This is a genomic window from Butyricicoccus faecihominis (assembly GCF_024462775.1).
GTDB classification, from domain to species: Bacteria; Bacillota; Clostridia; order Oscillospirales; family Butyricicoccaceae; genus Agathobaculum; species Agathobaculum faecihominis_A.
Genome location: NZ_JANGCE010000007.1, coordinates 1 through 56,425, shown reverse-complemented (window position 1 = coordinate 56,425; position 56,425 = coordinate 1). Strand labels below are relative to the sequence as shown.

General features: G+C 54.8%; 59 protein-coding genes and 1 other annotated feature (1 of these 60 cut by a window edge). Of the genes, 38 read left to right on the top strand and 21 right to left on the bottom strand.

Annotation, left to right across the window (positions count from 1 at the left end; translation table 11 throughout):
- From NE562_RS05885 to NE562_RS05805, 17 genes are all read left to right on the top strand, one after another.
- Positions 1 to 61, top strand: partial view of an isoprenyl transferase gene (locus tag NE562_RS05885; RefSeq protein ID WP_280961478.1) — the end only. Its footprint begins 686 nt before the window's first position; the window shows 61 of its 747 coding nt (coding positions 687–747); the start codon falls outside the window, past its left edge; it ends in the stop codon at positions 59 to 61.
- Between the two features lie 24 nt (positions 62 to 85).
- Entirely contained in the window at positions 86 to 904 is an 819-nt protein-coding gene (locus NE562_RS05880; protein WP_280961477.1) for a phosphatidate cytidylyltransferase, read from the top strand.
- A 22-nt stretch (positions 905 to 926) separates the two neighbouring features.
- Positions 927 to 2,063 carry a 1-deoxy-D-xylulose-5-phosphate reductoisomerase gene (locus NE562_RS05875; protein ID WP_280961476.1) on the top strand — a complete coding sequence of 379 codons (1,137 nt, stop codon included), beginning with the start codon at positions 927 to 929 and terminating at the stop codon, positions 2,061 to 2,063.
- A gap of 45 nt (positions 2,064 to 2,108) precedes the next feature.
- Complete coding sequence (gene rseP / locus NE562_RS05870; RefSeq protein ID WP_280961475.1) at positions 2,109 to 3,140, top strand: RIP metalloprotease RseP; 1,032 nt, start codon at positions 2,109 to 2,111, stop codon at positions 3,138 to 3,140.
- 135 nt (positions 3,141 to 3,275) lie between these two features.
- Positions 3,276 to 4,331: a flavodoxin-dependent (E)-4-hydroxy-3-methylbut-2-enyl-diphosphate synthase gene (gene ispG, locus NE562_RS05865; protein ID WP_280961474.1), complete on the top strand. Its 1,056-nt coding sequence runs from the start codon at positions 3,276 to 3,278 to the stop codon at positions 4,329 to 4,331.
- Positions 4,332 to 4,459: 128 nt separating this feature from the next.
- Positions 4,460 to 8,833: a PolC-type DNA polymerase III gene (locus NE562_RS05860; protein WP_280961473.1), complete on the top strand. Its 4,374-nt coding sequence runs from the start codon at positions 4,460 to 4,462 to the stop codon at positions 8,831 to 8,833.
- An 85-nt stretch (positions 8,834 to 8,918) separates the two neighbouring features.
- The gene (gene hisZ / locus NE562_RS05855; protein WP_280961472.1) at positions 8,919 to 10,541 is read left to right on the top strand and encodes an ATP phosphoribosyltransferase regulatory subunit; all 1,623 of its coding nucleotides are present in this window, start codon (positions 8,919 to 8,921) and stop codon (positions 10,539 to 10,541) included.
- A 156-nt stretch (positions 10,542 to 10,697) separates the two neighbouring features.
- The gene (hisD, locus tag NE562_RS05850; RefSeq protein WP_280961471.1) at positions 10,698 to 11,999 is read left to right on the top strand and encodes a histidinol dehydrogenase; all 1,302 of its coding nucleotides are present in this window, start codon (positions 10,698 to 10,700) and stop codon (positions 11,997 to 11,999) included.
- Positions 11,986 to 12,561, top strand: a complete 576-nt coding sequence (gene hisB, locus NE562_RS05845; protein WP_280961470.1) for an imidazoleglycerol-phosphate dehydratase HisB — start codon at positions 11,986 to 11,988, stop codon at positions 12,559 to 12,561. The genes hisD and hisB overlap by 14 nt, the downstream gene beginning before the upstream one ends.
- Before the next feature lie 49 nt (positions 12,562 to 12,610).
- Positions 12,611 to 12,748 (top strand): hypothetical protein, encoded by a 138-nt coding sequence (locus NE562_RS05840; protein WP_280961469.1) that lies wholly within the window; start codon positions 12,611 to 12,613, stop codon positions 12,746 to 12,748.
- Positions 12,745 to 13,362, top strand: a complete 618-nt coding sequence (hisH, locus tag NE562_RS05835; protein ID WP_280961468.1) for an imidazole glycerol phosphate synthase subunit HisH — start codon at positions 12,745 to 12,747, stop codon at positions 13,360 to 13,362. The genes NE562_RS05840 and hisH overlap by 4 nt, the downstream gene beginning before the upstream one ends.
- The gene (gene hisA, locus NE562_RS05830; protein WP_280961467.1) at positions 13,359 to 14,072 is read left to right on the top strand and encodes a 1-(5-phosphoribosyl)-5-[(5-phosphoribosylamino)methylideneamino]imidazole-4-carboxamide isomerase; all 714 of its coding nucleotides are present in this window, start codon (positions 13,359 to 13,361) and stop codon (positions 14,070 to 14,072) included. Before hisH ends, hisA begins: the two co-directional genes overlap by 4 nt.
- Before the next feature lie 137 nt (positions 14,073 to 14,209).
- Entirely contained in the window at positions 14,210 to 14,974 is a 765-nt protein-coding gene (gene hisF, locus NE562_RS05825; protein WP_280961466.1) for an imidazole glycerol phosphate synthase subunit HisF, read from the top strand.
- A gap of 1 nt (position 14,975) precedes the next feature.
- A complete protein-coding gene (hisI, locus tag NE562_RS05820; RefSeq protein WP_280961465.1) occupies positions 14,976 to 15,302 on the top strand; it encodes a phosphoribosyl-AMP cyclohydrolase in 327 nt (108 codons plus the stop codon).
- A 122-nt stretch (positions 15,303 to 15,424) separates the two neighbouring features.
- Positions 15,425 to 15,748, top strand: a complete 324-nt coding sequence (gene hisE, locus NE562_RS05815) for a phosphoribosyl-ATP diphosphatase (RefSeq protein ID WP_280961464.1) — start codon at positions 15,425 to 15,427, stop codon at positions 15,746 to 15,748.
- Positions 15,749 to 15,757: 9 nt separating this feature from the next.
- Positions 15,758 to 16,240, top strand: coding sequence for a pyridoxamine 5'-phosphate oxidase family protein (locus tag NE562_RS05810; RefSeq protein WP_280961463.1), 483 nt, complete (start codon positions 15,758 to 15,760; stop codon positions 16,238 to 16,240).
- Between the two features lie 67 nt (positions 16,241 to 16,307).
- The gene (locus NE562_RS05805) at positions 16,308 to 17,777 is read left to right on the top strand and encodes an alpha-amylase (RefSeq protein ID WP_280961462.1); all 1,470 of its coding nucleotides are present in this window, start codon (positions 16,308 to 16,310) and stop codon (positions 17,775 to 17,777) included.
- 74 nt (positions 17,778 to 17,851) lie between these two features.
- Here the strand turns inward: NE562_RS05805 and NE562_RS05800 are convergent, their stop codons facing one another.
- The 10 genes from NE562_RS05800 to NE562_RS05755 all read right to left on the bottom strand — a co-directional run bounded on the left by NE562_RS05800 (position 17,852) and on the right by NE562_RS05755 (position 26,862).
- Complete coding sequence (locus NE562_RS05800; protein WP_280961461.1) at positions 17,852 to 18,367, bottom strand: VanZ family protein; 516 nt, start codon at positions 18,365 to 18,367, stop codon at positions 17,852 to 17,854.
- A 719-nt stretch (positions 18,368 to 19,086) separates the two neighbouring features.
- Positions 19,087 to 19,821, bottom strand: coding sequence for a type II CAAX endopeptidase family protein (locus NE562_RS05795; RefSeq protein ID WP_280961460.1), 735 nt, complete (start codon positions 19,819 to 19,821; stop codon positions 19,087 to 19,089).
- A 319-nt stretch (positions 19,822 to 20,140) separates the two neighbouring features.
- Entirely contained in the window at positions 20,141 to 20,713 is a 573-nt protein-coding gene (locus NE562_RS05790) for a hypothetical protein (RefSeq protein ID WP_280961459.1), read from the bottom strand.
- Between the two features lie 144 nt (positions 20,714 to 20,857).
- Complete coding sequence (locus NE562_RS05785) at positions 20,858 to 21,817, bottom strand: copper amine oxidase N-terminal domain-containing protein (RefSeq protein ID WP_280961458.1); 960 nt, start codon at positions 21,815 to 21,817, stop codon at positions 20,858 to 20,860.
- A gap of 576 nt (positions 21,818 to 22,393) precedes the next feature.
- Positions 22,394 to 22,828, bottom strand: coding sequence for a hypothetical protein (locus NE562_RS05780; RefSeq protein WP_280961457.1), 435 nt, complete (start codon positions 22,826 to 22,828; stop codon positions 22,394 to 22,396).
- A gap of 1,432 nt (positions 22,829 to 24,260) precedes the next feature.
- Complete coding sequence (locus NE562_RS05775) at positions 24,261 to 24,500, bottom strand: hypothetical protein (RefSeq protein ID WP_280961456.1); 240 nt, start codon at positions 24,498 to 24,500, stop codon at positions 24,261 to 24,263.
- A 94-nt stretch (positions 24,501 to 24,594) separates the two neighbouring features.
- Complete coding sequence (locus NE562_RS05770; RefSeq protein WP_280961455.1) at positions 24,595 to 25,020, bottom strand: hypothetical protein; 426 nt, start codon at positions 25,018 to 25,020, stop codon at positions 24,595 to 24,597.
- A gap of 475 nt (positions 25,021 to 25,495) precedes the next feature.
- Entirely contained in the window at positions 25,496 to 26,098 is a 603-nt protein-coding gene (locus tag NE562_RS05765) for a hypothetical protein (protein ID WP_280961454.1), read from the bottom strand.
- A 17-nt stretch (positions 26,099 to 26,115) separates the two neighbouring features.
- Complete coding sequence (locus NE562_RS05760) at positions 26,116 to 26,619, bottom strand: hypothetical protein (RefSeq protein ID WP_280961453.1); 504 nt, start codon at positions 26,617 to 26,619, stop codon at positions 26,116 to 26,118.
- 135 nt (positions 26,620 to 26,754) lie between these two features.
- On the bottom strand, positions 26,755 to 26,862 hold the full coding sequence (locus tag NE562_RS05755) for a cyclic lactone autoinducer peptide (RefSeq protein WP_280961452.1): 108 nt from the start codon (positions 26,860 to 26,862) through the stop codon (positions 26,755 to 26,757).
- Positions 26,863 to 27,027: 165 nt separating this feature from the next.
- Between NE562_RS05755 and NE562_RS05750 the strand changes: the two genes are divergently transcribed.
- Positions 27,028 to 27,753 carry a LytR/AlgR family response regulator transcription factor gene (locus tag NE562_RS05750; protein ID WP_280961451.1) on the top strand — a complete coding sequence of 242 codons (726 nt, stop codon included), beginning with the start codon at positions 27,028 to 27,030 and terminating at the stop codon, positions 27,751 to 27,753.
- Between the two features lie 695 nt (positions 27,754 to 28,448).
- Entirely contained in the window at positions 28,449 to 29,138 is a 690-nt protein-coding gene (locus tag NE562_RS05745) for a sensor histidine kinase (RefSeq protein WP_280961450.1), read from the top strand.
- A 44-nt stretch (positions 29,139 to 29,182) separates the two neighbouring features.
- Here the strand turns inward: NE562_RS05745 and NE562_RS05740 are convergent, their stop codons facing one another.
- From NE562_RS05740 to NE562_RS05725, 4 genes are all read right to left on the bottom strand, one after another.
- Positions 29,183 to 29,794: an NAD(P)H-dependent oxidoreductase gene (locus NE562_RS05740; protein ID WP_280961449.1), complete on the bottom strand. Its 612-nt coding sequence runs from the start codon at positions 29,792 to 29,794 to the stop codon at positions 29,183 to 29,185.
- 126 nt (positions 29,795 to 29,920) lie between these two features.
- Positions 29,921 to 30,544, bottom strand: a complete 624-nt coding sequence (locus tag NE562_RS05735) for a flavin reductase (RefSeq protein WP_280961448.1) — start codon at positions 30,542 to 30,544, stop codon at positions 29,921 to 29,923.
- A 119-nt stretch (positions 30,545 to 30,663) separates the two neighbouring features.
- On the bottom strand, positions 30,664 to 31,002 hold the full coding sequence (locus tag NE562_RS05730) for a DUF4363 family protein (protein WP_280961447.1): 339 nt from the start codon (positions 31,000 to 31,002) through the stop codon (positions 30,664 to 30,666).
- On the bottom strand, positions 31,003 to 31,677 hold the full coding sequence (locus NE562_RS05725) for a DUF421 domain-containing protein (protein ID WP_280961446.1): 675 nt from the start codon (positions 31,675 to 31,677) through the stop codon (positions 31,003 to 31,005).
- 152 nt (positions 31,678 to 31,829) lie between these two features.
- Positions 31,830 to 32,073: a binding site (T-box leader), on the top strand.
- Between the two features lie 78 nt (positions 32,074 to 32,151).
- On the opposite strand from NE562_RS05725, the gene ilvB (NE562_RS05720) reads away from it, so the two are divergent.
- The 5 genes from ilvB (NE562_RS05720) (at position 32,152) to ilvD (ending at position 37,505) form a co-directional block, all read left to right on the top strand.
- A complete protein-coding gene (gene ilvB, locus NE562_RS05720; RefSeq protein WP_280961445.1) occupies positions 32,152 to 33,816 on the top strand; it encodes a biosynthetic-type acetolactate synthase large subunit in 1,665 nt (554 codons plus the stop codon).
- Between the two features lie 15 nt (positions 33,817 to 33,831).
- A complete protein-coding gene (gene ilvN, locus NE562_RS05715; protein ID WP_280961444.1) occupies positions 33,832 to 34,308 on the top strand; it encodes an acetolactate synthase small subunit in 477 nt (158 codons plus the stop codon).
- 165 nt (positions 34,309 to 34,473) lie between these two features.
- The gene (ilvC, locus tag NE562_RS05710; RefSeq protein WP_280961443.1) at positions 34,474 to 35,469 is read left to right on the top strand and encodes a ketol-acid reductoisomerase; all 996 of its coding nucleotides are present in this window, start codon (positions 34,474 to 34,476) and stop codon (positions 35,467 to 35,469) included.
- A gap of 59 nt (positions 35,470 to 35,528) precedes the next feature.
- Positions 35,529 to 35,723 carry a hypothetical protein gene (locus NE562_RS05705; protein WP_280961442.1) on the top strand — a complete coding sequence of 65 codons (195 nt, stop codon included), beginning with the start codon at positions 35,529 to 35,531 and terminating at the stop codon, positions 35,721 to 35,723.
- Positions 35,724 to 35,840: 117 nt separating this feature from the next.
- Entirely contained in the window at positions 35,841 to 37,505 is a 1,665-nt protein-coding gene (ilvD, locus tag NE562_RS05700) for a dihydroxy-acid dehydratase (RefSeq protein ID WP_280961441.1), read from the top strand.
- A gap of 501 nt (positions 37,506 to 38,006) precedes the next feature.
- Here the strand turns inward: ilvD and NE562_RS05695 are convergent.
- Positions 38,007 to 38,177: a helix-turn-helix domain-containing protein gene (locus NE562_RS05695; RefSeq protein WP_419195994.1), complete on the bottom strand. Its 171-nt coding sequence runs from the start codon at positions 38,175 to 38,177 to the stop codon at positions 38,007 to 38,009.
- Positions 38,178 to 38,242: 65 nt separating this feature from the next.
- On the opposite strand from NE562_RS05695, the gene NE562_RS05690 reads away from it, so the two are divergent.
- The 3 genes from NE562_RS05690 (at position 38,243) to NE562_RS05680 (ending at position 40,820) form a co-directional block, all read left to right on the top strand.
- A complete protein-coding gene (locus NE562_RS05690; protein WP_280961440.1) occupies positions 38,243 to 38,491 on the top strand; it encodes a hypothetical protein in 249 nt (82 codons plus the stop codon).
- 65 nt (positions 38,492 to 38,556) lie between these two features.
- On the top strand, positions 38,557 to 39,219 hold the full coding sequence (pyrE, locus tag NE562_RS05685) for an orotate phosphoribosyltransferase (protein WP_280961439.1): 663 nt from the start codon (positions 38,557 to 38,559) through the stop codon (positions 39,217 to 39,219).
- 2 nt (positions 39,220 to 39,221) lie between these two features.
- Entirely contained in the window at positions 39,222 to 40,820 is a 1,599-nt protein-coding gene (locus tag NE562_RS05680; protein WP_280961438.1) for a DUF6056 family protein, read from the top strand.
- Between the two features lie 56 nt (positions 40,821 to 40,876).
- On the opposite strand, the gene NE562_RS05675 is transcribed toward NE562_RS05680, so the two are convergent.
- Both NE562_RS05675 and NE562_RS05670 read right to left on the bottom strand, forming a co-directional pair.
- Entirely contained in the window at positions 40,877 to 42,046 is a 1,170-nt protein-coding gene (locus NE562_RS05675) for a pyridoxal phosphate-dependent aminotransferase (RefSeq protein ID WP_280961437.1), read from the bottom strand.
- Entirely contained in the window at positions 42,040 to 42,549 is a 510-nt protein-coding gene (locus tag NE562_RS05670; protein ID WP_280961436.1) for an Lrp/AsnC family transcriptional regulator, read from the bottom strand. Before NE562_RS05670 ends, NE562_RS05675 begins: the two co-directional genes overlap by 7 nt.
- A gap of 113 nt (positions 42,550 to 42,662) precedes the next feature.
- Here NE562_RS05670 and NE562_RS05665 point away from each other — a divergent pair, with 113 nt between their 5' ends.
- The 10 genes from NE562_RS05665 to NE562_RS05620 all read left to right on the top strand — a co-directional run bounded on the left by NE562_RS05665 (position 42,663) and on the right by NE562_RS05620 (position 50,921).
- Positions 42,663 to 43,454, top strand: a complete 792-nt coding sequence (locus NE562_RS05665) for a class I SAM-dependent methyltransferase (RefSeq protein ID WP_280961435.1) — start codon at positions 42,663 to 42,665, stop codon at positions 43,452 to 43,454.
- A gap of 62 nt (positions 43,455 to 43,516) precedes the next feature.
- Positions 43,517 to 44,101: a TetR/AcrR family transcriptional regulator gene (locus NE562_RS05660; RefSeq protein ID WP_280961434.1), complete on the top strand. Its 585-nt coding sequence runs from the start codon at positions 43,517 to 43,519 to the stop codon at positions 44,099 to 44,101.
- Positions 44,102 to 44,191: 90 nt separating this feature from the next.
- The gene (ilvB, locus tag NE562_RS05655) at positions 44,192 to 45,928 is read left to right on the top strand and encodes a biosynthetic-type acetolactate synthase large subunit (RefSeq protein ID WP_280961433.1); all 1,737 of its coding nucleotides are present in this window, start codon (positions 44,192 to 44,194) and stop codon (positions 45,926 to 45,928) included.
- Positions 45,925 to 46,428, top strand: a complete 504-nt coding sequence (ilvN, locus tag NE562_RS05650) for an acetolactate synthase small subunit (RefSeq protein ID WP_280961432.1) — start codon at positions 45,925 to 45,927, stop codon at positions 46,426 to 46,428. The genes ilvB (NE562_RS05655) and ilvN (NE562_RS05650) overlap by 4 nt, the downstream gene beginning before the upstream one ends.
- 90 nt (positions 46,429 to 46,518) lie before the next feature.
- Positions 46,519 to 46,962, top strand: coding sequence for a MarR family winged helix-turn-helix transcriptional regulator (locus NE562_RS05645; protein ID WP_280961431.1), 444 nt, complete (start codon positions 46,519 to 46,521; stop codon positions 46,960 to 46,962).
- A complete protein-coding gene (locus tag NE562_RS05640; protein ID WP_280961430.1) occupies positions 46,956 to 47,726 on the top strand; it encodes a sulfite exporter TauE/SafE family protein in 771 nt (256 codons plus the stop codon). The genes NE562_RS05645 and NE562_RS05640 overlap by 7 nt, the downstream gene beginning before the upstream one ends.
- Before the next feature lie 160 nt (positions 47,727 to 47,886).
- Entirely contained in the window at positions 47,887 to 48,618 is a 732-nt protein-coding gene (locus NE562_RS05635) for a DUF2461 domain-containing protein (protein ID WP_280961429.1), read from the top strand.
- Entirely contained in the window at positions 48,615 to 49,244 is a 630-nt protein-coding gene (locus NE562_RS05630) for a 3'-5' exonuclease (protein WP_280961428.1), read from the top strand. The genes NE562_RS05635 and NE562_RS05630 overlap by 4 nt, the downstream gene beginning before the upstream one ends.
- 26 nt (positions 49,245 to 49,270) lie before the next feature.
- A complete protein-coding gene (locus NE562_RS05625) occupies positions 49,271 to 49,573 on the top strand; it encodes a hypothetical protein (protein ID WP_280961427.1) in 303 nt (100 codons plus the stop codon).
- Positions 49,574 to 49,706: 133 nt separating this feature from the next.
- Positions 49,707 to 50,921: an AI-2E family transporter gene (locus NE562_RS05620; RefSeq protein ID WP_280961426.1), complete on the top strand. Its 1,215-nt coding sequence runs from the start codon at positions 49,707 to 49,709 to the stop codon at positions 50,919 to 50,921.
- A gap of 56 nt (positions 50,922 to 50,977) precedes the next feature.
- Here the strand turns inward: NE562_RS05620 and hydF are convergent, their stop codons facing one another.
- From hydF to NE562_RS05600, 4 genes are all read right to left on the bottom strand, one after another.
- Positions 50,978 to 52,177 (bottom strand): [FeFe] hydrogenase H-cluster maturation GTPase HydF, encoded by a 1,200-nt coding sequence (gene hydF, locus NE562_RS05615; protein WP_280961425.1) that lies wholly within the window; start codon positions 52,175 to 52,177, stop codon positions 50,978 to 50,980.
- A 15-nt stretch (positions 52,178 to 52,192) separates the two neighbouring features.
- On the bottom strand, positions 52,193 to 53,608 hold the full coding sequence (gene hydG, locus NE562_RS05610) for a [FeFe] hydrogenase H-cluster radical SAM maturase HydG (protein WP_280961517.1): 1,416 nt from the start codon (positions 53,606 to 53,608) through the stop codon (positions 52,193 to 52,195).
- A 39-nt stretch (positions 53,609 to 53,647) separates the two neighbouring features.
- Positions 53,648 to 54,718: a [FeFe] hydrogenase H-cluster radical SAM maturase HydE gene (gene hydE / locus NE562_RS05605; RefSeq protein WP_280961424.1), complete on the bottom strand. Its 1,071-nt coding sequence runs from the start codon at positions 54,716 to 54,718 to the stop codon at positions 53,648 to 53,650.
- Positions 54,719 to 54,988: 270 nt separating this feature from the next.
- Positions 54,989 to 55,846 carry an AraC family transcriptional regulator gene (locus NE562_RS05600; RefSeq protein WP_280961423.1) on the bottom strand — a complete coding sequence of 286 codons (858 nt, stop codon included), beginning with the start codon at positions 55,844 to 55,846 and terminating at the stop codon, positions 54,989 to 54,991.
- 277 nt (positions 55,847 to 56,123) lie between these two features.
- Here NE562_RS05600 and NE562_RS05595 point away from each other — a divergent pair.
- Positions 56,124 to 56,425 (top strand): hypothetical protein (locus NE562_RS05595; protein ID WP_280961422.1); only part of this gene is annotated, 302 nt, incomplete at its 3' end.

Genomic DNA, 56,425 nt, shown 5'->3' with positions numbered 1-56,425 from the left:
CGACATGGACGCCGCGATCGAGGCGTACCATCGCAGAAACCGCCGGTTCGGCGGCGTATAAAAAGTAGCAAGGGGAACTATTGATATGAAAACAAGGGTGCTGTTCGGCGTTGTGGGCTTTGTATTCGTCCTGCTCGCGCTGTATGTGTTTCCGCCCGTTGTACTGGAACTGATTGTGGCCGCCCTGTGCGTGCTTGCCACCTATGAGGTGCTCGGTTCGACCGGGCTGGTGCGCAACCGGCTGATGCTGATGCTTAGCTGCCTCATTTCGTTTTTGTTCGCGGCGGGGCATTCCTCGCTCGTGGAATTTGGCATGCAGGCGGTCGTGCAGGTTCTCGTTCTGTCGATGCTGCTGCTTTCGTTTGTTATTTTGCTGCGCTTTCACGACAGCATGCGGGCGGGAGAAATCGCTTGGGGCTTTTTCGGTGCGCTCATTGTGCCGTACCTGATGCTGTCCCTGCTGCGCATTTTCCAGATGGAGTACCACCACGGCCCGTTTCTTGTGCTGCTGCCGCTGCTCGCGGCGTGGGGCGCGGATACGTGCGCGCTGTTTACCGGGCTGTTTTTCGGCAAGCATAAGCTCGCGCCCGTCGTCAGCCCTAAAAAGACGGTGGAGGGCGCGGTAGGCGGCGTAATCGGCGGCGCGCTTCTTGTCATGCTGGCGGCGGTGCTGATGAACGTGTTCCTCGATCTTGAGCTGCCGATCTGGGCGGGCGCGGCGCTTGGCGCGGGCGGCGCGGTGCTCGGCGTTTTAGGCGATCTGTCGTTCTCCGTGATCAAGCGGCAGACCGGCATTAAGGATTACGGCAGCATTTTTCCCGGCCACGGCGGGGTGCTCGATCGTTTCGACAGCGTGCTGTTCGTTTCGCCGGTGGCGGAAATTCTGTTCCGCGTGATTTGGTAAGGGAAAGAAACGAGGACTTGGCATGAAAAAAATTGCAATTTTAGGCTCGACCGGCTCGATCGGCACGCAGACTGTCGATATTTTGCCGTCGATAGAAGCCGAAATCACCGCATTGACCACATTCCACCGCATAGACTTACTGGAGAAGCAGGCGCGTGCGCTGCACCCGAAAATGGTGTGCGCGGTTGACGAGGCGGCCGCGAAGGATCTGAAAACCAAGCTAGCCGATACCGATATCGAGGTGCTGGCGGGCGAAGACGGTCTGGTTACTTGCGCCGCCGCGTCGGGCGCGGACACGGTGGTTACCGCGGTGGTCGGCATGGTCGGTCTGAAGCCGACGCTCGCCGCGATCGACGCGGGCTGCGATATCGCGCTGGCCAATAAGGAAACGCTCGTGTGCGCGGGCAAGCTGGTCATGGACCGGGCGCGGGAAAAGCATGTGAAGATCCTGCCGGTGGATTCCGAGCACTCGGCAATCTTCCAGTGCGTGCAGGCCGCCGGCGGCAACCCGCTGGCGAAGATCATCCTCACGGCGTCCGGCGGGCCGTTTTTTGGTAAAACAGCCGCCGAAATGCGTTCTGTCACCTTGGAGCAGGCGTTACAGCATCCCAACTGGTCGATGGGCAACAAGATCACCATCGATTCCGCGACCATGATGAACAAGGGCCTTGAGCTGATCGAAGCCATGTGGCTGTACGATATGCCGCAGGAGGATATCGAGATCGTCATCCACCGCGAAAGTATCATCCATTCCGCGATCGAGTTCGCGGACGGCGCGGTGCTGGCGCAGCTCGGCGTGCCCGATATGCGCCTGCCCATCCAGTACGCGCTGACATATCCCGCGCGCCTGCCCTGCAAGGCGGAACGTTTGAACCTTGCGAAAGCGGGCAGCTTTTCCTTTTACGAACCGGATGAAACCGCGTTCCCGTCCATCCGTCTGGCGCGCAGCGCGGCCGCGGGGCGCGGCAATCTGGGCGCGGTCCTCAGCGGCGCGAACGAGGCCGCCGTTGCCGCTTTCCTTGCCGGCGATATCGCTTTTTACGAGATCGCGGAGCGCGTGGAAAAGGCGCTGCTCGATGTGCGCTTTGTGAAAGAACCCACGCTTTCCGATATTCTGGAAAGCGACCGCGAGGCGCGCGTGCGCGCGGTAAACGGCTAAAAGCGATTTGTTATTTTCCCCCTCTTGATTGAAAGGAGCACCAATTTGCTGCAAATTATCCTTGCAATACTAGCGTTTGGCGTGCTCGTCATCGTGCACGAGTTCGGCCATTTCATCACCGCCAAGCGGGGCGGTGTGCAGGTAAACGAGTTCTGGATCGGCATGGGGCCGACGCTGTTTTCCAAAACGTATCATGGCACGTTATACTGCCTGAAGCTGCTGCCCTTCGGCGGCGCATGCGTGATGGAGGGGGAGGACGGCGAAAGCGAAAGCGAGCATTCCTTCGGCAAGGCAAAGCTGCGCCGCCGCATGCTCATTGTCGTTGCGGGCGCGCTGATGAATTTCATCGTCGGCTTTTTGATCGTCTGCTTTGTTTTGCAGCCCAATGCGCCGAATGGCGGTTATATTATCTCTACGCTGGAAGCTGTTCAGCCTGAAAGCACTGCGGCGGGCGCGCTTGAGCCCGGCGACACCGTGCTCAAGGTGGATGGCTACCACATTTTAGAGCGCGGGGATTTCGATACCGCGCTCGCGCGCGGCAAGGATTCCTCGTATGAGATCGTCGTCAAACGGGACGGCAAACGCGTGACCCTGCCGGATGTTCGTTTGGAACGCACGATCGACGACGGGGCGGGCGGCAAGCTGATTGGCCTGACCTTTGCCGAGCAAAAAGCGACGCTTTCGCTGCGTATCAATTTGGCCGCGCGGACCTCGGTCAATTACGCGCGGCTGGTCTGGTCCAGCCTTGGCCAGCTGGTCACCGGTCAGGTCGGTATCGATCAGCTTTCGGGCCCGGTCGGCGTGGCCGAGGTCATGGCCAACACCGCCAAGCAAAGCATGGTATATTTCTTCCATCTGGTCGCGTTTATCTCGATCAACCTTGGCGTGATGAACCTGCTGCCGCTGCCCGCGCTGGACGGCGGCCGGTTGGTATTTCTGATTCTGGAAGGGATTCGCCGCAAGCCCGTGTCCCCCAAATACGAGGGCTACGTCCATGCGGCCGGGTTGATGCTGCTGCTCGCCTTGATGGTCTACGTCACGGGGCAGGATATTTTCCGCATTATCTTTCGCGGGTAGCTACACCGTGGGCGTTTTATAAGGAAATGCTGGCGCATGTGGGCGGGGTGTCCTCATCCCGCCGCCAAACAGGAATGTGAATACGAAGCGATATCTCTGACTGGGGAAATAAAAAATAAAAGGAGATGGCACAGCATGAAACAGACAAAACAGATCGACGTCGGCGGCGTAAAGATCGGCGGCGGCGCCAAGATCGCGGTGCAGTCCATGACCAATACCGACACGCGGGATGTGAAGGCGACGCTTCGCCAAATCGCAGACCTTAACGATGCGGGCTGCCATATCGTCCGCTGTGCCGTGCCGGACGCAGAAGCGGCCGAGGCGCTCCGCGCGATCTGCCGCGAAAGCCCGCTGCCGGTGGTTGCGGATATTCATTTCGACTATCGGTTGGCGCTCGCCGCGATTGAGGCGGGCGTGCACAAAATCCGTTTGAATCCGGGCAATATCGGCGGAGCCGACCGGGTGCACGAGGTCGTGCGCGCGGCGAAGGAGCGGGGGATTCCGATCCGCATCGGCGTCAATTCCGGCTCGGTCGAGCGGCACATCCTTGAAAAGCACGGCGGGCCGACGCCCGACGCCATGGTCGAATCCGCGCTGTACCATGTCAAGCTGCTCAATGACTGCAATTTCGATGATATTTGTCTTTCCATGAAATCCTCCTCCGTGCCGGACACGATGCGGGCCTATCTGCTCGCGCACGAAAAGACGGACTATCCGCTTCATCTGGGCGTGACCGAGGCGGGTACCGAATACATGGGCACGGTCAAATCAGCCGCCGGTATCGGCGGCCTGCTCGCGCTCGGCGTGGGCGATACCATCCGTGTTTCGCTGACCGACGACCCGGTGCGCGAGATTCACGCGGCGTACTCGATTTTAAAGGCCGTGGGCCGTAACGACGACGGCGTAAACGTCGTCTCCTGCCCGACCTGCGGGCGCACGCGCATCGATCTGATCCGTATTGCAAAGGAAGTTGAACAGCGCTGCGCTTCGGTCACGGGCAAGCGGCTCAAGGTGGCCGTCATGGGCTGCGCGGTCAACGGTCCGGGCGAAGCGCGCGAGGCCGATCTTGGCATCGCGGGCGGCGACGGCGAAGGCCTGCTGTTCCGCAAGGGCGAGATCCTCCGCAAGGTGCCGCAGGCGCAGTTGGTCGACGCGCTGATGGAAGAAATAGCAAAGTTCAATGAAGCTTGATCCGAAAGAGCTGCCTGCCTTTTCATGCAGGCAACGCTTCGCCTTGATCAGCATATCGGGAAAGGCATACGGGCGGCCAAAGGCCGCCCGTTGCGATAGCACTTGGAGTAGAGACTGGAGTATGCAACGTGCCGGGTAAACTGACAGACTTTTTTGAGCGGTGCAGGGACAGCATCGCGACGCAGCAACTCGCCGGGGGCGAGGTGCGCTCGCTGGCGTTTGGCGACGATAAAACGGTGATGGTGGTTGAGCTGGACCTGCACGATACCGTGGTCAGCCGCGCGCAGCTGCGCGAGGTGGAAAGCTGTATCGCGAGCGCTTACGATTTAAAGCGTGTCTTTGTCGAGCCGCGCTACGAGCTGAGCGAGCCGACGCCCGCCTATATCGAAACCCTATATGAAGACATGGCGTTTCGCATGCCGTCCGCCCGCGGCCTGCTGCGCGCGGACGCTTGGCGGTATGAGGACGGCGGCGTGTCCGTTCCCATGGACGAGGTGAGCGAAAAGCATTTTGCCGTTGCGCTGCGCCAGCTGGAACGCCGCATCGCGGACGAGCTGGGCACGCCCTGTCCGGTGCGCGCCGTCCGTGCCGAAACGGACGCTTACGATGCGCCGCTCGCGGAAGAGCACCGCGAAAAGATCCTGCAAAAGGCGATTGCAAACGAAGCGCAGGCCGCCGCCGCGGCCGAGCCGAAGCCCAAAAAGCCGCGCCCCGCGCCACGGCAGGAGGGCGGAGCCTACGCCCGCCCCCGCACCGAAAAGGTGCGCGAGACCGATCTGCTGTTCGGCAAGCTGATGCAGGACCCGATCGTTTCGGTCAATGAAGCCGTGATGGCGTACGATATGGTCACCATTCAAGGCGAGGTGTTCTTTACCGATCACCGCGATATCAAGAGCAAAAAAACGGGCAAGGACTATGTCAAGCTCGCTTTCGATATGACCGACCGCACCAACTCGGTGCGGATCAGCAAGTTTTTTCCCGCCGATAAGGCGGGCGATATCGCATCGAGCATCAAGCCCGGGCTTTACTGCACCGTACAGGGCAAAATGACCTTTGATTCCTTTGCCAAGGAAATGGTGTTGGAGCCGACCGCCATCGTCAAGGCCAAAAAGCCCATGCGGCAGGATAAGGCCGAAGGGTTGAAGCGCGTCGAATTGCATCTGCACACCAATATGTCCGCGATGGACGGTATGAGCGCGACCTCCGCGCTTTTATGCCGCGCGGCCAGCTGGGGCCACCGCGCGATGGCGATCACCGACCACGGCGTGGCGCAGGCTTTCCCCGAAGCGCTGCACGCGCAGGAGGGCAAGCAAAAGGACGTCATCGGCGATATGAAGATCATTTACGGCGTCGAGGCGTACTATATCAACGATGAGGACACGATCTCCGTTGTGCGCGGCAAATCCAACGAGCCGCTGAACGGCACCTTCATCGTATTCGATCTGGAGACCACCGGCCTTAATCCCGCGAGCGAGGAGATCACCGAGATCGCGGCCGTGCGCGTCAAGGACGGCGCGATCATGGATTCGTTCCAAACCTACGTCAATCCTCACAAGCCGATCCCGGAGGAGATCACAAAGCTGACCGGCATTTCGGATGAAACGGTCGCGGACGCGCCCGAGCTTGCCGAAGCCGTGCCCAAATTCCTCGACTGGGCGGGGGCGTACCCCTTTGTCGCGCACAACGCGGGCTTTGATATGGGCTTTTTACGCACGGCATGCAAACGGCTTTCGATCGAAAAGGAGTTTACCTCGATCGATACGCTGGAAATGTCGCGTATGATGCTGCCGCATCTGCACAAGTTTAAGCTGAATATACTGGCCAAGGAGCTGCAGGTAGGTCCCTTTGAGCACCACCGCGCCAGCGAGGACGCCGCCGTGCTGGGCCGCATTTTTGTCAAGCTGCTCACCCGCTTGCAGGAGGAGTTCCACGCGGTAACGGTTTCCGATATCAATCCCGTGCTGGCCGCGCAGACCGATCGCAAAAACAAGCTGAAAAACTTGCCCCGGTATCATTTCATCATTCTGGTTAAGAATCAGGCCGGGTTGCGCAACCTGTACCAGTTGATCTCCAAAAGCTTTTTGGAATACTACAACAAACGCCCCATCATGCCGCGCAGCGAGCTGATCCGCCACCGCGAAGGTCTGATCTTCGGTTCGGCCTGCGAAGCGGGCGAGGTGTTCCGGGCCATGACGGGCGGCGCGGAGGACGCGGAGCTGGAACGTCTTGCCTCCTTTTATGACTATTTGGAGATACAGCCGACCGGCAACAACAACTTTATGCTTGCCAAAGGCATGGCAAAGGACGAGGAGCAGCTGCGCGATTGGAACCGCAAGATTCTCGCGATCGCGGACAAGCTCGGCAAGCCTTGCTGCGCCACGGGCGACGTGCATTTTTTAGAGCCTGAGGACGAAGCGTTCCGCCGCATCCTCATGGCGGGGCAGGGCTTCGGCGACGCGGATAATCAAGCGCCCCTATACCTGAAAACGACGGATGAGATGCTAAAGGAATTTTCCTATCTGGGCGCCGACCGCGCGTATGAGGTGGTCGTGAAAAACACCAACATGGTGGCGGATTGGTGCGATATCATCCGCCCGGTGCCGCGCGAAAACTACCCGCCCCATATCGACGGCGCGGAGGAAGATCTGCGCAATATGAGCTATGAAAAAGCGAAGCGCATCTACGGCGACCCGCTGCCCGAACTGGTACAGGCGCGTCTGGACCGCGAGCTGAACTCCATCATCGGCAACGGCTACGCGGTCATGTACATCATCGCGCAGAAGCTGGTGACCAAGTCGCTGTCTGACGGGTACTTGGTCGGTTCTCGCGGATCGGTCGGTTCGTCGTTCGCGGCGTTTACCTCGGATATCACGGAGGTAAATTCACTGCCGCCGCACTATTTGTGCCCGGATGATAAGTATATCGAGTGGCACGACGAGTATTCCTGCGGCGTGGATCTGCCGGATAAGCTGTGCCCCAACTGCGGCAAGCCGCTCACCAAGGAGGGCTTCGGCATACCGTTTGAGACCTTCTTGGGCTTTGAGGGCGATAAGGTGCCCGATATCGATCTAAATTTCGCGGGCGAATACCAGTCCCGTATCCACTATTACACGGGCGAGATATTCGGACACGACCATGTGTTCCGCGCGGGCACGATCGGCACGGTCGCGGAAAAGACGGCCTACGGCTATGTCAAAAAATATATGGACGAGCGCGGCATCGAATGCTCGCGCGCGGAAGAAAACCGCCTTGCCGCGGGCTGCACGGGCGTGCGCCGAACCTCGGGCCAGCATCCGGGCGGCGTGGTCGTCGTGCCCAAAGAGATCGAGATCTACGACATCTGCCCGGTGCAGCACCCGGCGGACGACCCGGATTCCGATATCATCACCACCCATTTTGAATACCACTCGATCGACGCCAACCTGCTCAAGCTGGACGAGCTCGGCCATGATGATCCGACCATGATACGTCATCTGGAAAATCTGACCGGCGTCAACGCGCAGGAGATCCCGCTGGACGACCCGGAGACGATGAGCCTGTTCCATAGCTGCAAGGCGCTGAAATACACGGGCGAAAATCCGGATACCGATGCCATTTTGGGCGACCTCGGCTGTGTCGCCGTGCCGGAGTTCGGTACCAAGTTCGTGCGCGGCATGGTAAAGGAGACGCATCCCTCCACCTTCGCGGAGCTGGTCTCTATTTCCGGCCTGTCCCACGGCACGGATGTGTGGCTGGGCAATGCGGCCGAGCTGGTCCGCAAGGGCATTCCGCTTTCCGGCTGTATCTGCTGCCGCGACGATATCATGAACTATCTGATTTTGCAGGGCGTTAAGCCCAAGCTGGCGTTCAAGACCATGGAATCCGTCCGAAAGGGCAAGGGCCTGACCGAGGAGATGGAAGCCGCCATGCTGGAACAAAACGTGCCGGACTGGTATATCGATTCCTGCAAAAAAATCAAGTATATGTTCCCCAAGGCGCACGCGGTCGCTTATGTTATGATGGCGTTCCGCATCGCGTGGTTCAAGGTGCACCGGCCGCTGGCGTTCTATTCGGCGTATTTCTCCGTGCGCGCCAAGGGCTTTGACGCATCCTGCATGATCCGGGGCGACAAGGTGTGTCTGGACAAAATGCGGGAACTGCAAATGAAGGACCGCGAAAAGACCATCACCGCGGCAGAAAAGGAAATGATGGTAACGCTTGAGGTTTGCCACGAGTTTTACCGCCGCGGCTTTACCTTTGAGCCGATGGACGTTTACGCTTCGGACGCGACGACCTTTTTGGTCACGGAGACCGGCCTGATCCCGCCGTTCACCTCAATGCCTGGCATTGGCGAGCAAGCGGCGCTGAACATCGTGGAGGAGCGTGGAAACGGCAACTTCCTCTCCGCCGAGGAGCTCGCCGTGCGTTGCCCCAAGGTATCCAAGTCCGTCATTGAATTGCTGGATCAGATCGGCGCGCTGGGCTCCATGCCCAAAACCACCCAGATCAGCCTGTTTGCATAAGAAAACAAAGGAAGGGCTTGACAGGATGTGTTTTCCGTGGTATTATTTTAACGCGATAAAGTAATGAAGGAGATAACGGAGAGACATGAACCGTTTTAGCATTTCCACGCCTGAGGGCACGAGAGACCTGCTCTTTGCTTCGTGCAAGGCGCTGCGCCAGACAGAGGCCGCCATCCGCACAGCGCTTGAAACACAGGGCTTCAGCGAGATTATTACGCCGGCGGTAGAGTATTTCGATGTGTTCCACGCGGCCAACCCGGAACTCGATCAGGAAAACATGCTGAAGATCATCGACCGGTCGGGCCGCATCTGCGTCGCCCGTCCGGACAATACGACTCCGATCGCCCGCGTCGCGGCGACGCGCCTGAGCGATACGGCGCTGCCCGTCAAGCTGTATTACAGCCAAAAGGTATTCCGTTCGGTCAGCGGCGATCACGGACATAAGGGCGAGTTCTTGCAGATCGGCGCGGAGCTGATCGGCGCGGACGGTCTGGAAGCCGACCGCGATATTCTCTCCGCCGCGTTTGGGGCGCTGCGGCAGGCGGGCGCGGACAGCTTCCGCATCGAGCTGGGCCACGCGGAAATCTACAAGGCGCTGATCGAAGCGCTCGGCGTGGACGGACAGACGGCGGAATCCATTCGCCGCCTGATCGAGAACAAATCCTTTGCCGCCCTTGGCGACGCGCTGGAGCCTTACGCCGACCGCTCGGCCGCGCGTGCGCTGCGCGCCATGCCGCAGCTTTTCGGCGGTATCGAGGTGCTGGACGAGGTGGAAACGCTTACCGGCAATGTGCGCGTGCTGGGCGCGGTTTCCTACTTGCGCCGCCTGTATGCCGCGCTGGAAAAAGTGGGCTGCGGCGATCGGGTTATGATCGATCTCGGGCTGGTGCACGAAATGGATTACTACACCGGCGTGATGTTCCGCGGCTATATCGGCGGTGCGGGCGCCGCCATCCTTTCCGGCGGGCGCTATAACGCGCTGTGCGCGAAGTTTGGGCGCGATCTGCCCGCGGGCGGCTTCGGCATCGATGTGGAAAGCGTGGCGGACAGCCTGCTTTCCGGCGCCAAGCCCGAAGCGGCCGAGCGCCGCGGCACCGTGCGCATCGCGCTGACCAAGGGCCGCTTGGAAAAGAAAACGCTTGCGCTGCTGGGCAACGCGGGCTATGATATATCCGAACTGGAAGCGGGCTCGCGCAAGCTGATCTTCGCGCTGCCCGATAAGGGCGTGGAGATTGTGCTCGCCAAGGCGGCGGATGTGATCACCTACGTTGAGCACGGCGTGTGCGACATGGGCGTGGTCGGCAAGGATACGATCATGGAAAAGGGCGGCAGCTTTTACGAAATGGTCGATCTGGGCTTTGGCAAATGCCGCTTCGCGTTGGCCACCAAGAAGGGCAAGGACGCTTACGGCGGCTATAAGACCCCGGTCATCGCGACGAAGTACCCGAATGTGACCAAGGCGTTTTTCAGCCGCAAGAACATGGATGTGGAGACCATTAAAATCGAGGGCTCGGTCGAGCTAGCGCCGCTTTTAGAGCTGGCGGACGCGATCGTCGACATCGTGGAGACCGGTACGACGCTGAAGGAGAACGGCCTCGAGGTCATCGAGGACGTGGCGCCCGTTTCCGCGCGCGTCATCGTAAACCTCGCTTCCGCCAAAATGAAAAAGGCGGCCATTCAAACGGTGATAAAGGACCTTGATAATTAGTAATTAGGAATGAGTAATGAGTAATTAGGAGCTAAGCGTCAGGCTTTCGATGTCTGACAGAAATAGTGTCTATTTGTAATAAAAGTTGCGCGCAAGGCGCGCTTCCACAATTACTAATTACTAACTATGAATTACTAATTCTTGGAGGGATTGAAAGTGTTTTTAAAAACAGTCCTCGCGGACGGGACGGCTGAGCAGGCTGTTCTGCGCGAGATGAAGGCGCGCGCCGCGGGCGCGCGCGGCGATATCGAACAGACCGTGCGCGCGATCATGGACGACGTGCAGACGCGCGGCTTTGACGCGGTTTGTGAATACGCGGAAAAATTCGATAAGCAAAAGCCCTATCTCGTCGGGCGGGAGCTGCTTGAGCGAGCGTATGACAGCTGCGAGCCGGGGCTGATCGCGGCGCTGGAAAAGGCGGCGGCCAATATCCGCGATTATCACGAGCAAATGCTGGCGAAAAGCTGGCAGTGGCAGCGCGCGCCGGGTGAAACGCTGGGGCAGACCGTGCGCGGCCTTTCCCGCGTCGGCCTGTATGTGCCGGGCGGCACGGCGGCCTATCCGTCCTCGGTGCTGATGAACGCCATTCCCGCCAAGGTCGCGGGGGTAGGGGAGCTCATCATGGTCACCCCGCCGACGGAGAATATGTCGAAGGAAGTGCTCGCCGCGGCCAAGATCGCGGGCGTCGACACCGTGATCGCGGTGGGCGGCGTGCAGGCCGTCGCGGCGCTTACCTTTGGGGCGGGCTTTATCCCGCAGGTGGATAAGATCGTCGGCCCGGGCAACGCCTTTGTCGCGGCGGCGAAAAAGCTGGCTTACGGCACGGTGGATATCGATATGATCGCCGGACCGTCCGAGGTGCTGGTTATCGCCGACCACACGGCCGACCCGACGTATGTCGCGGCCGACCTGCTTTCTCAGGCCGAGCACGACCGATTGGCTTCGGCCGTGCTGCTGACCGATTCGATGGCGCAGGCGCAAGCCATTTCGTGCGAGATGGAGCGGCAGGGCAAGCAAATGCCGCGCTGGGATATCATCCGTGAAAGCGTTCAGAACTACGGCTGCGCGATCGTATTCGAGGAGCTGACGGATGCTTGCCGCGTGGCCGATCAGGTCGCGCCCGAGCATCTGGAGATCGTCACCGCCGAGCCGCGCGAGTGGCTGCCTTATCTGCACAACGCGGGCGCGATCTTTCTGGGCGGGTACGCGCCCGAGCCGCTTGGCGACTATATGGCGGGCCCGTGCCACGTGCTGCCCACCTCAGGTACGGCGCGGTTTTTCTCGCCGCTGTCGACCGATACCTTTCTTAAAAAGACCAGCGTGATCGAATACACGCGGGACGCGCTCGCGGGCTATGCAAACGATATTATCGCCTTGGCAGAGGCCGAGCATTTAAACGCGCACGCAAACTCCATCGCCGTGCGCTTTCAGGAGGAAACGGAAGATGCGGAAAGCTGAGATCACGCGGAAAACCAAAGAGACCGATATCGCGCTGACGCTCGATCTGGACGGCGGTGAGCGGCAGATCGACACCGGCATCGGCTTTTTTGATCATATGCTGTGTTCCTTCGCCGTGCATTCCGGTTTTGGCCTGACGCTTCGCTGCAAGGGCGATCTGGAGGTGGACGGACACCACACGGTGGAGGATTGCGGCATCGCGCTCGGTCAGGCGCTGAGTAAATGTCTGGGCGACAAGGCGGGCATCGCGCGGTTTGGTCAGGCGTTTGTACCCATGGACGAAGCGCTTGGCTTTTGCGCGCTCGATATTTCGGGGCGGCCCTATTTGGTATTCGACGCGCCCATGCCCCAGCCGATGTGTGGGAGCTACGATACCTGTTTGACGGTGGAGTTCATGCGCGCGCTGTCCATGAACGCCGGACTGACGCTGCATTTAAAAGCTGAATACGGTGATAACGCGCACCATATCACGGAAGCGCTCTTCAAGGCGCTGGCCCGTGCGCTGAAGCAGGCCGTGACCCAAACCGGCGGCGGCGTGCTTTCCGCCAAGGGGGTACTTTGATTTGAGGTGCGCTTTGGCGGGCGTCGCAACGACGGTTGCCGTCATGTTTGTGAATTGGCTTCTGTATATGGAGATCGGCTGCTTGGCCGCATCGGTATGCTGCGGCATTGTAGTGGGTTGTACCATAAAGATATTGCAGGAAATTCGTAAAATCGGCGTTAAAAACGCCGCAGAGGATGACAAATGAGCTATATTGGGATAGTGGATTACGGCGCGGGAAACCTGATGAGCGTACATAATTCGCTGGATTATCTGGGCTATGAAAATAAAATCGCGGCCACGGCGGCGGATCTCGAAAACGCCGCCGCCGTCATCCTGCCTGGCGTGGGCGCGTTTCCGGACGCCATGGCGGCGCTTACCGCATCGGGGCTGACGGACGCGGTGAAAAAGGCGGCGGGGGAAAAGCCGTTTCTCGGCATTTGCCTTGGCATGCAAATGCTGTTTGAAGAGTCCGGCGAGGTGCGCCCATGCACGGGACTGGGCCTGCTGCCCGGTCGTATTGAGCGCATCCAGACTGCGTATAAGCTGCCGCAGATCGGCTGGAACACGCTGCGTGTTTTGCGGCCCAACGCGATGACCGCGGGCATACAGGACGGCGACTGCGTGTACTTCGTGCACAGCTTTATGGCAAAACCCGCCGATCCGGCGGATCTTGCCTGTGTGACCGATTACGGCGCCGAGGTACCCGCCATGGTGGCGCGCGGCAATGTGTTCGGCTGTCAGTTTCACCCGGAAAAAAGCGGGGAAGTCGGTTTGCGGATGCTTCAAAACTTTGCGAAACTCACGGAGGTGGGGAAATGAGAATTTTACCGGCGATCGATTTAAAAAACGGTCAATGCGTGCGCCTGCAAAAGGGCGATTATGACACGGCCCACAAGGTGGCGGAGGACGCGGTGGAGACCGCGCGCTGCTTTTTGGCGGCAGGCGCGTCGCTCATCCATATGGTTGATCTGGACGGAGCCAAGGACGGCTCCCAGCGCAATTACGACGTGGTGCGCCGCGTGCTGCGCGACGCGGGCGCGGCGGTAGAGCTGGGCGGCGGCATCCGCACGATGGAGGATGTCGATGTTGTGCTGGCGCTCGGCGTGTCCCGCGTGGTGATCGGTTCGGCGGCGATCAAAAACCCGCCGTTTGTCCGCGAAGCGGTGCGCAAATATGGGGATAAGATCGCAGTTGGCATCGACGCGCGGGGCGGCACGGTCCGCACCGAGGGCTGGGTCCGCGATTCCGGCGTGGATTATATCTCCTTTGCCAAACGCATGGAGCAGTACGGCGTTCAGACCATTATTTTTACCGATATTGAAAAAGACGGCATGCTGGAAGGCCCTAGCTTTGACCAGCTTGCCGCGCTGCGGCAAGCTGTTTCGTGCGGGATCGTCGCGTCCGGCGGCGTATCCACGATCGAGGATATCAAGAAACTCAAGGCCCTCGGCATCGATGAAGCGATCGCGGGCAAAGCGGTCTACGCGGGCACGCTTGATCTTGCGGCGGCCATCGCCGCCGCAAGATAGAATTAGGAGTGAAGAGTTAGCGGTATCGCGCTTTGCGCGATTATGCAATAAGCCGCTTGCGGCGGCCACTATTATTTCTAACTACTAATTCCTAATTCCTAATTACTAATTACTAATTAATAGAAAGGGGTTTTTGTATGCTTGCCAAACGCATCATCCCTTGTTTGGATGTAAAGGATGGGCGGGTCGTTAAGGGCGTGAACTTCGTGGGCCTGCGCGACGCGGGCGACCCGGTCGAGCTGGCGAAGTTCTATTCGCGCGAGGGCGCGGACGAGATCGTGTTTCTCGATATCACGGCCACCTCGGATGGACGCGATACGATCGCGGACGTGGTGCGCCGCACCTGCCGCGAGGTATTCGTGCCCGTTACCGTGGGCGGCGGCATCCGCACGGTGGACGATTTTAAAGAAATCCTGCGCGCGGGCGCGGATAAAATATCGGTCAATTCGGCGGCGGTCAAAAACCCCGCGCTGGTGGGCGAAGCTGCTGAAAAGTACGGCAGCCAGTGCGTCGTTGTAGCGATCGACGGCCGGCGAACGGGCAAAACGCCCTCCGGGTTTGAAGTATATGTCGCGGGCGGGCGTACGCCCACCGGCGTGGACGCGGTCGCGTGGGCCAAAGAGGTGTACGAGCGCGGCGCGGGCGAGATACTGCTCACTTCCATGGATAAGGATGGTACCAAATCCGGCTTTGATCTGGAACTGACCCGCGCGGTTGTGGATGTGGTCGGTATCCCGGTGATCGCTTCGGGCGGCTGCGGCAGTCTCGATCATTTTTCCGAGGTGTTTGAAGAGACCGCGTGCGACGCGGCGCTTGCCGCCAGCCTATTCCACTATGGCGAGCTGACGGTCGGGCAGGTCAAGCGGCATTTAAATGAAAAGAATATCCCGGTGAGGTTGTAAAATGGAATTATCGAAATGTTTTGTCAAAGCCGAGCTCATTCCGGTCATTTGTCAGGATGAACGGAACGGCGAGGTGCTCATGCTGGGCTACGCCAACGAGGAAGCGCTCCGCCGGACAATGGAGAGCGGCACCGCCTGGTTCTTTTCGCGTTCGCGCCAAAAGCTTTGGAACAAGGGCGAGACGTCGGGCAATTTTATTTATGTAACAAAAATCCTGTCCGACTGTGACGACGATACCCTGATCTACATAGGTACGCCCAAGGGGCCGGTCTGCCACACGGGAAACCGCACCTGCTTTTATACCACGCTGTGGGAGAAAAATAATTAGGCGGTAGGCGGTAGGATTGGCGGAATCCGGCCATGCCGGATATTAAAATGATCGCGCGACGCGCGATTCCATAACTCCTAATTCCTACCGCCTACTTCCTAACTAGAAAAGAGGTTTTTATATTGAATTCATTTGAACAAATGGAGGCCGTGATCGGGCAGCGCAGGGCCGAACCGCAGGAAGGTTCGTATACCTGTTACCTGTTCGAGAAGGGCCTTGATAAAATGCTGAAAAAGGTCGGCGAGGAGTGCGCCGAAACCATCATCGCCGCAAAAAACGGCGATAAAGAGGAGCTGGTAGGCGAAATTAACGACGTGTTCTATCACATGATGGTGATGATGAACGAGTGCGGCGTTTCACTTGCCGAGGTCTGCGCGGAGATGGATAAGCGCGCGGAAAAAATCGGCAACCTAAAGCAGTTCCACGTATCCGACCATAATTCTTGAGGTACTACGATGCGAAGAAAAGATAGAGAAGTCACAGGCCGTGAAAATATCGAGGCGATCTTAAAAGCCTGCAAGGTGTGCCGCATTGCCATGATCGCGGAGGGCAAGCCTTACGTGATTCCCATGAACTTTGGCTATGAGTGGGATGATAATGGGCTGACCCTGTATTTCCACAGCGGCTTAAAGGGCAAAAAGATCGACGCGATGCGCGCCGACCCGCACGTTTGCTTTGAGATGGATATCGAGGACGGTGTGATAGAAGGCGGCGACGTGGCCTGCCAGTATAGCTATGCGTTTTCGTCCATCATTGGCGAGGGATGCGTACAGTTTGCGGAAAATAACGAACAGAAACGCCACGGGTTCGATATCATCATGCAGCAGTTGACCGGCCGCGAGGGCTGGACCTATTCGGACGCCCACCTTTCGGTAGCCGAGGTGTTCATGGTCCGCGCGGATTCCTTGGAAGCTTCGCGCAAAACGCCGCGTAATTGACAGCACAAACGCCGCTCCCGCTGCGGGGGACGGCGTTTTTCCATTTACATAGAGAGAGGATGAAACGATGCAGAACCAAACCATGTTACAGGGCTTTGAATGGTACTTGCCCGAAAACGGATGCCTTTGGAGCCGCTGGGAAAAGCAGGCCCAAAATATTGCCGCGCTCGGTATCACCGATATTTGGCTGCCGCCCGCCTATAAGGGTGCGAACGGCGCGGCCGATGTGGGCTACGGCGTTTACGATCTGTTCGATCTGGGTGAATTTGATCAAAAGGGCACCGTGCGGACGAAATACGGCACGCGGGAAAGCTACCTTGCCGCTGTGCGTACCTTGCAGCAGGCTGGCGTGCGCGTATGGGCGGATATCGTGATGAACCATAAAATGGGCGCGGATGAGTTGGAGCACGTGCGCGCCACGCCGGATGCTTCCGATAACCGGGAAAAGGCCGTGGGAGATGAGCGCGAGATCGCCGCGTGGACGAAATTCACCTTTCCGGGGCGCGCGGGCAAATATTCGGGCTTTCAGTGGAACTGGACGCATTTCAACGGCACCGATTGGGACGATGGCGCGAAAACGGGCGGCATTTACCTGTTTGAAGGCAAGCGGTGGGATGAACAGGTCGACCCCGAGCACGGCAATTTTGATTATCTTATGGGAGCCGATCTGGCGCTGACCAACCACGATGTGGTGGAAGAACTGAAACGCTGGGGCTGCTGGTATCTGGATACGGTTCATCCGGATGGTTTGCGGCTGGACGCGGTAAAGCATATGCAGCGCGATTTTTACACGGATTGGCTGGGCGAGATGCGGCGGCATGCCGGGCGCGAGCTGCCCGCCGTCGGCGAGTATTGGAGCCCGGAGGTTGAGCGGCTCTTAGGCTATCTGGAGGGCGGCGCGGGCATGCGCCTGTTCGACGTACCGCTGCACTTCCATCTGTTCGACATATCCGGGGCAAACGGTAACTACGATTTATCGAAGCTGTTGGATGGCACGCTTGTGCAGGCCGCGCCCGATCAGGCGGTCACCTTTGTCGACAACCACGATACCCAACCCGGGCAGGCGCTGCAAACCTTTATTCAGCCATGGTTCAAAGCGCCCGCTTATGCGCTGATTTTACTGCGCGGGCAGGGGTTGCCATGCGTGTTCTATGGCGACCTGTACGGCGTGCCGCATGACGGGATCGCGCCCGTGGCCGGGGTGAAACGTCTATTATGGGTACGCGCCAATTTGGCCTATGGTGAATTGCACGATTATTTTGACGATGCAAACGTCGTCGGTTTCACACGCGAGGGGGATGCGGAGCACCCGGATTCCGGCCTTGCCATGCTGCTTTCGGATTCGACCGGCGGCGAAAAACGGATGTATGTCGGCAGACGCCTTGCCGGTAAAACGCTGGTAGACGCGCTGGGTAAATGCACCACGCCCGTTACCGTCGATGGGGAGGGGAACGTGACCGCCTCCGCTCCCGCCGGCGGCGCCGCCGTCTGGGTCACGCGCGAAGCGTTTGACCGGATGTTTATGGAGGAAAGCTGAAATATTTTGTAAAGCGATAGGAAATTAAAAAGGGGGGATGCGACGAAACGCAAATCGTCGCATCCCCCTATGTCTTATTCGGCATTCCAATTAGCGACTATAACTACCGCTAATAGCCCAATCACCAAAAACGTAAAAATACCGGCCAACGTGGTAAGAACTCCGTCTAATTTCTTCTTGTTTTTAAAGATTTTAAGCAAGATTGCATACAGTAAAATGCCTAACATGCCGCCTAGGGTATTGGATATAACATCTGTAATATCCGCTCTGCCGATTGCAAAAGCAAACTGCGCGGTTTCAAGCGCAAGGCTGAAAATTGCAATACCTATTATCTTATGAAGAAACCACGTATCGTTTTTCAGTATACCTAGAAAAATGCCAAATGGAGCGAAAACCAATAAGTTATTCATAACTTCGCTGATGTGAAAGCTGCTACCGGCTTGCTCCGTATAATAAAAGGGAATAAAGTTAACGTGACGTGCACCTAGTAAGGCTGTAAATGAAAATTGCAGCTTCAATAAGATCAGCCAGACCAGCAGGACTAAATAAACAATAAATAACCCTTGCGCAATTTTATATCGCTTCTCCATAATTTTTAAATTTCCTTGTGATTACATTGTTTCTTGAGAAACCATCCAAGAAATGCAATGAAAAGACATAGGAATAACCCTATCCCAGCTTCAATGAGAAGAACCATGTGCAACGGCACAGCGGTCAAAACACGGTTTTCATAATAAACCGATTGAGCCATGCTGCCAACGGTGCAAACAGCGACAAAGAGTATTAGGACGATCGTAATTCGTGTCAGAGCTTTTACTTTCATAACATCCCTCGAATTTCTTGTTGCGATAAAATACGGTACTGTAGCATTTTTCTTTCTTACTATCAATATACCTTTAAAATATTATGGTAGCAAGCAACAAAGCGGTGAAAATATAATATAAAATACGAGAAGGCTTGCCAGCGCAAAAGGAAAGCAAAAATAAACTGATCTCGAATTACGGCTGAGCGGCGATAAAGCGTTTTGATCTGGACTGCGGGGATGCTGGTTCTAGCGATAAAATGAATGATGAAAAGCGCGCGTTGCAAAATAAAAGAATATTCCGTATGTCATTCTGAACGAAGTGAAGAATCTCGCGTAAACGCGCGTGATTCACGTAAAATCCGCGCATTCGCGCGAGACTCTCTCTCCTATTCGCCGCACGGCGGCGAGTCGAGGATAGAGGACAACGGTCTCGTCGCTTCGCTCCTCAGAATGACAAGGATTTGGAACATTCTTTTATTTTCAACACGCGCTTTCAGTTATCGGTTAAAGATCGGGCTGGGGCCGCATTAGCTTTCTTAGACGCTGTATGCCCACTACACAAATAAGTAAGCCAGTCAGCGCGGCAACGATTCTCATGCCGATATAAGTTGATCCGGTATCTGGGAGAAAAACTACTGTTAAGCTGGGAAAGAGTGTACATAGTAAAAGGGGGCCAACATTGGCAAGTAGATGTGCAATGATTGCAGATAACATCGACTGCGTGTAGTATGCAAGACAAGAGAAAACGATACCGGCTAGAAATGCATAGAGAAATTTTTGCATACCGTGAAGTAGAGCAAATAGAACAGAAGTAAGGATCATTGCAACAAGAGGGGTAAAGTAACCGAGCGTTCTATGGAATATGATACCTCTAAAAAAGAATTCTTCAATAATGGGCGTTGCTATAAGAATTAATAGAAAAGCAATCATGTTAGATGAGTCGAAACCAATAACGGCAGTTTGTCCAAATATAACATTAAACTGTCCAACTAAAATAAGACCTATCCCAAAAACTATACTGTATAAAAGGATTTGAAAGGATATACGTTGAAAGGAAAACAGTTTGCTATAAGGAAAGCGGGTTTTTCTTACAAAAAGTGCGCCAGCAATGGACATGGAAAGCGGCGCACAAAATAGAATTGCGGCCTGTGAAGGGAACAAGCGCAATAAAAATATAGAAAGTATATAGATGACTATAAATGATGCATATGGCCCTAACCATGAAAGCTGCTTATTCATAATTACCTCCGAAAATATAAATGGAATTACTTAATAACCATGTGTCGTTCATATTGAGTATCGATGGAAATAGCACCAAAGACAGAGGGACGGTTCTTCCGTTTTGTTGCATTGATGCTGGGGAGAACAGTGAAGCCACCGCCTTGCCTACAATCTATGTCAGACAGGATATTTATTATTATAATCCCAAACGATCTGTTTGGAAATGTTTTTGTCGTGGAACATACCTGAAATGACGTGAAAAAACACGTAAAGGGCAAGGAAAGCCAAGGGGACGAAAGTGCCGTCCCCTTGGCTTTAATATCACCTTGTCCTTACCTCATTCATACTGAACCGAAATCGGAATATCCTGTTCTTGTGTGCCACTATCCCAATGGATTTGTACATGAATCGATCGGAGGGCATTTACAATTTCATTAGGGGTCATACCATTATAGTCAGCTAAATCATCTGGCGTGGTAAGTAACAAACTCCAATTATGATTAAAACCAGTAATCTTTAAATTGTTCTTATTGTTTACTAAATCCGCCTTAGCTTCGGAAGTTACGTCAAATTTATCGCTTCGATAACTAATGACTTGACTCGCAATAAAAGGTTTCACCTCGTCGTTCAAGGAAGCTTCAAACCAAGTTTCTGAAAAATCATATTCCGAAGTGTTTAATATAGAAATTGTAAACTGTAAACGCTGTTCAGTACCACTATCTGTAACTAGCTTACCGTCATTAAAATGCTGTTTAGCTTCTTGAATGATGTGCGGTTCGCTAATTTCAATTTGAAATGGATTCATTATACTTTTTTGCTGAGCACTTTGGGTGTTCCCATTAAACAGAAAGACAAATGCTGCAACAATGATTAACAAAAGGGAAAGAACTATGAGCACTTCTTTTTTCATATTAAGCCCCTTGTGAATGCTATTAACGGAGTAATTACCAAGGAAGATCATCAAGAGCTAAGCCACTCTGGATTCTTTCAAGTGCTTGCTGCTTAAAGGCAGAGGGACGGTTAACGTGTCCCCTTGTCTTTTTATATCTTGCTATTAATTTTTGGTATTCGGTTGATAATAGACGTTTTGCATATAGGCAACATTATCACCAAGGCTCACACCACTAGCAAAACACATATTGGACACTTGGTTCAGATCACCTTGTTCCAAAGCTTGAGTGGCAAGATCAAGTTCGCTATCATATAATTGCGAAGTTACACACATTTCTTGATAACCGTACTCCAGCAGAGGCACAGTAGGCGGAGCGTAATCTTTAATTGCGTTAAATGCCTGTCGCAAACGCGGTAACGTAGTTTTCCAGTATTCTACACTTACCTGTTCTGGTGAGTCGCGCAATACATCTTGAATATCATGGTAAAGAATGTATTCAAAGAAGCTCAATCTTTTCTCCAGCCCCGAAAGATAGGATTCACACTCGGCTTTTTGATCGCTCGTTAGCGGAGTGCGTAGATACATCAGTTGAGCACCGCCTGTTGAATAAAATGTTTGTCGCCATGCAATTTCCATACCCGTTAGTTTACCAATACTGCGAAGCGGCAGGTATGTGGTTCCGTGGCTAATAAGCGGATAAACGACTGAGCCGTTTGCATCATAAAAGTTTTGTATTTTCCCATCCACTAAGACAACAATTTGCGGAGCAAGTGTGATATCAATTTTGTCAAAATGCTCATCATAGTTATAAGATTTTTTGGCACTCTTCGTGTGATAAGTCGGGTCAATGCTACCTGATAGCGAAATTGTATTTGTTTTACCATTCCAAGATACGGTTTTCCCCATCCATTCACCTGTGGTACGAATAGGGATATAGTTTGTACCTTTGTAAAGTAGCATAGGTACTTGTTCGCCTTGTTCGTTTAAGCAAACAATCGGATACCCCTGTACACGCAAATACTGATAATAGATTTCTGCTTGCTCTGAGGATATAGCGTGACTATGTACAATGCAAATCATCACAACAAAGGCTACACTGAGTATTTTAAAGAAAGTTCTCATTTGCGCCCTCCTAGCCACAAGGCGATCGGTATCCTAATGTCGTTTTGCTCACTTCTTGGAAGTCACCCAATGTTTGATTGCTAGTACTGCATAGGTTAACGCGATATACATGTTCGGGAACATTTGAAGATAAGCTTTGCCGTTTATGCTGACCATTATGAGAATAACAAACATGGTCAGATCGACCAACCATAGTTTAGATTCGCTAATATTCTTCTCACAGATATATAACAAGAAAACGAGCAAAACTATGATCAACGTGTAAATTATTTGAAAAGAATGCAATAATACATACTGGAATTCTCTTTTCATTCCGACTGTCAGGATATCAATATTGAAAACCAAGCATAAGATTAGAAATGCAAGTGCAGTAAGAAGATATCCTTTCATAGCATGCTTTTTCATCAAGTCACTCCCGTATTCTAAACACGAAAAGGTTTTACTTCCATGTCCTAATTTTTACTTGTTTAAACTGGAAACGTTGGATAAAACGCACACCTGCTCTTAACGCTATTGTAGCGCCGGAGGGGGTGTGCGTCAAGTGTAATAACAGGAGCTTTGCTTTCCTATGTATTTTTATTTTTTCATTCTTTGTTTTAGATAAGGATATTTTTCTGCAAGCCGGTAGTAATCAGGCTTTAGAATGAAGAAGATACTGAAAAGGGTGAATAGAACATGAGACATAAGCCCGAGCATTCCACAGTGCATAATTCGATTTAAGTAAGAAAAATCAATATCACCGTAGGTCAGCCAACAAGTAAGTGGGAAAAACTGCAATGCTGTGATGATCAGAACGAAGGCGTGAGCGGCGGCGCATAGAATACGAAATTTCCATCGACTGACAAACGCGAGGATACTGAAAAAAACCCATAACACTCCCAGAATAAACAGAACATCGGAGTATGTATGTGTGATTGGTTTTGCAAAAACCGCTACATGATAGAAGTAAACCTGCCACGCGATCGCAAGAGCGTAAACCGACTTGATGAGACAACGTAAGAAAACGGTCATAGAGGGTAGCCTCCTAAAAAAACAGGTGCAATGCGATATTCAAGTGTCATTCAGTTAAGAAATTTCCATATGTTTGTCATTTTGAGCATAGCTCAGGATGACAAACGCTTTTTTAAGCTTTATCCGCTGCGTACCCTATCTAACGCTATTGCAACGCAGGCGGGGGAGGGGGGCAACAGCCCCCGTGGCTTATCCTCTTCTTCATTTTTTCAGTAAATCATACGCTGCCATACTGAATAAGTAAACAAAAATATGTATGATAGCAAATACTAGGATCAAAAGGACAATGATAAACTTTGATAGAGTGATTTTTGGGAAAAAATGAACGATCAAAAAATCGATCAATGATCAATATTATAAATACAATTGTACGGCTATAAGCGAATAATCGATCGTGCGAAAAATTCATAACACGCAATTTTTCTGATAGTTCTAGTTTGGACTCTTCAAAAAAATGAGTGCATGCGTAGATTTGACTTAAGAGGCCGACTATTATAAGAAAAAAGACAGTATCCATAATAATATTTACCCCCTCTGGGTTGAGGAAAAAGGACAGCAGCGTGTTTTCTACTGGAAAGCATCAATGAGGATCATGATTATCATGTGAGGGATTACGAAGGAAGCAAAGCCACTCTAAAACAGAGATAAAAATTATAAAAGATACAGTATATGTGCTTTTATACGCAGAAGCTATAAAGGTTCCTCCCGATTCAAAAAAATAGCGGTTTGTAAGGTAGTTTACCACCACACCTAGACAATTTAGAAGAATAAAGAAGGCTAACCCGCCGAAAAAATTCCATTCCAATCCACATTCTTTTAAACAATGACGTAGTTTCGTGCTGAACAGAACAGCGCAGGATATAATAATTGCGATCATTGCAAAAAGCGGAAAGGAAAAACCCGTCTGATGATTGGAAAAAATATCGTACGGATAAAAAGCGGCCGTCAGTAAAAGTAAAACAAGACTGCATAATATGAACCCGCAATAAGTTTTAACCCCCGTTTTCATAACAGTTCAGACCTTTTATTATAGATTTCCCACAAGACAGGGGAATGGTCTTCCGCCTTGATGTATTGATGCCGGGGAGAACAGTGGAGCCACCGCCTTGCCTGTAATCTATGTCAGATAGGATATTTATTATTATAATCCCAAACGATCTGTTTGGAAATGTTTTTGTCGTGGAACATACCTGAAATGACGTGAAAAAACACGTAAAGGGCAAGAGAAGACAAGAGGACAAAAGAACCGTCCCCTTGTCTTTTGACAGGTTTGGTTTCAAATCGTTCTCTGGCCTTCGATTTTGAAGATATGTTTTATTTTCGTTAATACTTTGGTCGATTTGGGCATAAAACACATACCCCCTCCAACGCTAATATAGCGCGGGAGAGGGTGTGTGTCAAGACATAAAGAACCGTCCACTTGCCTTGATCGTTATTTTTTCTTGGATTCAACAAGTAAGGAAACCAGTGTTGCAACAAAGAATACTATAGAAAGCCCAATAGACACTTTGGTTACGCACCATACCATTGGCTCTTCAAAATACGGATCAAATCCACCGCTAGTCGGATAAATTGCAAAGGAGATAGAAGCGATAGCATAGCCTAAAATGCAAACTGACAATAAGAAAAGCATGGCCAAAAACGTTATGAGAAAAAGTTTGGATAGCTTCATGGCAACCAGTCCTTTTCGCTTTGGTAGATTAGGGAGGCAGTTTTGGATATAGTACACATTCTCCCCGTCACCATTAGCGTATTAAGTTTTTTAGCTAAAAAGAGGCTTGACCTCCTGAACCAAGAGAAAAAGTATAATCTACATTTTCGTACGTAATAGATATGCCACCGCCAATACCGCTAATACCTACATTTGCGTTAAATGTCACAGACTTTACCTTGCCAGAATTCCACGTATGAACATAATAGGAAGTTGCAAGTCCATGGAAGTTAGCAAACGAGGTGCTATACTGTGCCACACCGCCAAATTTTTCGCCAATATGTAGAACACCATCTTTGCTATCTTGTAGGGCAAAACCAAAACCGTAAGAACTGTCGCGAGTCACACTGGTTGTTGAAATCTCATAGGGATAATCCCCGCCGCTATTCATCCAGCCGTTAACAGAAAGACGTTGCGGCACAGAACCGGAAGTGCCAGAGATGTATAGCCCAGTCACATAGTAAACAGTTTGTCCAAGCACATGGTATACAGTTTGGGAGTAAAATAACGGTATAAGTGGGAAAAGGAGAATTGCTTATGCCGTGGAAAGAGAAAACAGTAAAGTCAGAACGAGAAACGTTTGTAAGGGAGGCGCAGCAACGAGAGAGAAGACAGGGGGACGGTTCTTTCGTCTTGTTGTATTGATGCTGGGGAGAACAGTAGAGCCACCGCCTTGCCTGTAATCTATGTCAGACAGGATATTTATTATTATAATCCCAAACGATCGGTTTGGAAATGCTTTTGTCGTGGAACATACCTGAAATGACGTGAAAAAAGGCACGTAAAGGGCAAGGGAAGACAAGAGGACAAAAGAACCGTCCCCTTGTCTTCCTGAAATGACGTGAAAAAAGGCACGTAAAGGGCAAGAGAAGACAAGAGGACGAAAGAACCATCCCCTTGTCTTTAATTGCGCCTTTTTCAGTGGTTTCGGACCGTCCTTTCGTCCCCTTTGCCTTTTAGCTAATTTCCTCAGCTTCAATGAGACTTTTTACCCAATTATCTTCAAAGGCATTCCACTCTTCGGGAGAAATATTGTTTCGCTCTCTAATATCTGATAGATATTTCTCTATTACAATTTCTTTTTTGAATTTATCAGATTGTCCGATCCAATACTCATGCTCCGTGATGCCTGCAGTCTCTAAATACTCATCAAAAAACTCTCTGCCAATGGCATTTTTAGCCATTTCTTCATTTTGTTGAATCACTGCCTGCACCTCAGCGTCAGTTGCTGTAAAATTATTATCAATGCCCGCATTATAAAGAACTTCACGTCGAAGAATATAGCTTATTGCCAGTTCTTCACCATTATCTACGTCTCCAGCGGCATATCTTTCGGCAATTCGATTTGTTTCATCTTTATACACAGTAACATTCTTGCCTTCAATCAGTATTTCATCATTTTGAGGGGCTGGTGCTGTATCGATTTGTGCCCAAATTCGACTTTGCTCCATTTGCTCCGCTGTGCTGCGAGAGTTAGTATAAGTGGCTGCTGTGGCTGTAATTAAAATTGACGCTATCATAAGAGCCGAAATACCAACTAATCTTGTTTTTTTGAACATACAAGAGACCTCCGTTCTTATACGCTAAGATTGACAGTAATGGTGTCTGCATATGGATTAATGCACCCGTCTGCATAGAGACTAAATCCATAACCACAGGCATAATTATTAGATGCTGAATAATATACAACATCGGAATTACGCTTGACATACCATTGAGAAATATTACCGGGCAGATATGTAGATTCATTGTACATACTAAAAGATTTTACTGTCTTATTGGTGCTGCGGTCATAATGTCTGGGGATTGGAAGAACAGTTAATGTAGCTCCGTTATCAGGTCTCGAACATAAAATTTCGACATCGGCCAATCGACTGGAATATTTAACACGGGTTGATTCTTTTTCATAGGTTTCTGCTAGCTTTGCTGTTATATCAAATGCTGTCCATCCATAATCGTTTAGTCCGATCATAGTAGTAACATTGGAATATCCACCATTGATAGTGGCTGCAAATGACGGGACAATGAGCGTGAAACCAAGTATTAGTGTCAATGCGAATAGTTTTTTATATCTCGTCATAATATTTCCTCCCGTTTCAATAAGCTTATGCCATAGTAACAATGCTTATTTATATGTTACCTTGCATAGTGCCAAAAGTGTTTTTCTTTACCGTATTTCAATCATCATTGGATTCACTTCTCTCTTCCTATACATTTACTTTTTCAACGTTTTCGGCACCTCCGGCTGATAGTACTGACCTAAGCAGGGCGTTTGGCTGGCCAGTACCGCTACCGCGCTGACAATGCAGGCGGCAGAAGCCATTAACCCTTTCAACCATGAAAACTTTGTTTTCATTTTTCCACCAGCTTTCCTTGATATTGTTATCCGTCTAATGATATAATCATATTAGCAGATTAAAGGAAAAAGAAAATAGATTTGTCTTGAAAACCCATTTTTTTGACGTGAAATTTGGGGGCGGGTGCATATATGAAGCTGAATATTACGATTTTGGAAGACAATGAAGCCCAAAAGCAGCATTTGCAGCGGGTGATAGAGAGTGCGGCGAAAAAGATAAAAATCGCGGTTCGTTTGTTTGCGGTTTCCTCAGGGCTTGATATTAGCGGAGAAAGCGTCATGCAAACTGATGTGTTTTTTCTGGATGTGGAAACGCCGCACCGATCGGGCATTGAAACGGCACAGTTTATACGAACCGTTTCCAAGGATGTGCCCATTGTTTTTACCACCAACTTTAAAGATTACGCGGTAAACGGATACAAGGTGCACGCTTTTCAGTTTTTGCTAAAGCCGGTACAGGAAGCGGATTGTATCCCTTGCTTGGAAAATGCAATGGCATATGTAAAATTACGTGAGCAGGGAAGTCTGAAAATTAAGCAGTCCAGAGAGTGGCGGATTGTACCTTTTGGAGATATTTTGTATGCGGAAGCCGGGAACCATACCTGCAAAATTGTTTGTGATGACGGCGACTTATCTTGCCGCAAAAACATATCGGATCTCGCAAAAGAATTACCGCAGCGAATATTTATACAATGCCATCGTTCCTATCTAGTCAATATCGATCGAATAAGGGTACTTAATGCGAAAGAGCTGATTTTAGATAATCAAGCAAAGATTCCCGTCAGTGAATCCTATTTTACCGCAATCGAGAAGGCGTTTGCGGACAAGCTGATCACGGAAGAGGGACGGTGGTCTTAATGCAGGTGGTGTTAATGATTACGTCCTCGCTGCTGGATGCGGTTTTATCTATGCTGCTTTATTGCGTGGCGCTTCATCCGGTCAGGCGGCAAAACTTACTACGAAATTTAATTATATATGTAATCCTAAACGCGTTACTATCCGCATCGCTCAGTCTTTCTGTTCTTCCGTTCTTTATGAAATCAGTGATCATTTTTTTATGCGACGTGGCTATTTGCTGGTATATTTCTAGGCATAAATTGGGTATTTCCATTGTGTTGCCTGCGGTTTTTTTCATGCTTGTCTATGTTTGCGAAATGACGGTGCCTTCGGCATATTCTCTGATTTTTCACAAACAGATCACGCCGAACGATCCCTTTGTAATGATTTTTGGTATTGTGGAATCACACGTGCTGCTTTGTATTTTCCTCGTGCTTATCTGCGGTCTTGTGCGGTATCGGCTGAGAGATTTAAAGATTGATCACATTCGGTTGTTTCAATGGGTGTTTCTTTGCTTAGGCATTTTGTTGCTTGGCAGCTTTGTCGCAGTGTGTTCCTATGTCGTAAACGGCGCAAAACATAATACACAAGAATTAATAATGGCGCTGCCGTTTTTCTTTTTGGTTCTATTTGCTGTTTTTATTATTCTTTTTGTCTGCCTTGCCCGGGAAACCGCTCGCAGGAATCAACTAAGCGCTAAGCTGGTAAAAGCGGAAATGCAGCTTGAACAGCAAAAAGCTATGGATGCTTTGTACCATGACATCCAAGGTCTGCGGCACGACCTGAACAACCATATGCAGGCGCTTTCCGGTCTGCTCGAACGAAACGAAGCAGAAAAGGCGTTTCAATATGTGCAAGGCATTACAAGCACCACCGGCAAAACGGGTCAGTGGATCACCACGAAGGACGGCGCGGTAGACGCGCTGCTGAACGCCAAGCTGCACCGCGCGCGGGATGCCGGCATTAAGGTGTGGGCCAACATACAATATCCCGACCCGTGCGATACCCCGCGAAACGATGTTTGCACGATTCTATTCAATTTGCTGGATAACGCGATAGAGGCGTGTGAAAAAAATCAAGACGCAGCCAATCGCAGGCTGCGTCTTAGTACCAAGCTGATACAAAACTTTTTTGTCATTATGGTGGAAAATCCAAGCGAACAGGCGCCGGTAAAAACGAAAAAGGGATTTCAAAGCTCCAAAGCCGGTATCCTGCACGGCTTTGGCCTGCGGCAGGTGAAAGAAATCGCGCACAAATACGGCGGCATGTTCCGTGTGGAGTACGATGAGACCGGCATGTTCCGCGCGGCCGCCATGCTTCCCCAAAACCAAAGCGAATGGGTGAATGTCAGCATCATGCGCCCGGAAGAGGAAGAAGAACAAGAGACCGTGGAGCAATTAATATAAGGGTTAGTTTTTTTCGTCAAGAGGCGGGCGATAGCAGGTTGTCCTTACTCGGTAGCTTCATCCCAAAACCGCGCCGCCACTTGGTCGGCTTCGGCCTCGCTCTGGGCGAGAATGGCGGCGACATTGTTGCCGACCACGTCCAGCCCCTCGGCGGCAAGGCAGTCAAACCGTTCGACGCCGAGCATGGCGCAGAGCGAGCGCAGGTAAGCGCTGGCATGGTCGGTCAGCGCCGGGTCGTTATCATCCACATAGCCGCCGCGCGTGGTGACATACAGCAGGCGCTGGGGGTTGCAATCGCCAACCGAACGGCCCTGTTCGTTATAATGGAAGGTTAGCCCGACGACGCAAAGCCGCTCTAAGTAAGCGCGCACCATGCTCGGTACGGTCAAATCCCAATAGGGGCAGGCAATCACGACGGCGTCGGCCTCTTTAAACTGATTGGCTAGCGCAAAAAAAGGCGCGTCGTACGCCTTGGAGGCGGAGAGCGCGTCACGCTGGGCAATCGCTTCGGCGTCATAGGGCGTCAGATGCAGGTCGGGCAGGGAAAGCACCTCGATCTCAGCGTCCGGAATACGGCTGACAACGCGGCGGGCCAGCCGCAGCGTGCGGGATTGCTCTCCACGGATACAGCCGTTTACAAAAAGCAGTTTTTTCATGTTGCGATACTCCTTTGATCGAATCGATTCTTTAAATTTGATACCTCGATGATACCACAATCCGGCAATATTGGCAAACGAAAAGCCTCCCTATATAGAGAGGCTCTTTTTCGTATGGAAAGCGCTTTAGCGCTTGACGAATTTGCTGCGCGGGGCGCGGCAGATGGGGCAGATGAAGTCGTCCGGAATATCCTCCGCCAGACGAACATAGCCGCAGACGGTGCATTTCCAGCCCGCGTCCGCATCCAGCTGGTGGAAAACCGGCGCGGTGGGCGGCACATCCTTGCCGCGGTTTTCAAAATCGCGCACGGTGAGCGCTTCGCCGTCCGCCAGAACCTCGGCGTCGGTCAGTTCGAGGATGAACAGCGTGTGCGAGCCGACGGCAACCGGCTCCAATACCTTGAACGACAGGCGCGCAATCATCCCTTCCTTGATATAGAGGCAGCCTACCGCGTCCGTTTCAAACGGGAAGGACGCAAATTTGTCAATCGCACGGCCGGATTTGTAGCCAAATTCGTTTACAACCTTGTCCGCGCAGTCCTCACGCAGCACGGTCGCGGAAAGCACGCCGCTTTTTTTCAGCGCCGCGCAGGTAGCGGAATCGTTATTCAGGGAAACGCTGAACTTTGCCGGCGTGGAAGAGGTGACCTGATGCAGCGAGTTGATGATACAGCCGAAGTTTTTGCCCTCCGCAGCGGTAGAGGCAAGGGCGAGCGTATAGTTGAGCTTTTTGTAAGCCTTTCGATCCATGTGATCAGCATCCTTTCAATTAATAAGAATAATTCCTATTTACAATTTAATTCTACCCGAAAGAATGGTAAAATGCTATGGCGAAATTGACCAAAAAAGAACGGATTATTTTGGAATAGTTAAAAAATATTTTTGATGCTGATGGAGTCAAGCTCGGGCAGGTGGGTGAGCTGGCCGATCAGCTCAGCCCGTTCTATGGCAAGCTCCTGCTCCGCGCCGGTGCTTTTGGCGCGCTGCACGCGGGAGAAAAGGCGATCGGTCTCGTCGATCTCTTCGTGCGGTAAAAGCGAACCGAGCAGGCTTTCCGCGTTCGTCCACAGCGCCATGGCCTCGTCAAGCCGGTCGGCTTCCACCTCGGTTTTAATCGCGTCGATTGTGTGTTCCAACGTGTGATCCGACCAAATGCAGCCGCCGATCAATACGGCCAGCAGGGCAAGGGATATAAAAAGCCTGCGCATTTATGCACCCTCCTTTGGCTGGATGAACACGTTGCCGCAATCGTCCAGCGTCATTAAAAAGACTTCGGGTACGGAAAGCCCTTTGTTTTTGAGCTGACGCTCTACCTCGCCCGCGTCCTTTTGCAGCAGCTGCAGCGAGCGCGGCACCAGCTTGCCGTCCGATACGACGACGACCGGCAGGCCCTGATCCTTTGGGTTCAGGTTCAGCATTTCGGCGGTCACCGGCATTTGCGGCTGCTTCAAAATAACGGTCAGCGTGCCGTCCGGCTCGATCACGCCGTACTTGACGTCGCTGATCGCGTGTACGTTCTGCTTGCGCAGCGTTTCAATGATCTCATCCGTTGTAAGGCGCATTTGCCGCAGCTTTTTAACATCCAATTCGCCCTTCCGTATGATAATGGCGGGCTGGCCGTTGAGCAGGCGGCGGAAAACGCGGCTTTTGAGCGCGAAAAAGCTAACCAGTATCTCTATCGCGACCAGTGTCACGATGGGAATGATACCGGCGAATAGGGGAATGCCGACATCCTGCATCGGAATGGCGGCGAGTTCGGAGATCAAAATGGTCACGACCAGCTCGGACGGGTCAAGGTCGCCGATCTGCCGCTTGCCCATGATGCGCATGGCCGCCACCACGGCGCAGTATAGGATCAGCGTTCTTATCAGCGGTACGGACATGGTATAACCCCATTTCGGATAAATTCGCCTTTAGTATGGCGCAAAATGGTTGCCTTCATGCACCGGCCCGGTTTTCACCGCAAAAATTTAAAACAATAGTTGACAACCGGCGTTTGACGCTTTATAATGATAAAGTACATTTGAATAGCGAGCAAAGTGCGATGACCGGGAAAAGTAGCGTCTGGAATCCTATAGAGAGCCGTCGGTTGGTGTAAGACGGCGGAGGAAGGAAAGTGCGAAAGTCTCCCCGAGAGCAGTCGGATGAACAAAGGGCGCGCCCTTTCAGTAAGCCGTACCGCGTGACCGGCGTTATCGGGTCAGGTTAAGTGGTCGTGTGCGTTTTGCATGCGGCAAAAAGAGTGGTACCGCAGAGTTTGTAAAGTCTTTGTCTCTTATATGTAGAGGCATGGGCTTTTTTTATTTCGTTTTCTGCAAAGAAAACGCCAGAGAAGATGAGAAAGGAGGCGGTTTCGTATGAAGAAGAACGGTTCCGAAATTTTGGTGGAGGTGCTTGTAGAGCAGGGTATCGATACGGTATTCGGCTATCCCGGCGGCTCCGTCCTGAATATCTATGACGCGCTTTATTTAAACGCAGACCGGATTCGACATATTTTGACCGCACATGAACAGGGTGCGTCCCACGCGGCGGACGGCTACGCGCGCGCCACCGGCAAGACCGGCGTTTGCATCGCGACCTCCGGCCCGGGCGCTACCAACCTTGTTACCGGCATTGCCACGGCTTATATGGATTCCATCCCCATGGTCGCGATCACCGGCAACGTCGGCACCAGCCTGATCGGCAGGGACAGCTTTCAGGAAGTATACATAGCCGGCATCACGATGCCGATCACCAAGCACAACTTCGTCGTGCGCAATGTGGAAGAGTTGGCCGATACGCTGCGCGAAGCGTTCCGCATCGCCAATTCCGACCGGCCCGGCCCGGTCCTTGTCGATATACCGAAGGATGTAACGGCCGCCGTATGCGAATATGTGCCCGCCGCCCCCGCCGTAAAGGTGGAGGAGCCGGAAATCCCGGAAGCGAAGCTGCGGGAGATAGCCGAAATACTCGCCTCTGCCGAACGTCCGGTCATTTACTACGGCGGCGGCGTCGCCACGGCGGACGCGGGCAAGGATTTGCTTGCGCTGGTGCAAAAGGCGGATATCCCGTGCACGCACACGATGATGGCGATTGGCTGCATCCCGGACGCGGAGCCGCTCAGCATGGGCCTGATCGGCATGCACGGCAAGGTTTCGGCCTCTTGGGCGATCGATAAGGCGGATGTGCTGCTTTCCATCGGCGCGCGTTTTTCCGATCGCGTTGCCACCAACACGAACCGTTTTGCGCCAAACGCCAAGATCATTCATATCGATATCGACGCGGCGGAAATCAACAAGAACATCGGGGTCTATTGCGCGGTCGTCAGCGACGCGGGGCATTTCCTCCGCTCGCTGCTGCCCTACGTGCAGCCCGCGAAGCACGATGCTTGGCGCGCGCAGATCGAAGAGTGGCGGAAAAAACTCGACTATATCCCGAAGGACGGCGTGGATCGCATTTGTCCGCATCAGGTCATCGGCCTTGCGGCTGAAATGGCCGGGCCGGACGCGATCTTTGCCACCGATGTGGGCCAGCATCAGCTTTGGGCCGCGCAGTATTGCGGCCGCAACGCGATTCATCAGTTCATCACCTCGGGCGGCCTCGGCACGATGGGCTTTGGCTACGGCGCTTCCATGGGCGCGCAGATCGCGTGCCCGGATAAGACCGTGCTGCATATCACGAGCGACGGCTCGTTCCATATGAATCTGAACGAGCTTTGCACCTCGGTTTCGTATAACCTGCCCATCATCACGCTGCTGCTCAATAACGAGGTGCTCGGCATGGTGCGTCAGTGGCAGACCATGTTCTACGAAAAGCATTATGCGGCGACCGACCCGCACCGCAAGACCGATTACGTTAAGCTGGCCGAAGCCTTCGGCGCGCGCGGCTTCCATGTAGAGACCATGGAGGAGCTGCGCCACGCAATGACCGAAGCGCTCAAGCGTACCGGCCCCGTCGTGATCGACGTTCGGATTGATCCGGATGAGCGCGTGCTGCCCATGATCCCGGCGGGCGGCACGGTCGACGATATCGTTTCGGGCTGAGGAAAGGAGAACCACATGCAAAAATACATCCTTTCCGTGACCGTTCGCAACAACTCAGGCGTGCTGGCGCGCGTGTCGAGCCTGTTCGGGCGGCGCGGTTATAACATCGATTCGCTGACCGTTTCGGCCACGACCGATCCGAAGATCTCGCGCATGTCGATCATCGTTACCGGCGATGAGCCGATCTTGGAGCAGATCATCAAGCAGGTATCCAAGCTGGAAGAAGTCATGCTGGTGGAGCATTTGCAGGAAGCGGATTCCTACTGCCGCGAGCTTGTCTTTGTCAAGTTCTTGACCGAGGACGGCGCCGCGAAGGATAACATCCGTCAGGTGGCCGAAGTGTACGGTGCGCGTATCATTGAATCCGCGGGGCAGTACATGGTCGTCGTCCTGTCGGAATCGCCCAGCCGCATTGATGCGTTCCTCACGGTCGTCGCCAATTTCGAGGTCATGGAAATGTGCCGCTCCGGCGTCACCGCAATACGGAAATAATTAGTAATGAGGAATTAGTAATTAATAATTGAAACGTAGCTGTCAGGTGTGAGCCGAGATGGCTGACGTAGGCTCCATAATTCCTAATTACTACCTACTAATTACTAATTCAGTCAACCTTGTTTGCCAATAAACTTCATATATAAACCTTAGGAGGAAACAAAAATGGTAAAGATGTATTATGATTCGGACTGCAACCTGTCCCTGCTGGACGGCAAGACCGTCGCGATCATCGGCTTTGGCTCGCAGGGCCATGCGCACGCGATGAACCTGAAGGATTCGGGCGTTAACGTTGTTGTTGGTCTGCGCGCGGGCTCGAAGCACGAGGAAAAGGCCAAGTCCTACGGCCTGACCGTCATGTCCCCGGCTGAGGCTGCCGCCGCCGGTGATATCATCATGATGCTCGTTCCGGACGAGAAGCAGGCTGATATCTACGCGGATGTGATCGCTCCCAACCTCAAGCCCGGCAACGTGCTGGCGTTTGCGCACGGCTTCAACATCCATTTCAAGCAGATCGTTCCGCCGGCTGACGTGGACGTTATCATGATCGCGCCGAAGGGCCCCGGCCACACCGTCCGTTCGCAGTATGTCGAAGGCCACGGCGTGCCCGATCTGGTTTGCGTGCATCAGAACGCTTCCGGCAAGGCGATGGATATCGCGCTGGCTTATGCCTGCGGTATCGGCGGCGGCCGCGCGGGCATTCTGGAGTCCACCTTCCGCGCTGAGACCGAGACCGACTTGTTCGGCGAGCAGGCCGTTCTGTGCGGCGGCGTTTGCGAGCTGATGAAGGCTGGCTTTGAAACGCTCGTTGAGGCTGGCTACGCGCCGGAAAACGCTTACTTCGAGTGCGTGCACGAGATGAAGCTGATCATCGATCTGGTCAACGAGGGCGGCTTTGCCAAGATGCGTTACTCGATCTCCGATACCGCTGAGTACGGCGATTACCGCACCGGCAAGCGCATCATCACCGAGGAGACCCGTAAGGAAATGAAGAAGATCCTGCGCGAGATTCAGGACGGCACCTTTGCTTCCGAGTGGATTCAGGAGAACCGCGCCGGCGGCCGCGCCAAGTTCCTCGCGACCCGTCAGGTAGAGTCCGAGTCCGAGCTGGAAGAGACCGGCAAGAAGCTGCGCGGACTGATGAGCTGGCTCAAGAAGTAATTCTGAACGGCGTTTAGACGTACTTAACAAAAGCTGCATGTTAAGAAGGAGGATCTGCTATGCCCGGCTGTTCCAACACCCGTCCGTGTCCCTGTACGGCGGATTGCCCGCGCCATGGTAAGTGCTGCGATTGCGTCGCGCACCATCGCGACAACGAGGGCGGCATCCCCGGCTGCTTTTTCTCGACAGAGGGCGAGGCGCTGCTTGACCGCAGCCTTGAGACCCTGTGCAAGGACCGCGGCCTGAAATTTTAAGTAAACCCGAACGAAGGGCGGACGGTTTGACGCCGTCCGCCCTTCGTTTTCCATTCGTAGGGCGGGGTGACCCACCCCGCCGCGGAAAGACGGGCAACCCGAAAAGGAGGAAATATTATGCCTAAAAGAAGCGATAATATCACCGCCGGAGCCGAGCGCATGCCAAACCGCTCGCTGCTGCGCGCTTGCGGCCTGACCGAGGAGGAAATGGGCCGCCCGATCATCGGCGTGGTCTCCGCTTATTCCGAGATTATCCCCGGCCATATCAACCTCGACAAGATTGCCGCCGCCGCTAAGACCGGCGTTTCGATGGCGGGCGGTACGCCGATCCTTGTTCCGGCCATCGGTGTGTGCGACGGCATTGCCATGGGCCACATCGGTATGAAGTATTCGCTGCCAAGCCGCGAGCTGATCGCGGACAGTGTGGAAACGCTCGCGAACGCCCACCAGTTCGACGCGCTCGTTTTGATCCCGAACTGCGACAAGATCGTGCCCGGCATGCTGATGGCCGCGGCGCGGCTCAACATCCCGTCCATCATCATTTCGGGCGGGCCGATGCTGGCGGGCCATTATGACGGCGAGGAAATCTCGCTTTCCAAGACCTTTGAAACGGTCGGCGCGTACAAGGCCGGTCTGATTGACGATGCGAAGCTGATGGAGTGCGAGTGCGGCTCTTGCCCCGGCTGCGGTTCGTGCTCGGGTATGTACACCGCGAATTCGATGAACTGCCTGTCCGAGGCGATCGGTATGGCGCTGCCCGGCAACGGCACGACCCCGGCCGTGCACGCGGCGCGTATCCAGCTCGCCAAGCACGCGGGCATGAAGATCATGGAGCTGCTCCAAAAGGATATCAAGCCCCGCGATATCCTGACGCCCGCCGCCTTCCGCAACGCGCTTACCTGCGAAATGGCGATCGGCTGCTCGACCAACTCAGTGCTGCACCTGCTCGCTCTCGCGCATGAGGCGGGCGTAGAACTGAACCTGCAAATGCTAAACGAGCTTTCCGCAAAGGTGCCGAACATCTGCCACCTTGCGCCCGCGGGCCCGCACCATATCGAGGAGCTGTACATGGCGGGCGGCGTGCCGGCTATCATGAAGGAGCTCACCAAGAGAGACCTGCTCGACCTGTCTCTGATCACCGCGACCGGCAAAACGGTAGGGGAGAACCTTGCGGGCGTTACCAATAAGAACCCCGAAGTCGTTCGTCCTCTTGAGACCCCGTATTCAGAAACCGGCGGCATCGCCGTTTTGTGGGGCAATATCGCAAAGAACGGCTGCGTGGTCAAGCGCTCCGCCGTCGCACCGGAAATGATGGTGCACGAGGGTCCGGCTCGCGTGTTCGACTGCGAGGAAGACGCGATCGGGGCGATCTACAATGGCAAGATCGTCAAGGGCGATGTCGTCATCATCCGCTATGAAGGCCCCAAGGGCGGCCCCGGCATGCGGGAAATGCTCAACCCCACCTCGGCCCTCGCGGGCATGCAGCTCGATAAGGACTGCGCGCTCATTACGGATGGCCGATTCTCCGGCGCTTCCCGCGGCGCGTCGATCGGGCATGTATCGCCCGAAGCCGCTGCCGGCGGCGAGATCGCGCTGATCCGCGAAGGGGATATCGTTTCCATCGACATCCCGAACAGCAAGGTCAATATTAAGGTATCGGACGAAGAGCTGGAAGCCCGCCGCGCGAAATTTACGCCGCGCGAGCCCAACGTCAAGTCGGGCTGGCTGTACCGTTACTCTCGGCTCGTCACCTCCGCCGATAAGGGCGCGGTGCTGGAATAAACAACAAAACCCGGCGAAAGGCTTGTCCTTTCGCCGGGTTTTTGCGTTGCTCACGATTTGCTGCGCAGAGAGATTAATAATACTCATCATCCGCATTGGAAAACTTTTTGAGTGTGATAATAACGCGCGGTATGACCGTGGTGGAACGCGGAACGCAATATGGTTTTTCAAACATCGTTTGAGTAGGGCGCGACGACCCCGGCGCGCCGCTCTCTGATGAACAGATTTCCAGCAAAAGGTGGATATGGTTTGGCATGACGACATGGTTCAATAGTTTAATAAAAGGGTATCAAGTTTCAATATTCAGGATTAACCGTTGAACATATTGACCGATAGCGGACAACTGCGGTAGAGGTGGACACGGCGCGCCGGGGGCGTCGCGCCCTACAATTTTGCAGCAAATGGACTTTGTTTTTAGTGCAGACCGTCAGGAAATATACACCGGTTTCGCTGTAATCATAGGATTTTAGGCGCGGATGTTTCCGCTTTGCATATTCCATATTATTTCTGCGGTGGTGCGGGATTGTCGGTGCGGCAGAGGAGATAGTCGATGCTTGTATGGTAGTAGTCCGCCAGCTTGCGCAAAACCTCGGTAGGGATATCACGCGTTTCCGACTCATAGTGGGAATAGGCGGTTTGCGAGCATTGTAAACATGCCGCAAGTTTTTTTATGCCATTTTGGTCTATTTGTAAACATATATTTTGTCATATATTATAATAAGCTTGAGGTGATAACAATGGATGAAATATTAAAGCAGCTATGCTACTACCTGCAAGATCATGACACGATGAGCCGCGAGGGAGAAAGCGGGGAAATGGAGAGGCTGGAAAGCTGGCTGGAGGATCATTTACACGGTAAACAGGCACAGCGGTTTGCGCAATACGTGAATGAAAGCTTTTACTATTATGACAGTATCGTGCGCGACGCTTTTGAAACCGGTATGCGTTTCAGCATGAAGCTGCTTCAGCGCATGTTTTCCGATTGAACGCTTGTTACCGGCCGGGCAATCTGGTATAATAAACCCAAAACAAAATAAAGGACGGTAAAGTTATGCTGACTGCGGCGAAAAAGGAATTTATTGAATTTATGATGGGCGCGGATGTGCTGCGCTTTGGCGATTTTACGACCAAGTCGGGGCGGAAGACCCCGTATTTTGTCAATACCGGCAACTATAAGACCGGTATGCAGAGCGCGAAGCTCGGCGAGTTTTACGCGGCGCTGATCCGCGAGACCGTGGGCGCGGATTTCGACGCGATGTTCGGCCCGGCGTACAAGGGCATTCCGCTTGCTACCTCGGCGGCGGGCGCGCTCGCGCGGCTGTACGGCATCGATAAGCCGTTTTTCTTCAACCGCAAGGAAGTGAAGGATCACGGTGAGGGCGGTTCCATCGTCGGCTATAAGCCGGTGGACGGCGATCGCGTCATCATTATCGAGGATGTGATCACAGCCGGTACCGCCATTCGCGAGACCATGCCCGTGCTGACCGGCTGCGCGAACGTGAAGGTAAACGATATGTTCATCTCGGTCAACCGCTGCGAAGTCGGCACGACGCCGGGCAAGACCGCCGTAATGGAGGTGGGCGAGGAGTTCGGCATCCGCGTGCACGCGCTCATCACCGTGCAGGACATCCGCGAATACCTGCTGGCGAGCGGCGGCTATGAGGAGATCGTACCGCTGATGGACGCTTATATGGCGCAGTACTGCGTATTTTGAGTATGCGCGAGAAGCTTAAGCGGCGGGGCGGTATGCTTTGCCGCATCGGCACGTTTTTGACCGTGTTTCTTGGCTGCTTCGCGGTTTTGCATTTCGTCACTCCTTCCGGGGATGATTTCTTCTATGGCCGCTGGGGCAATCTTGGTCCGGCCGAGTTTCTGGGGCAGATCGCCCAGCATTATATGCGCGCCAACGGCCGCAATCTGGTGCACATGATCGACGGCGTCCTGCTTGGAAGCGATTTGCGGATCGGTCTGGCGCGCGTATTCATCGCGCTGCTGCTCGGCTCGATCGCGCTGAACGGCCTGCGCCTTTCCGACACGAAGGATCACCGCACGCCCGCGCTTGCTGCGTTTTGGATTTGCGGGTTGTTCCTGCTGCCGATCTATTTGACCCGGCAGGGCGTTTACTGGATCACCGGCGCGATGAATTATGTGCTGCCGCTTGCCCTGTTTATGGAATACTGGGTGCTGCTGCGGGACAGCATGGCGGAAAAACGAGGGTGGAGAGCCACCGTGGTTTTCGCCGTTTTGACCGGACTGACGACCGAGCAGATCAGCGTGATGGCGGTCGGGCTGACTGTTTTGATGCTGCTTCGGCGGCTCATGATTGAAAAGAAAAAGCTGCCGAGGGCGGTTTGGTGGGCGCTTGGCCTTGCTTTTGCCGGCATGGTATCCGTTGTCGCCGCGCCGGGCAACTTCTTTCGGGCCAGCATCACCGCGCCGCCGGTAGAGGGCGGCGCCTTGGCCATGGTGCGGTTCAATGTCATGAATCTGCGGCGCAGCTTTTTGTTTGGGGACACGCTTTATCCCATTCATTTTATCGTGATGCTGGCTGTGCCCGCATACCTGTTTGCGCGTGCGCTGCGGGAGAAGAAATGGACGCACGGCGTTGCCGCTTTGGCCGGTACGGCGGTCTTTGCCGTTTGGCTCAAGCTGCCCCAGTGGGATAAAAGCGTCCTTTCCTACGGCGAGGTCGCGCCCCAAGTGGCGCGCGCGTTTCTCGCGGTGCTTGTGGGCTATCTGCTGGTAACGCTGTACGCTTCGATCGCGGCGGCGCGCCAAAAGGATTGGACGCCGCTGTTCGCTTGGATCCTTGGCGTTGGTTCACAGGTGATGATGCTGGTCTCGCCGACGGTCGGCTCGCGCACCATGCTATGCTTTGTGGGCGCGTTTTTGCTGATGGCGGCCTGTCTGATTCGTGAAGCGCCTTACCCATATCTGCTTGTCGCGGGCTGCATGCTCGGCTGGCATTGGGGGTATGCGCTGATGGCGGCGGTGTTCGCCGTCGCGGCCGCGCTATGGCTTTTTCGGAAATATTGTCCGGCGCGGCGCCTTGCCGCCGTGCTGTGCTGCGTGCCACTGTTATTCTGCGGCTGGCTGATGCTGAAGGACACGTTCGACGGCTTTCGCCTAAACGCTTTGTATGACGCGCAAAACCGCGCGCGGATCGCGGCTTACGACGGGGGCGAGACCCTTACCCTGCGCAAGCTGCCCAAGGAGCTTTACGGCTGGGTCATGCCGTATCACAACGACTATTACGATGTGTATTTCAAGGAATACTACGGCCTGTCGCGCAAGACAGAGCTGAATTGGGAATAAGCGTACAAAACAGGCGTGCTGCAAGTTCGAGCAGCACGCCTGTTTTTTTGTTTTTCTTATAATGTTTTGAGGAAGGTGCGGATGCGGGAGCAGGCTTCGCGCAGATGGTTCATGGAATAGGAGTATGAGATGCGCACGTGCCCTTCGCCGCTGTCGCCAAAGGCGTTGCCGGGGACGACGGCGACCTCCTGCTCGTGCAGCAGGCGCTCGCAGAACTCCTCGGAGCTGAGACCGGTCGATTCGATGGAAGGGAACATATAAAACGCGCCCTGCGGCTCGAAACAGGAAAGACCCATGTCGCGCAATTCGCCCAGCAGGAAGCGGCGGCGGATGTCGTATTGCTCGCGCATGTGCTGCACATCGTCCTCGCCGGTGCGAATAGCTTCGATACCGGCGAACTGCGCCGTCGTCGGCGCGGACATGATGCCGAATTGGTGGATTTTGCAAATGGGCTGCATCAGCTCCTTGGGGCCCATGGCCCAGCCAAGGCGCCAGCCGGTCATCGCGTAGGATTTAGAGAATCCGTCCACCACGATGGTGCGCTCCTTCATGCCCGGCAGCTCGGCAAAGCAGACGTGCGGCTCCGCCCCATAGGTTAGGCTGCAATAGATCTCATCCGAAATGACGAGGATGTTGGTATCCTCCAGCACCTTGGCGATGGCGGCGAGCTCGTCGCGCGTCATGATCGCGCCGGTCGGGTTGTTGGGATAGGGCAGGATGAGTACCTTGGTCTTTGGGGTAATGGCGGCTTTCAGGCGCTCGGGCGTCAATTTGAACTGATCTTCCTTCACCGTCGGCAGGGGAACGGGCACGCCGCCCGCCATAATGGTAAGCGGGGTATAGCAGACAAAGGAGGGCTCGGGAATGAGCACTTCGTCGCCGAGCGAAATGAAAGCGCGCAGCGCGTTATCGATCGCTTCCGAACCGCCCACGGTAACCAGAACTTCTTTTGCAGAATCATAGCAGAGCTGGTACTTGCGGCGGGCAAGGGCGGCGATTTGATCGCGCAGCTCGGCAAGGCCCCAGTTGGAGGTATAGAAGGTGCGCCCCTTTTCAAGGGACTGAATGCCCGCGCGGCGGATCTGCCACGGGGTCTCAAAGTCCGGCTCTCCGACGCCGAGGGAGATCGCGTGCGGCATGGCGGCGGCCACATCGAAGAACTTGCGGATGCCGGAAGGCTTTACGATCTTGACCCGGTCGGAGAGCAGCTGCTGATAGTCTACCATGACATCATGACCTCTCTCTTGTCTTTGTCGGAGGGATCGAACTCCACACCATGGTCCTTATACCGCTTTAAAATAAAGTGCGTGCCGGTGGAGAGCACGTTTTCCATCGGCGCGAGCTGCTCGGATACAAAACGCGCCACCTCGCGCATCGAGCGGCCGTTGATGATGACGGTCAGGTCGAAGCCGCCGCTCATCAGATACACGCTTTCCACCTGATGATGGGAGTAAATCTGGCGGGCGATTTCGTCAAAGCCCATGCCCTTTTGCGGGGTGATCTTTACCTCGATCAGCGCGGTGACGAATTCGCGGGCGGTCTTGTCCCAGTCGACGATGGTTTTATAGCCCAAAATGGTATTGTTCTTCTCAAAAGCGCGCACTGCGGAAACGACTTCGTCCTCTGTCGCGCCGGTCATGGCGGCCAGCTGAGCGGTCGTCAGCCGCGCGTCCTCGGAGAGTAAATTAAGCAGCTTTTCAGGATTGTCCATCATGATAGCCTCCTTCATCAAAAAAGAAATAATTAAAGCTATTATACACCGTTTTCCTGCGCCTGTCCATATTCTTGCAAAGCGGCGTGCGGCATGGTATGATGGTTCTAGAAATGAGGGGAGCGAAACGAATGCAACGAAACGATATCGACGCGGGCCGGGCCTTTGATTGGGGCCGGGCCTCGGCCGACTATGCCAAGTACCGGGATATTTATCCCGCCGCGTTCTATCAAAAGATACGCGATCTGGGTCTTTGCGGGCCGGGGCAGCGCGTGCTTGATCTTGGCACGGGCACCGGCGTGCTGCCGCGCCACCTGTATCCGTACGGCGCGGTATTCACGGGCACCGATATTTCGGAAAGCCAGATCAGCATGGCGAAGGCGCTCGCGAGAGACGCCGGCATGGAGATCGATTTTCGCTGTATGCCGGCCGAACGGCTTAGCTTTCCGGAGGGCACCTTTGATGTCGTGACCGCCTGCCAGTGCTTTGTCTATTTTGATCATGACCTGCTCGCGCTCAGGCTCAGCCGCCTGCTGGCGCGGCCCGGCCGGTTCGCCGTTCTGTATATGGCTTGGCTGCCGGAGGAGGACGACGTTGCCGCGGCGAGCGAAAAGCTGATCTTGCAGTACAACCCGGTGTGGACGGGCTGCGGAGAGACGCGGCGGCCGATCGAGGTGCCCGCCGTTTACCGGCAGTATTTCGAGGTCGAGCGGGAGGAACTGTTCGATCTGTCCGTTCCTTTCACGCGGGAAAGCTGGAACGGCCGCATCAAGGCCTGCCGGGGGATCGAGGCCTCGCTAAGCGAGGACGAGGTGCGGCGCTTTGACGGGGAGCACCGCGCGCTGCTGGCGCGCATCGCGCCGCCGCGCTTCGACATTCGGCATTACGCGGCGATCACGGTGCTTCGCGCAAAACCGGCTTGACATTGCCGCGCGGCAACGGTACAATAAATGAAAGTAAGCGCTTGCATAATGGGGTGAAGCAAATGGGAGCGGAGGAGACCGGCCAGCGGATCATTGACGCGGCTATGGCGCTGGTGCGCGATCAGGGCTACACCGCCACCACGACCAAGGATATCGCGCGTGTGGCAGGGGTCAACGAATGCACGCTGTTCCGCAAATTTCAAAGCAAAAAGGATATCGTGCTGCACGGCATGGAGCAGGAAAAATGGCGCGCGGGCATCACGCCCGAGGTGTTTCAGCATGTGCGGTGGGATCTGCGGGCGGACCTTGCGATGTTCATGTCGTCCTATATGGAGCGTGTGACCCCGGATTTTGTCAACCTGTCGATCGGCCTGCGCGCGCCGCAGATTTATGAAGATACCGCGCCGCTGATCATGAAGATACCGGAAACCTTCCTATCCGCGCTGACCGATTACTTTGAGCAAATGGCGCGGAAGGGCAAGATTGCCCAAACGGATTTTGAAAGTCTGGCCTTGACGTTTTTTTCCGCCACCTTCGGCTATACCTTTCTCAGCGCTTCCTTCGGCGCTAAGCTGACCGGCGTGCAGCAGCGGAAGTACATCGAGAATAGCGTAAAAGTTTTTGTCGAGGGTATTCCCACGCCATAAAAATGTTTCTTACGGCATCGCCATTTGGCGGCGCCGTAAAAAAATAGATAGCATGCAAGCAAGCACACGCATTCATAAGGAGGAATATCCATGGAGATCACAGGGGCCGCGCTGTTTGTCAAAGCGCTGCGGGCGGAAGGGGTGGAAACGCTGTTCGCCTATCCCGGCGGGCAGGCGATCGATTTATTTGACGCGCTGTATGGCGCGCGCGATATCAATTTGATTCTGCCGCGGCATGAACAGGGGCTGATCCACGCGGCGGACGGCTACGCCCGCGCGACGGGCAGGGCGGGCGTTTGTCTGGTCACGAGCGGGCCGGGGGCGACCAATCTGGTCACCGGCATTGCAACGGCCAATTACGACAGCGTGCCGCTGGTTTGCTTCACCGGTCAGGTACCGACCGGCCTGATCGGAAACGACGCCTTTCAGGAGGTCGATATGGTCGGTATCGCAAGAAGCATCTGCAAGTACGCGGTCACGGTCAGGCGGCGCGAGGATCTGGGCGCGATCATCAAGAAGGCGTTCTATATTGCCCGTACCGGCAAGCCCGGCGTGGTGGTGGTCGATCTGCCCAAGGATATCCAACAGGCGATGGGGGATGACGAATACCCGGCGCGCATCGCGCTGCGCGGGTACCGGGCCGAGCCGCCGGTACATATGGGGCAGGTCAAAAAGGCGCTGAGCAGTCTTGCGCAGGCGAAACGGCCGGTTTTTCTCATTGGCGGCGGCGTGCGTATCGCCCGGGCCGAGGGGGAACTGACCGCGCTCGCGGAAAAAACCGGCGTGCCGGTCGTCACCACCATTATGGGACGGGGCGCGATACCGACCGGCCACCCGCTGTACGCGGGCAACCTTGGCATTCACGGCAGCCATGCGGCCAACCGCGCGGTCACCGGGTGCGATTTGCTATTTTCCATCGGAGTGCGGTTCAACGATCGCATTACCGGCAAGATCGGCTCGTTTGCAAAGGACGCGGTCATTGTCCATGTCGATATCGATCCCGCGTCGATCTCCCGCAATGTCGCGGTTGACATCCCGATCGTGGGGGACGCGAAAAAGACCCTGTGCCTGCTGCTTGAAAAGGCCGGGCCGCTCCCCGTGGGGGATTGGGCGGCGCAGGTGGCCGAGTGGAAGGCGCAGCGGCCCATTGCGCCCGCTAACAGCGCGTTTGGCCCGCAGCGCATCATGGAGGGTATCAACGAAGTCTTTCCAGACGCGGTCATCGCCGCCGATGTGGGACAAAATCAGCTATGGGCCACGCAGTATCTGGAACTGAATGAAAACCGGCGGCTGCTCCTGTCCGGCGGCTTGGGCACGATGGGGTACGGCCTGCCGGCGGCGATCGGCGCGAAGCTGGGAGAGCCCGGACGGGAATCCGTCGCCATCGTGGGGGACGGCGGCTTTCAGATGAACATGCAGGAGCTTGTCACCGCGGTCGTTTATGAACTGCCGGTCGTGATCTGTATTTTAAACAACGGCTTTCTCGGCAACGTGCGCCAGTGGCAGCAAATGTTTTACGGCCGCCGGTATTCCGGCACCTGCATGCGGCGGCGCAAAAGCTGTCCGCCGGAATGCGACGCGCCCGGCCTAAACTGTCCGCCCTATGTGCCGGATTTTGTGCGCCTTGCGGAAAGCTGCGGCGCAAAAGCGTGCCGCGTCGCCCGTGCGGAAGAGGTCCTGCCCGCGCTGCGCGCGGCAAAGGAGGAGCGCCGCGTGCCCACTGTGATCGAATTTCTGATCGGGCCGGAGGAAAACGTGCTGCCCATCGTGCCGCCCGGTCTGCCGCTGGACCAAATGATCGACGGGGAAGAAGGGGAGAACGTATGATAAAGAAACGGTGGCTTTCCGTATTCGCGGAAAATGAAATCGGCGTGCTGGCCCGTGTGGCGGGCCTGTTCGCGGGGAAAAGCTATAATCTGAACAGCCTGACCGTCGGCCCGACCGAGGATCCGACGGTTTCCCGCATGACCATTGGCCTGACGAGCGACGACCGCACCTTTGAGCAGGTCGTTAAGCAGCTCGACCGCTGCGTCGAAGTGATCAAGGTAATCGATCTAACCGAAACGGCAAGCCACCAGAAGGAATTGCTGTTTGTCAAGGTGCGCGCCTGTACCCGGCAAGAGATCGACGACCTGTTCCGCTTTGCCGGGGTGTTTACGGTAAACATAACGGATTATTGCCGCGACGCGGTGCTGCTGGAAAGCACCGCGCCGGAAACCAGAAACGATGAATTGATCCGCCTGCTGCGCGAGCAGTTTCCGGGGCGCATCGAGATCGTGCGCGGCGGCGGTGTGGCGATCGAGGCAATAGGGCTTGCGGAGCGGTAACGCCGCTCCGCGCCCTTGACAGGCAGGTGGGAAAGGCGTACAATCATATTGTTCTAAATAGAACAATATGGCGAAGGAGGCTTTCCCGCGATGGTCGAACTGATTTCCAATCCCATGCTGGTCAAGCGCCTTTACGGTGAAGCGCTGCGCCCGGTGACGCAGCAATATTCCCTCACGCGGATGGAGCTGGACATCCTGTTGTTTCTGGCAAACAACCCCGCGTATGACACGGCGCGGGATATCGTGCGCGTGCGGCTGCTCAGTAAATCGCAGGTCTCTGTTTCGCTCGAGGCGCTGACAAAACGCGGCTGGCTCGCGGCGCATTTGGAGCAGGATAACCGTAAGGTGGTGCACCTGTCGCTTTTGCCCGACGCGTATCCGGCGGTAGAGGCGGGGCGGCGCGCGCAGGATTCATTTTTTGCCGTGCTGTTGCGGGACATTCCCGCGGATGATCTCCGCGTGTTTGAGCGCACGACCCGGCGCATTGCCGCCAATATTCGGGAGCATTTCGCGGAGGAGGAAGCAACATGCTGATCAAATTCATCGTCTGTTTTGCGGCGGGTATCGGCGCGGGGCTTGGCACCGGCTTTGCGGGCATGAGCGCCGCCGCCGTCATCAGCCCCATGCTGATTACGTTTTTAGGGATGGAGCCGTACACGGCGGTCGGCATCGCGCTGGCGAGCGACGTGCTGGCAAGCGCCGTGAGCGCGTACACCTATTACAGACACAAAAATATTGATGTGAAAAACGGCCTTGTGATGATGGCGTCCGTTCTGGTGTTCACGCTGGCGGGCAGTTATCTGTCCAGCTTAGTGCCCAGCCATGCGATGGGCAGCTTTTCAGTCGTGATGACGTTCTTCCTCGGCATCAAATTCATCGTTCGGCCTGTGATGACCACCAAGGAGAGCATGGGCGCGGTCAGTCCGAAAAAGCGCTTGACGCAGTCGATCGTCTGCGGCGTTGTGATCGGCTTGATCTGCGGCTTTGTCGGCGCTGGCGGCGGCATGATGATGCTGCTTATCCTGACGAGCGTTTTAGGCTACGAGCTGAAAACCGCGGTGGGCACCAGCGTATTTATCATGACCTTCACCGCGCTGACCGGCGCGGCGAGCCATTTTGCGATCGGCGGCGCGCCCGACCTTTGGAGTCTGGTGTTCTGCGTGCTTTCCACGCTGCTGTGGGCGCGGCTGGCCGCGCGTTTCGCCAATAAAGCGCCGGCAATCGTTTTAAACCGCGCGACCGGCGTTGTCCTCACCGTGCTGGGCGCGGCCATTCTTCTGGTAAGATACTTTGGGTAGGTAGGAGTTAGGAATTATAAGTTAGTAATTAGTAATTAGGAATTAGTAATGAGAATCGCGCGGAGCGCGATACCTTCAACTCCTAACTAATCTATATTTTGCGTATTATGGCGGGCGAAAATGCAAAATGCTGTTGCATGCGCGGGCGAAAAGCGGTACAATGGTATTCAGAAAGGTGGTGCCCTTTTTCATGGCATTCACAGGTTTTTCAGCAGAGGGCATCGACCTGCTGCAACTAAACCGCCTGCATAACAGCAAGGAATTTTATGAAGCGCATAAGATGGAGATTCGACGCCTCGCAATCGAGCCGTTCCACCGCTTGATCGAAGAGATGGCGCCGACCATGCTCGAAATCGATCCAAGCTTCGTCACGGTACCCTCCCGCATGGTTTCCCGCGTCCGGCGGGATACCCGCTATACGCACGATAAATCGCTCTACCGCGCCAATCTATGGCTCTTTTTCCGCCGCCCCCGCCGCCAGTTCGAGGATGTCCCCTCGTTCTATGTCGAGGTGCACCCGGAATTTTGGGCATATGGCTGCTGGGGCGCGTTCGGCCGCGGGGAAATGGCCGAAATACGCGACATGATACGCAGGGAAGATAAACTGTTTCTGGACGCGTATAAGGCGGTGCGCGCCTGCCCCGGGGTGGTTCTCGGCGGCGAGACGTACAAGCGCCCCAAATTCCCGGACGCAAAGCCCGCCTATCAAACTTGGCTGAACCGCAAGCACCTCGGCGTCGACTTCCGAGAGACCGAGGATTTCGCCCCCATTTTAGACGGCTCGTTCGTGCAGCCGATGCTGCGCACCATGCAAAAGCTCGCCCCGTTTTACCGCCTGCTTTTGGCGGCCAAGGAGCGCGCCGCGGTCATACCGCGGGAGGCGGCGCGATGAGATACGTCGCAATGGATTTTGAAACCGGCAACGCTTCGCCGCTGTCGGCTTGTTCGGTGGGCATTTCGGTGTTCGAGGATCACGCGCTCGTTCGCAACGAGGTGCAGCTGATCCGGCCCCCGGCCGAGGTGGGCAAGTTCCACTGGGGCAATATCCGCATCCACGGCATCCGCGAACGCATGGTCGCCAATTCGCCCGCGTTCGACGAGGTATGGCGCGCCCTGCGGGACGACGTATGCGGCGGCGTGCTCGTTTGCCACAACGCCATGTTTGACACCGCTGTTTTGTGCGCGTGCCTGAACTACTATCATTTGCCCTTGCCGGACTGCGCGTACGTCTGCACCGTCAAGGTATCGCAGCGCGTATGGCCCGAACTGATCAACCACAAGCTCAACACGGTGAGCGAGGCGCTGGGCATTCCGCTCAACCACCACGAAGCCGGGTCGGACGCGCAGGCCGCGGGCTTTATTCTGCAGGCGGCCCTGCAAAAGACCGGCTCCGGCGATGTGTGCGAACTCGCGGAGCGGATCGGTATGCGGCTGGGCCGCATTTCTCCCGCCGGCAAATCGCCGTGCAGCATCGCAAAGGAAGCGTGCGGCAAAACAGCGCGCGCAAACCGCAACTGACCTATCTGAAAAAGGAGAGGACGAACATGAAAAACTACTTTGAAGACATCGACCGCGACGCCATCCGTGCCCGTGCCGAGCAAATGCTCGATTACGCGAACGGCGCGAAAAGCTGCGCCTGCCGCTGGACCAATTTTGCAATGGATAAGGCGCACGATTTTTCTATCTTTGATTTTGCCGTTCTGAAGGTTTGCCTGCTCTCTCTGGGCCTTTGGCTGGGCTCCTGCTTTGCCAAGCTTTTTAAGAAATGCCGCAGCGTGCTGTTCGTCGTCTTTGTGGCGAGCTGGCTGTACCTGTTCTGGCGCATCTTTTTCGATGGCGAAGAATAAATAAAAGCGATCGAAATTTGAAAGGAGTGCACCCGTGAGCGACCCATCCCACTCTTCTGACAAAATCGATAACAGTACCGAGCCCCACTATTTTCAGTGGGGCTTAACGGCATTTTGTGTTATCGTAGCGAGCGTGCTGGTTTTTTACTTGCTCGGCTGGCTTCCGTTTATCTGGACATTGTTCAAAAAGCTGGTCGGCATATTGGGGCCGTTTATTTTCGGCTTCGTCATGGCCTACCTGCTGCTGCCGATTTTTAACGGCATGTACCGCAGGATACAGCCCCGGCTTTCCGTCAAAATGAAAAACGGCACGCGCTTTGCCAAGGGTCTTTGCAGCATTTTAACGCTGCTGATCGGCCTTGCCATCATCGGCGTGCTGCTTTGGATGGTGCTGCCGCAGCTCGTGGCGAGCATCATCACGCTGCTCGGCTCTATGGATATTTATTTAACCGAGATATCCAACTGGGTGGCGGGCTTCTTTAAGGATAATCCGGCGCTGGAACGCAACTTTTTGCAGCTCTACGAGGAATTTTCCGATCAGATGATCGGTTGGATCCAAGGCATTACCCCTCGGCTGGTCGAACTGATGAGCGGTGTAAAAAACACCGTGTCGCTGCTGTTCGATTTCCTGATCGGCATTATTATTTCGCTGTATATCCTCAATAGCAAGGATACCTTCTGCGCGCAGGCCAAAAAGGTGATCTACGGCGTGATGCGCGTGGATCACGCCAACCGCGTGATGTCGCGCGTCAGCCATGTCCACCGTGTGTTCGGCGGCTTTATCACCGGCAAACTGATCGATTCGTTCATCATCGGCGTGCTGTGCTTTATCGGCGTGGCGCTCATGAAGATCCCATACGCGGTGCTGATCTCGGTCATCATCGGCGTGACCAATATCATACCGTTCTTTGGGCCGTTTATCGGCGCGATCCCGAGCATCATCCTCATCGCGGTCATCAGCCCGATCAAGGCGGTTTATTTTGGCATTTTCATCATCGTCTTGCAGCAGTTTGACGGCAACATCCTCGGCCCCAAGATTTTGGGCGATTCCACCGGTCTGTCCAGCTTCTGGGTCATGTTCGCCATTTTGGTGTTCGGCGGCGTGTTTGGCTTTGTCGGCATGGCGGTCGGCGTACCGATTTTCGCTGTTTTGTATAGTGTGGCGACCGAGTTTTTCAACAATCTGCTCAAAAAACGCGGCCTTTCCACGGATACGAACGCTTATCGGGGACCCAAACGCATCGATCCCGATACGTTTGAGTTTGTCGAGACCAAGGACAATATTCCGCCCGTGAGCAAAAAGGAACGCCGCCGCGCCGATCAGGCGCAGGAAAACAAAAAGAAATAAGAAAACGGAGCGCGCTGTCGTAAAAAAACAGTGCGCTCCATTTTTTGTAAAAACAGTTATTGAAGCAATGCGGCCAACTGAGGAAACACGGAAAGGCTGCGCTGCAAAACGCCGTGCAGGTGTGCGATGGCGGTGCCGTAATTGGTGAAAGGGATACCCGCGTCCGCCGCGCACTTCTGCCGGTAGCGCATTTCGCGTTCATTCAGCATACAGCCGCCGCAGTGGATAATCAGCCGGTAGGGGGAAAGGTCGTCCGGAAAGTCGCGTCCGGCGCTGGTTTCGATCATAAGCTCTTTGCCGGTATGCTGCCGCAGCCAGCCCGGCAGCTTGACCGTGCCGATGTCGCCGCATTGCCGGTGGTGGGTGCAGCCCTCGGAAATCAGGATGCGGTCGCCGTCCGCAAGGCGGCCGATCGCGGCCACGCCGCGCACCGCTGTTTCCAGAAAACCCTTGTAACGGGCCATCAGGATGGAAAAGGAGGTGAGCGGTATCTCGGGCGGCGTTTCCTTGCTGACACGGCCGAAAGCCTGACTGTCGGTCACGACAAGGGCGGGAGTCTGACGAAGCGCGCTAAGCGCGCCCGACAGCTCGGTATCCCGTGTGACGAACGCGTGCGCGCCCGCTTCCAAAATATCGCGTATGGCCTGCTGCTGTGGCAGGATCAACCGTCCCTTGGGCGCGGCGGAATCGATGGGCACGACGAGGACCACGGTATCGCCCGGCGCGATCAAATCGCCGATCAGCCGCCGTTCGGGGCCTTCCGTATGCGTAAGGCGGGCAATGCGTTCCTTCAGCTCGTGGATTTGCAGGCCGCTCGCGGCGCTCACGGCGATCGCGTTTTCTTCCTGCGGCGTATAACCGCTAAGGTCGCACTTATTGTACACGGTCAGGTAGGGGAGCTGCTTTTGCCGGAACAGGGCGATCAGCGCCTCGTCCGCGGCCGTTTTGCCGACAACGCTGTCAATGACCAGCACCGCGCAGTCCGCTTTGTTTAGAATTTGCTTGGTGCGCTTAACGCGCTTTTCGCCAAGCGCGCCCTCGTCGTCAAAGCCCGGCGTGTCGATGATGACCACGGGGCCAAGCGGCAGCAGCTCCATGGATTTGTAGACAGGATCGGTTGTCGTGCCCTTGACCGCGGAGACCACGCTCATTTCCTGCCCGGTCACAGCATTGACCACGCTGGATTTACCGGCGTTGCGCCGCCCGAAAAAACCGATGTGCACGCGCTCGGCCAGCGGCGTTTCATTCAGTCCCATGTTGCGGGCCCTCCCTTAAAACCGGAAATCACGGATGCCATGTGCGATCTTTTCCAGATGATCCGCGCAGATATCGCGCACGTTGTCACGGGGGATATTTTGCAGCTCGGCCTGAATCAGCGCTTCGCCGATCGCCCGCGTCGGTTCGGAAGCGTAATCCATCAAATATTCCTTTAGCGTCATCAAGGCGTTGGGGTGGCAGCAGTTTTGAATCTGCCCGCTCTTGCACAGACTCATAAAGCGGTCGCCGGTGCGGCCCTCGCGGTAGCAGGCCGTACAGAAGGAGGGGATGTAGCCCATCTCCATCAGCCAGCGCACAACCTCGTCCAGCGTGCGCTGGTCGGAAACGTCGAACTGTTCGGTGTCCGTCGGCCGTTCCTCCTGCTGATAGCCGCCCACCGAGGTGCGGGACGCGCCGCTCACCTGACTCACGCCAAGCCGTATGACTTTTTCGCGCACCTGCTGGCTCTCTCTGGTGGAAATGATCATACCGGTATAGGGCACGGCCAGACGGATGAGGGCGCATAGCTTGGCAAACGTTTCATCGCTGATGCTGTTGTCGAACGCGCCGGGGTCGATATCGTCCGCGTGCTTGATGCGCGGCACGCTGATGGTGTGCGGGCCAACGCCGTGCACGGCTTCCAAATGCTCCGCATGCATCAATAGGCCCGCGAACTCGTACTTATAAAGCTCCAGCCCAAACAGCACGCCCAGCCCCACGTCGTCGATGCCGCCCTGCATGGCGCGGTCCATCGCTTCGGTGTGGTAGCGGTAATCATGCTTGGGGCCGGTGGGGTGCAGGCTTTCGTAGCTTGCCTTGTGATAGGTCTCTTGGAACAGGATGTACGTGCCGATGCCCGCTTCCTTCAGCCTGCGGTAGTTCTCCACCGTGGTAGCCGCGATGTTGACGTTGACGCGGCGGATCGCGCCGTTTTTATGCTTGATGGAATAGATGGTGTCGATGCATTCCAATATGTAGTCCAGCGGATTGTTGACCGGGTCTTCACCCGCCTCGATCGCAAGGCGCTTGTGGCCCATGTCTTGCAGGGCGATCACTTCGCGGGCGACTTCCTCCTGCGTCAGCTTTTTGCGGGCGATATGCTTATTCTTTTGGTGATACGGGCAGTAGGTGCAGCCGTTGACGCAGTAATTGGATAAATACAGCGGCGCGAAAATAACGATGCGGTTGCCGTAAAATTTCTTTTTGAGCGCTTCGGCGAGCGCATAGATCCGCTGGATCCTTTCCCCGTCCTCGCAGGCCAGCAGCACGGAGGCTTCGCGGTGGGTCAGCCCCTTGCACTGTCCGGCTTTTTCAATAATGCTGTCCACAAGGGGAAGATCGGTCTTGTGCGCTTCGGCGTAGTCGAGCGTTGCGAGGATCTCGTCGTGGCTGATAAATTCCTCTGCTTGCAGAGATTTGGGATCGTACATCATTCGTTTCCTTTCTTGCGGGTCAGATCGGCTTCCCCGTCAGTAAAAATCGTTATGCTGGGTCCGGATGAGGCTGTCGCCCCGCGACACAGCGATCTCGCAGCCTACCGAAGCCATCCGTTTCGCAAGGCAGGCGACGCACTGCGCGGATTCCTCGCCCGTGCAGATCTTTTTATCATAGAGCATGTATTTTTGCCGCACCGATAGGGGAGAGAGGTTGGGCATCACCACATTCGCTCCGGCGCGGATGCCGCGCTCCCGGCCGTCTCCGGCCGCGGTGCCAAGCGCGGTCGTGGCGGGCAGCAGCACCTCGGGCAGCAGCAATCGGATAAGGGAGAGCAGATACAGCGTCAGCTCCGCCGTGCCGCCCGGCTGATCTCGAAAAGGCGTATCCGCGTGAGGAAGAAAAGGCCCAATGCCCACCATATGCGGCTGAAAGTCCTTTAAGAAGCGAAGCTCGCGGACAAGGTGCTCGTCCGTCTGACCGGGCGAGCCGACCATGAAGCCGCAGCCGGTCTGGTAGCCGATTCGCCGCAGCTGCCGCAGACAGTCCATCCGGCGCTCAAAATCCATTGCGGGCGGGTGCAGCCGGTCATAATGCGCTTTGGTCGCGGTCTCGTGGCGCAGCAAATAGCGGTCGGCCCCGGCCTGAAAAAGAGCGCGATAGCTTTGGACGCTGCGTTCGCCCACGGAAAGGGTGATGGCGCAATCCGGAAAACCCGCGCGTATGGCGCGCACGATATCGGTCAGGCGCTCATCCGTAAAATAGGGGTCTTCGCCGCCCTGCAGCACAAAGGTGCGAAAGCCGAGCCGGTATCCCTCTTCACAGCAGGCGAGAATATCCGCGCGAGTCAGGCGGTAACGTTGCGCCTTGCCGTTGCTCCGACGGATGCCGCAGTAGTAGCAATCGTTTTTGCAGTGATTCGTAAATTCGATCAGGCCGCGGATATAAATACGGTTTCCGTATATTTTTTGCCGCAGCGCCTCCGCCCGCTGCACAAGATGGCGCTGTATCTCCGCGTTCCGTCCGGCGATCAGCGCGTGAAGCGCTTCATCCGGCAGGTCATGTTCGGCGGCAAGCTGTTCGGCGAGCGTGTGCAGTTCGGTCATAGACATACCTCGCGGCGCCAATAGATTCGGTTCATGCGCATTCCTCCCATGCTTCATAAAAGAAAAACAGCCGTACAGGCGAAAGGCCCGGTACGGCTGGGTATGGAAACGCCCAAACAATATGCCGTACCTTTTACCTCAAAGCGTGTTTTCAGTATCAGGAACTATTATCACTATATCACAGACCGCGCCATAGCGCAAGACACATCACGCAGAAATCCGAAGCTGGCATCAGAGCCGTTGCCTCACGCAACGGCTCTGATGCTCGTTTTACTTTTGCCGTACGGGGATCCAGATCTCGCTGTAATAGCTGTCGTCCTGTACCCCATTGGCATAGGCGGCGGGATCGCCGTACATTTCTACATGGTAGCCCGCCGCGATTTCGTAGTCCCTACAGCCCGGCAACCATTCTGCAAAGATCTGCCGGTGCACCTCCGGCATGACATGGGAAGCCGCGCCTTTACAAGCAAAGACAGCCCACGTGTGCGCGGGGATCGTCCGGGTTGAAAAGCCCTGCGCGATGTCGTGGGCCGGGTCGTAGTTGTCCGCGACCCAATATTCAAACCGATCGCCATCCATCTGTTCGTCAATGGACACGCCGTATACGCTGTGTACATGAACGTCTTTTCCGGACTCGTAAAACGCCGCCCACAGCTTCGGCGACTCCGCCGCCGCTTCCTCATACCGCAATACCTTGGATATGCCGATGATGGTGAACGCGGCCTTTGACACGATTTTATAATCCATCGTATCGCCTCCTTCCAGTGTAAGGTTGATTTTGAGCGGAGCAAAGGCTTTAATCATTGCTTCGCCCTTCCGCACGGAAGAAGGCGTGGCGCCGTGGAATCGGGTAAACGATTTGGTAAAGCTATCCGGCGAATCGTAGCCGCATTGAAGCGCGATGTCGATGATTTTCTGGTCCGTGGAAACGAGCTTGCTGCCGGCAAGCGTGAGCCTTCGTTTTTTGATATACTCGCCTACCGTAAAACCGCAAAGCATGGCAAAGCCCTTTTGAAAATAGTAGGGGGAAACCAGCGCCTGCCGCGCGATGTCTTCCGTGGTGAGTTCCTCGGTGAGATGCTCTTCGATATAGCGGATTGCGTTGCTGATACATACGGTCCACTCCATGGATGCCGCCTCCTTTCCATATCTCTATCTTACGACCGGAAACGGAGCCGTTCCCGCTTTCTTATGCTTTATTCTGTCCGCAGCGACAAATGACGATCCAATATAAAGGGTGCGCTGCAAAACACTTTGCAGCGCACCCTTTGAGTGCGCCCGGCATGGGCAATAACTAGGTGGTGAAAGACCACTACGCGCTCGGTAGCAGGAAGCGTTAGCCGAAGGCAAGGGTGTCCATCGTGAGGTGGAATCTGAAGGAAGCCGGATGTCAATGCGAGGAGCCTTGGCGGGCAAAGTTTCGGGCCGACGAACAGAAACCACATATAAGGCCGTGCAAGGACGGACGAGTTTGCTCAACAAAACGAAGTCCAATGCTACCCGAATCCTGCACGGTAAATGTGGCGGCAGCATGAAACGAAGGTTATTGTTCTTACCCGGGGAGGTCTTACAGACGGAAAGTAAGGAAAAAAATCCGAAATCCGCAGTAACAACGAACTGTAAGAAGTCAGCAGAGGCCATAGTACCGAAGGTTTTTTTTCGGGAAGGGCCGAACAATCGTAAGTCTTTAGTACAGGCCGAAAGGAG

What these genes read in the sequence shown, in the direction of transcription:
- hisI (WP_280961465.1), top strand. Translation starts at nt 14,976, where the DNA reads ATGGAATTATCGAAATGTTTTGTCAAAGCCGAGCTCATTCCGGTCATT.
- NE562_RS05875 (WP_280961476.1), top strand. Translation starts at nt 927, where the DNA reads ATGAAAAAAATTGCAATTTTAGGCTCGACCGGCTCGATCGGCACGCAG.
- NE562_RS05630 (WP_280961428.1), top strand. Translation starts at nt 48,615, where the DNA reads ATGAGATACGTCGCAATGGATTTTGAAACCGGCAACGCTTCGCCGCTG.
- NE562_RS05675 (WP_280961437.1), bottom strand. Translation starts at nt 42,046, where the DNA reads ATGGTAGACTATCAGCAGCTGCTCTCCGACCGGGTCAAGATCGTAAAG.
- ilvB (WP_280961433.1), top strand. Translation starts at nt 44,192, where the DNA reads ATGGAGATCACAGGGGCCGCGCTGTTTGTCAAAGCGCTGCGGGCGGAA.
- NE562_RS05660 (WP_280961434.1), top strand. Translation starts at nt 43,517, where the DNA reads ATGGGAGCGGAGGAGACCGGCCAGCGGATCATTGACGCGGCTATGGCG.
- hisZ (WP_280961472.1), top strand. Translation starts at nt 8,919, where the DNA reads ATGAACCGTTTTAGCATTTCCACGCCTGAGGGCACGAGAGACCTGCTC.
- NE562_RS05750 (WP_280961451.1), top strand. Translation starts at nt 27,028, where the DNA reads ATGAAGCTGAATATTACGATTTTGGAAGACAATGAAGCCCAAAAGCAG.
- NE562_RS05740 (WP_280961449.1), bottom strand. Translation starts at nt 29,794, where the DNA reads ATGAAAAAACTGCTTTTTGTAAACGGCTGTATCCGTGGAGAGCAATCC.
- NE562_RS05775 (WP_280961456.1), bottom strand. Translation starts at nt 24,500, where the DNA reads ATGAAGCTATCCAAACTTTTTCTCATAACGTTTTTGGCCATGCTTTTC.
- NE562_RS05725 (WP_280961446.1), bottom strand. Translation starts at nt 31,677, where the DNA reads ATGTCCGTACCGCTGATAAGAACGCTGATCCTATACTGCGCCGTGGTG.
- NE562_RS05780 (WP_280961457.1), bottom strand. Translation starts at nt 22,828, where the DNA reads ATGACCGTTTTCTTACGTTGTCTCATCAAGTCGGTTTACGCTCTTGCG.
- NE562_RS05755 (WP_280961452.1), bottom strand. Translation starts at nt 26,862, where the DNA reads ATGGCTTCTGCCGCCTGCATTGTCAGCGCGGTAGCGGTACTGGCCAGC.
- NE562_RS05640 (WP_280961430.1), top strand. Translation starts at nt 46,956, where the DNA reads ATGCTGATCAAATTCATCGTCTGTTTTGCGGCGGGTATCGGCGCGGGG.
- ispG (WP_280961474.1), top strand. Translation starts at nt 3,276, where the DNA reads ATGAAACAGACAAAACAGATCGACGTCGGCGGCGTAAAGATCGGCGGC.
- NE562_RS05670 (WP_280961436.1), bottom strand. Translation starts at nt 42,549, where the DNA reads ATGAAGGAGGCTATCATGATGGACAATCCTGAAAAGCTGCTTAATTTA.
- NE562_RS05625 (WP_280961427.1), top strand. Translation starts at nt 49,271, where the DNA reads ATGAAAAACTACTTTGAAGACATCGACCGCGACGCCATCCGTGCCCGT.
- pyrE (WP_280961439.1), top strand. Translation starts at nt 38,557, where the DNA reads ATGCTGACTGCGGCGAAAAAGGAATTTATTGAATTTATGATGGGCGCG.
- NE562_RS05880 (WP_280961477.1), top strand. Translation starts at nt 86, where the DNA reads ATGAAAACAAGGGTGCTGTTCGGCGTTGTGGGCTTTGTATTCGTCCTG.
- hydG (WP_280961517.1), bottom strand. Translation starts at nt 53,608, where the DNA reads ATGTACGATCCCAAATCTCTGCAAGCAGAGGAATTTATCAGCCACGAC.
- NE562_RS05810 (WP_280961463.1), top strand. Translation starts at nt 15,758, where the DNA reads ATGCGAAGAAAAGATAGAGAAGTCACAGGCCGTGAAAATATCGAGGCG.
- NE562_RS05665 (WP_280961435.1), top strand. Translation starts at nt 42,663, where the DNA reads ATGCAACGAAACGATATCGACGCGGGCCGGGCCTTTGATTGGGGCCGG.
- NE562_RS05790 (WP_280961459.1), bottom strand. Translation starts at nt 20,713, where the DNA reads ATGAAAAAAGAAGTGCTCATAGTTCTTTCCCTTTTGTTAATCATTGTT.
- NE562_RS05690 (WP_280961440.1), top strand. Translation starts at nt 38,243, where the DNA reads ATGGATGAAATATTAAAGCAGCTATGCTACTACCTGCAAGATCATGAC.
- NE562_RS05795 (WP_280961460.1), bottom strand. Translation starts at nt 19,821, where the DNA reads ATGAATAAGCAGCTTTCATGGTTAGGGCCATATGCATCATTTATAGTC.
- NE562_RS05645 (WP_280961431.1), top strand. Translation starts at nt 46,519, where the DNA reads ATGGTCGAACTGATTTCCAATCCCATGCTGGTCAAGCGCCTTTACGGT.
- NE562_RS05800 (WP_280961461.1), bottom strand. Translation starts at nt 18,367, where the DNA reads ATGGAGAAGCGATATAAAATTGCGCAAGGGTTATTTATTGTTTATTTA.
- hisF (WP_280961466.1), top strand. Translation starts at nt 14,210, where the DNA reads ATGCTTGCCAAACGCATCATCCCTTGTTTGGATGTAAAGGATGGGCGG.
- NE562_RS05745 (WP_280961450.1), top strand. Translation starts at nt 28,449, where the DNA reads ATGCAGCTTGAACAGCAAAAAGCTATGGATGCTTTGTACCATGACATC.
- NE562_RS05735 (WP_280961448.1), bottom strand. Translation starts at nt 30,544, where the DNA reads ATGGATCGAAAGGCTTACAAAAAGCTCAACTATACGCTCGCCCTTGCC.
- ilvC (WP_280961443.1), top strand. Translation starts at nt 34,474, where the DNA reads ATGGTAAAGATGTATTATGATTCGGACTGCAACCTGTCCCTGCTGGAC.
- NE562_RS05600 (WP_280961423.1), bottom strand. Translation starts at nt 55,846, where the DNA reads ATGGAGTGGACCGTATGTATCAGCAACGCAATCCGCTATATCGAAGAG.
- NE562_RS05785 (WP_280961458.1), bottom strand. Translation starts at nt 21,817, where the DNA reads ATGAGAACTTTCTTTAAAATACTCAGTGTAGCCTTTGTTGTGATGATT.
- ilvN (WP_280961432.1), top strand. Translation starts at nt 45,925, where the DNA reads ATGATAAAGAAACGGTGGCTTTCCGTATTCGCGGAAAATGAAATCGGC.
- NE562_RS05635 (WP_280961429.1), top strand. Translation starts at nt 47,887, where the DNA reads ATGGTATTCAGAAAGGTGGTGCCCTTTTTCATGGCATTCACAGGTTTT.
- NE562_RS05730 (WP_280961447.1), bottom strand. Translation starts at nt 31,002, where the DNA reads ATGCGCAGGCTTTTTATATCCCTTGCCCTGCTGGCCGTATTGATCGGC.
- hisH (WP_280961468.1), top strand. Translation starts at nt 12,745, where the DNA reads ATGAGCTATATTGGGATAGTGGATTACGGCGCGGGAAACCTGATGAGC.
- NE562_RS05805 (WP_280961462.1), top strand. Translation starts at nt 16,308, where the DNA reads ATGCAGAACCAAACCATGTTACAGGGCTTTGAATGGTACTTGCCCGAA.
- NE562_RS05765 (WP_280961454.1), bottom strand. Translation starts at nt 26,098, where the DNA reads ATGTTCAAAAAAACAAGATTAGTTGGTATTTCGGCTCTTATGATAGCG.
- hydE (WP_280961424.1), bottom strand. Translation starts at nt 54,718, where the DNA reads ATGACCGAACTGCACACGCTCGCCGAACAGCTTGCCGCCGAACATGAC.
- NE562_RS05680 (WP_280961438.1), top strand. Translation starts at nt 39,222, where the DNA reads ATGCGCGAGAAGCTTAAGCGGCGGGGCGGTATGCTTTGCCGCATCGGC.
- hisA (WP_280961467.1), top strand. Translation starts at nt 13,359, where the DNA reads ATGAGAATTTTACCGGCGATCGATTTAAAAAACGGTCAATGCGTGCGC.
- ilvB (WP_280961445.1), top strand. Translation starts at nt 32,152, where the DNA reads ATGAAGAAGAACGGTTCCGAAATTTTGGTGGAGGTGCTTGTAGAGCAG.
- ilvN (WP_280961444.1), top strand. Translation starts at nt 33,832, where the DNA reads ATGCAAAAATACATCCTTTCCGTGACCGTTCGCAACAACTCAGGCGTG.
- ilvD (WP_280961441.1), top strand. Translation starts at nt 35,841, where the DNA reads ATGCCTAAAAGAAGCGATAATATCACCGCCGGAGCCGAGCGCATGCCA.
- NE562_RS05760 (WP_280961453.1), bottom strand. Translation starts at nt 26,619, where the DNA reads ATGACGAGATATAAAAAACTATTCGCATTGACACTAATACTTGGTTTC.
- NE562_RS05705 (WP_280961442.1), top strand. Translation starts at nt 35,529, where the DNA reads ATGCCCGGCTGTTCCAACACCCGTCCGTGTCCCTGTACGGCGGATTGC.
- hisB (WP_280961470.1), top strand. Translation starts at nt 11,986, where the DNA reads ATGCGGAAAGCTGAGATCACGCGGAAAACCAAAGAGACCGATATCGCG.
- hydF (WP_280961425.1), bottom strand. Translation starts at nt 52,177, where the DNA reads ATGGGACTGAATGAAACGCCGCTGGCCGAGCGCGTGCACATCGGTTTT.